48 protein-coding genes, 1 pseudogene and 1 riboswitch (2 of these 50 running past the window's edge) are annotated in these 57113 nt (G+C 72.7%); of the genes and pseudogenes, 35 read left to right on the top strand and 14 right to left on the bottom strand.

The genetic code is table 11. The features are described from left to right. From AB4K12_RS18695 to AB4K12_RS18715, 5 genes are all read left to right on the top strand, one after another. Window positions 1–309: the 3' portion of a YraN family protein gene (locus AB4K12_RS18695; RefSeq protein ID WP_368435209.1), read on the top strand. The gene continues 54 nt to the left of window position 1, outside the view; the window shows 309 of its 363 coding nt (coding positions 55–363); its start codon lies off the left edge, out of view; the stop codon is at window positions 307–309. Continuing rightward, window positions 309–1922: a YifB family Mg chelatase-like AAA ATPase gene (locus AB4K12_RS18700; protein WP_368435295.1), complete on the top strand. Its 1614-nt coding sequence runs from the start codon at window positions 309–311 to the stop codon at window positions 1920–1922. The genes AB4K12_RS18695 and AB4K12_RS18700 overlap by 1 nt, the downstream gene beginning before the upstream one ends. Further along, on the top strand, window positions 1919–3100 hold the full coding sequence (dprA, locus tag AB4K12_RS18705; protein ID WP_368435210.1) for a DNA-processing protein DprA: 1182 nt from the start codon (window positions 1919–1921) through the stop codon (window positions 3098–3100). The genes AB4K12_RS18700 and dprA overlap by 4 nt, the downstream gene beginning before the upstream one ends. 233 nt (window positions 3101–3333) lie before the next feature. After that, a complete protein-coding gene (gene whiG / locus AB4K12_RS18710) occupies window positions 3334–4170 on the top strand; it encodes an RNA polymerase sigma factor WhiG (protein ID WP_086566017.1) in 837 nt (278 codons plus the stop codon). Between the two features lie 98 nt (window positions 4171–4268). Continuing rightward, window positions 4269–4826: a helix-turn-helix domain-containing protein gene (locus tag AB4K12_RS18715; protein ID WP_362250683.1), complete on the top strand. Its 558-nt coding sequence runs from the start codon at window positions 4269–4271 to the stop codon at window positions 4824–4826. A 213-nt stretch (window positions 4827–5039) separates the two neighbouring features. Here AB4K12_RS18715 and AB4K12_RS18720 read toward each other — a convergent pair. Further along, window positions 5040–5447: pseudogene (locus tag AB4K12_RS18720) on the bottom strand (peptidoglycan DD-metalloendopeptidase family protein); the annotation flags it as partial. A 469-nt stretch (window positions 5448–5916) separates the two neighbouring features. Here AB4K12_RS18720 and rpsB point away from each other — a divergent pair. The 9 genes from rpsB to AB4K12_RS18765 all read left to right on the top strand — a co-directional run bounded on the left by rpsB (window position 5917) and on the right by AB4K12_RS18765 (window position 15874). Then, the gene (gene rpsB / locus AB4K12_RS18725) at window positions 5917–6798 is read left to right on the top strand and encodes a 30S ribosomal protein S2 (protein WP_368435211.1); all 882 of its coding nucleotides are present in this window, start codon (window positions 5917–5919) and stop codon (window positions 6796–6798) included. 174 nt (window positions 6799–6972) lie between these two features. Then, window positions 6973–7809 (top strand): translation elongation factor Ts, encoded by an 837-nt coding sequence (gene tsf / locus AB4K12_RS18730; protein ID WP_368435212.1) that lies wholly within the window; start codon window positions 6973–6975, stop codon window positions 7807–7809. 159 nt (window positions 7810–7968) lie between these two features. Beyond that, a complete protein-coding gene (gene pyrH / locus AB4K12_RS18735) occupies window positions 7969–8748 on the top strand; it encodes a UMP kinase (RefSeq protein WP_086566013.1) in 780 nt (259 codons plus the stop codon). Between the two features lie 166 nt (window positions 8749–8914). Next, window positions 8915–9472, top strand: a complete 558-nt coding sequence (gene frr, locus AB4K12_RS18740; protein ID WP_086566041.1) for a ribosome recycling factor — start codon at window positions 8915–8917, stop codon at window positions 9470–9472. Continuing rightward, window positions 9472–10584 (top strand): phosphatidate cytidylyltransferase, encoded by a 1113-nt coding sequence (locus AB4K12_RS18745; RefSeq protein WP_368435213.1) that lies wholly within the window; start codon window positions 9472–9474, stop codon window positions 10582–10584. The genes frr and AB4K12_RS18745 overlap by 1 nt, the downstream gene beginning before the upstream one ends. Window positions 10585–10814: 230 nt before the next feature. Further along, window positions 10815–11924 carry a 23S rRNA (adenine(2503)-C(2))-methyltransferase RlmN gene (rlmN, locus tag AB4K12_RS18750; protein WP_086566011.1) on the top strand — a complete coding sequence of 370 codons (1110 nt, stop codon included), beginning with the start codon at window positions 10815–10817 and terminating at the stop codon, window positions 11922–11924. 46 nt (window positions 11925–11970) lie between these two features. Then, a riboswitch (TPP riboswitch) is annotated at window positions 11971–12076 on the top strand. After that, complete coding sequence (locus AB4K12_RS18755) at window positions 12072–13160, top strand: thiamine ABC transporter substrate binding subunit (protein WP_368435214.1); 1089 nt, start codon at window positions 12072–12074, stop codon at window positions 13158–13160. (Overlaps the previous riboswitch by 5 nt.) Before the next feature lie 65 nt (window positions 13161–13225). Continuing rightward, on the top strand, window positions 13226–14839 hold the full coding sequence (locus AB4K12_RS18760) for an ABC transporter permease (protein ID WP_368435296.1): 1614 nt from the start codon (window positions 13226–13228) through the stop codon (window positions 14837–14839). Beyond that, window positions 14840–15874 carry an ABC transporter ATP-binding protein gene (locus AB4K12_RS18765; RefSeq protein ID WP_368435215.1) on the top strand — a complete coding sequence of 345 codons (1035 nt, stop codon included), beginning with the start codon at window positions 14840–14842 and terminating at the stop codon, window positions 15872–15874. Between the two features lie 83 nt (window positions 15875–15957). On the opposite strand, the gene AB4K12_RS18770 is transcribed toward AB4K12_RS18765, so the two are convergent. The 5 genes from AB4K12_RS18770 to AB4K12_RS18790 all read right to left on the bottom strand — a co-directional run bounded on the left by AB4K12_RS18770 (window position 15958) and on the right by AB4K12_RS18790 (window position 21114). Then, window positions 15958–16881 (bottom strand): hypothetical protein, encoded by a 924-nt coding sequence (locus AB4K12_RS18770; protein WP_368435216.1) that lies wholly within the window; start codon window positions 16879–16881, stop codon window positions 15958–15960. A 127-nt stretch (window positions 16882–17008) separates the two neighbouring features. Further along, window positions 17009–18226 (bottom strand): hypothetical protein, encoded by a 1218-nt coding sequence (locus AB4K12_RS18775; RefSeq protein ID WP_368435217.1) that lies wholly within the window; start codon window positions 18224–18226, stop codon window positions 17009–17011. Further along, the gene (locus AB4K12_RS18780) at window positions 18208–18945 is read right to left on the bottom strand and encodes an ABC transporter ATP-binding protein (protein WP_368435218.1); all 738 of its coding nucleotides are present in this window, start codon (window positions 18943–18945) and stop codon (window positions 18208–18210) included. Before AB4K12_RS18780 ends, AB4K12_RS18775 begins: the two co-directional genes overlap by 19 nt. A 301-nt stretch (window positions 18946–19246) precedes the next feature. Next, entirely contained in the window at window positions 19247–20626 is a 1380-nt protein-coding gene (locus AB4K12_RS18785; RefSeq protein ID WP_362250677.1) for an aspartate aminotransferase family protein, read from the bottom strand. Next, window positions 20611–21114 (bottom strand): Lrp/AsnC family transcriptional regulator, encoded by a 504-nt coding sequence (locus tag AB4K12_RS18790; protein ID WP_086568439.1) that lies wholly within the window; start codon window positions 21112–21114, stop codon window positions 20611–20613. The genes AB4K12_RS18785 and AB4K12_RS18790 overlap by 16 nt, the downstream gene beginning before the upstream one ends. 167 nt (window positions 21115–21281) lie before the next feature. Between AB4K12_RS18790 and AB4K12_RS18795 the strand changes: the two genes are divergently transcribed. Beyond that, the gene (locus tag AB4K12_RS18795) at window positions 21282–22733 is read left to right on the top strand and encodes a gamma-aminobutyraldehyde dehydrogenase (RefSeq protein ID WP_368435219.1); all 1452 of its coding nucleotides are present in this window, start codon (window positions 21282–21284) and stop codon (window positions 22731–22733) included. A 130-nt stretch (window positions 22734–22863) separates the two neighbouring features. Next, on the top strand, window positions 22864–24051 hold the full coding sequence (locus AB4K12_RS18800; protein ID WP_368435220.1) for a spermidine/putrescine ABC transporter substrate-binding protein: 1188 nt from the start codon (window positions 22864–22866) through the stop codon (window positions 24049–24051). Window positions 24052–24108: 57 nt separating this feature from the next. On the opposite strand, the gene AB4K12_RS18805 is transcribed toward AB4K12_RS18800, so the two are convergent. Together AB4K12_RS18805 and AB4K12_RS18810 are read right to left on the bottom strand one after the other, a co-directional pair. Then, window positions 24109–24828 (bottom strand): glycerophosphodiester phosphodiesterase, encoded by a 720-nt coding sequence (locus AB4K12_RS18805; protein WP_368435221.1) that lies wholly within the window; start codon window positions 24826–24828, stop codon window positions 24109–24111. Between the two features lie 27 nt (window positions 24829–24855). Beyond that, complete coding sequence (locus tag AB4K12_RS18810) at window positions 24856–25878, bottom strand: adenosine deaminase (protein ID WP_368435222.1); 1023 nt, start codon at window positions 25876–25878, stop codon at window positions 24856–24858. Between the two features lie 109 nt (window positions 25879–25987). Between AB4K12_RS18810 and AB4K12_RS18815 the strand changes: the two genes are divergently transcribed. After that, window positions 25988–26794, top strand: a complete 807-nt coding sequence (locus AB4K12_RS18815; RefSeq protein WP_368435223.1) for a DUF4190 domain-containing protein — start codon at window positions 25988–25990, stop codon at window positions 26792–26794. Here AB4K12_RS18815 and AB4K12_RS18820 read toward each other — a convergent pair. Next, a complete protein-coding gene (locus AB4K12_RS18820; RefSeq protein ID WP_368435224.1) occupies window positions 26740–27396 on the bottom strand; it encodes an NADAR family protein in 657 nt (218 codons plus the stop codon). The genes AB4K12_RS18815 and AB4K12_RS18820 overlap by 55 nt on opposite strands. 347 nt (window positions 27397–27743) lie before the next feature. Here AB4K12_RS18820 and AB4K12_RS18825 point away from each other — a divergent pair, with 347 nt between their 5' ends. Genes AB4K12_RS18825 through AB4K12_RS18840 form a run of 4 tightly spaced genes read left to right on the top strand, consistent with a single transcriptional unit; the run spans window position 27744 to window position 32087 of the window. Next, window positions 27744–28910, top strand: a complete 1167-nt coding sequence (locus AB4K12_RS18825; RefSeq protein WP_368435225.1) for an ABC transporter ATP-binding protein — start codon at window positions 27744–27746, stop codon at window positions 28908–28910. Further along, a complete protein-coding gene (locus AB4K12_RS18830) occupies window positions 28907–29833 on the top strand; it encodes an ABC transporter permease (protein WP_368435226.1) in 927 nt (308 codons plus the stop codon). Before AB4K12_RS18825 ends, AB4K12_RS18830 begins: the two co-directional genes overlap by 4 nt. Further along, the gene (locus AB4K12_RS18835) at window positions 29833–30639 is read left to right on the top strand and encodes an ABC transporter permease (RefSeq protein WP_362250209.1); all 807 of its coding nucleotides are present in this window, start codon (window positions 29833–29835) and stop codon (window positions 30637–30639) included. The genes AB4K12_RS18830 and AB4K12_RS18835 overlap by 1 nt, the downstream gene beginning before the upstream one ends. 5 nt (window positions 30640–30644) lie before the next feature. Then, window positions 30645–32087, top strand: coding sequence for an NAD(P)/FAD-dependent oxidoreductase (locus AB4K12_RS18840; protein ID WP_368435227.1), 1443 nt, complete (start codon window positions 30645–30647; stop codon window positions 32085–32087). Here the strand turns inward: AB4K12_RS18840 and AB4K12_RS18845 are convergent. After that, on the bottom strand, window positions 32053–32901 hold the full coding sequence (locus tag AB4K12_RS18845) for a phosphatase PAP2 family protein (RefSeq protein ID WP_368435228.1): 849 nt from the start codon (window positions 32899–32901) through the stop codon (window positions 32053–32055). The genes AB4K12_RS18840 and AB4K12_RS18845 overlap by 35 nt on opposite strands. An 84-nt stretch (window positions 32902–32985) precedes the next feature. Further along, window positions 32986–34338: a 4-aminobutyrate--2-oxoglutarate transaminase gene (gene gabT / locus AB4K12_RS18850; protein ID WP_086568426.1), complete on the bottom strand. Its 1353-nt coding sequence runs from the start codon at window positions 34336–34338 to the stop codon at window positions 32986–32988. Window positions 34339–34617: 279 nt separating this feature from the next. Between gabT and AB4K12_RS18855 the strand changes: the two genes are divergently transcribed. The 10 genes from AB4K12_RS18855 to AB4K12_RS18900 all read left to right on the top strand — a co-directional run bounded on the left by AB4K12_RS18855 (window position 34618) and on the right by AB4K12_RS18900 (window position 49896). Then, window positions 34618–37107, top strand: a complete 2490-nt coding sequence (locus tag AB4K12_RS18855) for an ATP/GTP-binding protein (RefSeq protein ID WP_368435229.1) — start codon at window positions 34618–34620, stop codon at window positions 37105–37107. Window positions 37108–37207: 100 nt separating this feature from the next. Beyond that, a complete protein-coding gene (locus AB4K12_RS18860; protein ID WP_368435230.1) occupies window positions 37208–38800 on the top strand; it encodes a PucR family transcriptional regulator in 1593 nt (530 codons plus the stop codon). Window positions 38801–38945: 145 nt separating this feature from the next. Next, window positions 38946–40391, top strand: a complete 1446-nt coding sequence (locus AB4K12_RS18865; RefSeq protein WP_362250194.1) for an aldehyde dehydrogenase family protein — start codon at window positions 38946–38948, stop codon at window positions 40389–40391. Between the two features lie 215 nt (window positions 40392–40606). Then, window positions 40607–42541, top strand: a complete 1935-nt coding sequence (locus AB4K12_RS18870; RefSeq protein WP_368435231.1) for an acyl-CoA dehydrogenase family protein — start codon at window positions 40607–40609, stop codon at window positions 42539–42541. Window positions 42542–42605: 64 nt separating this feature from the next. Then, window positions 42606–43880, top strand: a complete 1275-nt coding sequence (dxr, locus tag AB4K12_RS18875) for a 1-deoxy-D-xylulose-5-phosphate reductoisomerase (RefSeq protein WP_368435232.1) — start codon at window positions 42606–42608, stop codon at window positions 43878–43880. Further along, a complete protein-coding gene (locus tag AB4K12_RS18880) occupies window positions 43877–45178 on the top strand; it encodes an RIP metalloprotease (RefSeq protein ID WP_368435233.1) in 1302 nt (433 codons plus the stop codon). The genes dxr and AB4K12_RS18880 overlap by 4 nt, the downstream gene beginning before the upstream one ends. A gap of 164 nt (window positions 45179–45342) precedes the next feature. Next, window positions 45343–46500 (top strand): flavodoxin-dependent (E)-4-hydroxy-3-methylbut-2-enyl-diphosphate synthase, encoded by a 1158-nt coding sequence (gene ispG / locus AB4K12_RS18885; protein WP_086570274.1) that lies wholly within the window; start codon window positions 45343–45345, stop codon window positions 46498–46500. Between the two features lie 146 nt (window positions 46501–46646). After that, window positions 46647–47492 carry a GNAT family N-acetyltransferase gene (locus tag AB4K12_RS18890; protein WP_368435234.1) on the top strand — a complete coding sequence of 282 codons (846 nt, stop codon included), beginning with the start codon at window positions 46647–46649 and terminating at the stop codon, window positions 47490–47492. A gap of 37 nt (window positions 47493–47529) precedes the next feature. Next, on the top strand, window positions 47530–48063 hold the full coding sequence (locus AB4K12_RS18895; RefSeq protein WP_086570277.1) for a GNAT family N-acetyltransferase: 534 nt from the start codon (window positions 47530–47532) through the stop codon (window positions 48061–48063). 138 nt (window positions 48064–48201) lie between these two features. Continuing rightward, window positions 48202–49896 (top strand): proline--tRNA ligase, encoded by a 1695-nt coding sequence (locus tag AB4K12_RS18900; protein WP_368435235.1) that lies wholly within the window; start codon window positions 48202–48204, stop codon window positions 49894–49896. Between the two features lie 30 nt (window positions 49897–49926). Here AB4K12_RS18900 and AB4K12_RS18905 read toward each other — a convergent pair whose 3' ends face one another. From AB4K12_RS18905 to AB4K12_RS18915, 3 genes are read right to left on the bottom strand one after another with little or no spacing between them, the layout of a single operon-like run. Beyond that, entirely contained in the window at window positions 49927–50865 is a 939-nt protein-coding gene (locus AB4K12_RS18905; RefSeq protein ID WP_368435236.1) for an aminoglycoside phosphotransferase family protein, read from the bottom strand. Between the two features lie 47 nt (window positions 50866–50912). Continuing rightward, complete coding sequence (locus AB4K12_RS18910) at window positions 50913–51359, bottom strand: ferritin-like domain-containing protein (RefSeq protein WP_368435237.1); 447 nt, start codon at window positions 51357–51359, stop codon at window positions 50913–50915. Further along, complete coding sequence (locus AB4K12_RS18915) at window positions 51356–51919, bottom strand: hypothetical protein (protein ID WP_368435238.1); 564 nt, start codon at window positions 51917–51919, stop codon at window positions 51356–51358. The genes AB4K12_RS18910 and AB4K12_RS18915 overlap by 4 nt, the downstream gene beginning before the upstream one ends. A gap of 170 nt (window positions 51920–52089) precedes the next feature. On the opposite strand from AB4K12_RS18915, the gene rimP reads away from it, so the two are divergent. The 4 genes from rimP to infB all read left to right on the top strand — a co-directional run. Further along, window positions 52090–52617 carry a ribosome maturation factor RimP gene (gene rimP / locus AB4K12_RS18920; RefSeq protein WP_086570287.1) on the top strand — a complete coding sequence of 176 codons (528 nt, stop codon included), beginning with the start codon at window positions 52090–52092 and terminating at the stop codon, window positions 52615–52617. Between the two features lie 2 nt (window positions 52618–52619). Next, on the top strand, window positions 52620–53606 hold the full coding sequence (gene nusA / locus AB4K12_RS18925) for a transcription termination factor NusA (RefSeq protein ID WP_086570288.1): 987 nt from the start codon (window positions 52620–52622) through the stop codon (window positions 53604–53606). A 201-nt stretch (window positions 53607–53807) separates the two neighbouring features. After that, on the top strand, window positions 53808–54089 hold the full coding sequence (locus AB4K12_RS18930) for a YlxR family protein (protein ID WP_368435239.1): 282 nt from the start codon (window positions 53808–53810) through the stop codon (window positions 54087–54089). A 152-nt stretch (window positions 54090–54241) separates the two neighbouring features. Further along, window positions 54242–57113, top strand: partial view of a translation initiation factor IF-2 gene (gene infB, locus AB4K12_RS18935; protein ID WP_368435241.1) — the 5' portion only. Its footprint extends 176 nt past the window's final position; only the first 2872 of its 3048 coding nucleotides appear in the window; its start codon is at window positions 54242–54244; its stop codon lies off the right edge, out of view.

Here is a 57113-nt window from a genome sequence, read left to right on the forward strand (position 1 = left end):
CTGGCCGAGGCGGGGATGACGGTGCTGGCCCGCAACTGGCGGTGCCGGGACGGCGAGATCGACATCGTGGCCGCGGACGGCGACACCCTGGTCATCTGCGAGGTGAAGGCCCGGCGCGAGGGCCTGTTCGAACATCCCATGGCCGCGGTCCGGGCGGGCAAGGCCGGCCGGCTGCGCCTGCTCGCCGGGCGCTGGCTGGAGCGGCACGGCGGCGCGCCGCCGGCGGGCGGGGTGCGCATCGACCTGGTGGGCGTGGTCGTCCCCGGTCGGGGCGCCCCCGTGGTGGAGCACGTCAGGGGGGTGGCGTGATGGGCTTCGCCCGTACGTGCTCGGTGGCGCTGGTGGGCGTCGAGGGCGTGGTCGTCGAGGTCCAGGCGGACCTGGAGCCGGGCGTCGCGGCGTTCACCCTGGTGGGGCTGCCGGACAAGAGCCTGAGCGAGAGCCGCGACCGGGTCCGGGCGGCGCTGGTGAACTCGGGCGCCGAGTGGCCGCAGAAGAAGCTGACCGTGGGCCTGAGCCCGGCCTCCGTGCCCAAGGGCGGCAGCGGCTTCGACCTGGCCGTGGCCTGCGCGGTGCTGGGCGCGGCGGAGCGCCTCGACCCCCGGGCGATCGCCGATCTGGTGATGATCGGTGAGCTGGGCCTGGACGGCCGGGTCCGCCCGGTGCGCGGGGTGCTCCCCGCGGTCCTCGCCGCCGCCGACGCGGGGTACCGCCAGGTCGTGGTGCCCGAGCGCACGGCGGCGGAGGCGGCGCTGGTGCCGGGCGTCTCGGTCCTGGGGGTGCGCAGCCTGCGGCAGCTGATCGCGGTGCTGACGGACGAGCCGGTGCCCGAGGAGGACGAGGAGCCGCCGGGGGAGGGGCGGCCCGATCCGATGCTGGCGGGGCTGGCCCTGCCGGGCACGGCGCCGCCGACCGGGGACCGGTACGGCGAGCGGCTTCCCGACCTGGCCGAGGTCGCCGGGCAGGCCAGGGCCCGGCGCGCGCTGGAGGTGGCGGCCGCCGGGCGGCACCACCTCTACTTCCTGGGCCCGCCGGGGGCCGGCAAGACGCTCCTGGCCGAGCGGCTGCCGGGGCTGCTGCCGCCTCTCACGCCCCAGGAGTCCCTGGAGGTAACGGCGGTTCATTCGGTGGCCGGAGTCCTGCCCGCCGGACAGCCCCTGATCGACCGCGCGCCCTACTGCGCGCCCCACCACTCGGCGTCCATGCCCTCGCTCGTCGGCGGCGGGTCGGGGCTGCCCCGGCCGGGAGCGGTCTCGCTGGCCCACCGTGGGGTGCTCTTCATGGACGAGGCTCCCGAGTTCTCCGGCCGGGTGCTGGACGCGCTGCGCCAGCCGCTGGAGTCGGGGCATGTGGTGGTGGCCCGCTCGGGCGGGATGATGCGGCTGCCCGCCGCCTTCCTTCTGGTGCTCGCCGCGAACCCCTGCCCCTGTGGCCGGCACGGCATGACCGGCGAGGGCTGCCAGTGCCCGCCGCAGGCGGTCAGACGCTATCTGAGCCGGCTGTCCGGGCCGCTGATGGACCGGGTGGACCTCAGGGTGCGCGTCGAGCCGGTCTCCCGTTCGGAGCTGACCGGCGCCGGGGCGGTGGCAGAGACCAGCGCCGTCGTCGCGGCCAGGGTGCGCGAGGCCCGGGAGCGGGCCGTCGCCCGGTACGACGGCACGCCCTGGCACACCAACAGCGAGGTCCCCGGACATGAGCTGCGCACCCGCTGGAGAGCGGAGCCCGAAGCGCTGGCGGAGGCCGAACGGGACATGGAGCGGGGACTGCTGACGGCCCGGGGGCTGGACCGGGTGCTGCGCGTGGCATGGACGGTGGCGGACCTCGCCGGGCGCGACCGGCCCGGTGCCGAGGACGTCGTCCAGGCGCTGGAGCTGCGCACGGGCGTGCTGCGCGGCGTGGTCGGTGCCGGAGGTCGGCTGTGAGCGCGGCCGGTCCGGAGGAGAGGCTCGCGCGGGCCGCGCTGACCGGGCTGACCGAGCCCGGGGACGAGAGCGTGGGGCGGTGGCTGCGGCAGATGGGGGCGGTGGCGCTGGTGCGGGGGCTGACCGGGGCCGGACCGCCGCCGGCCGGGGCCCGGGCGGACCGGCTCGCCGGGTGCCGGGCGCGGGCCGCGACGCTCGACCCGGGCGCCGGTCTGGCGGCCGTGGAGCGGATAGGCGGCCGCTTCCTGTGCCCGGGCGACGCCGAATGGCCGGGGCAGCTGGACGACCTGGGGGACGCCCGGCCCATCGGGCTGTGGGTGCGCGGCAGCCCCAGCCTCCGGCTGTGGGCGCTGCGGTCCGTCGCCGTGGTGGGCGCCCGCGCCTGCACCGACTACGGCTCCTATGTGGCCGCCCTGCTCGGCTCGGGGCTGGCGGAGCGCGGCTGGGTGGTGGTCTCGGGTGCCGCGTACGGGGTCGACGGGGCGGCGCACCGCGGGGCGCTCGCCGTGGGCGGGGCGACGGTGGCGGTGCTGGCCTCCGGGGTGGACGTGCCCTATCCGCGCGGGCACACCGAGTTGATCGACCGGATCACGGAACAGGGGCTGGTGCTGGCGGAATTGCCGCCGGGCGGGCATCCCACGCGCAGCCGCTTCGTGCTCCGCAACCGCGTCATCGCGGCGTTGACGCGGGGGACGGTGGTCGTGGAGGCCGAGTACCGCAGCGGGTCGCTGGTCACGGCGCGCCGGGCACGGCAGCTGGGGCGGCAGACGATGGGGGTGCCCGGCCCGGTCACGTCCGGCCTCTCGGCGGGGGTGCACGAACTGCTGCGCGAGGGGGCCTGTGTGGTGACCGACGCCGACGAGATCGCCGAGCTCGTGGGCGGCATCGGCGAGCTGGCTCCCGAGCGGCGCGGCCCGGTGGTGCCCCGGGACCTGCTGGAGCCGGCGGCGCTGCGGGCGCTGGAGGCCGTCCCCGGCCGCGACGGCGGGGACACCGCGGTCGTCGCACGAAACGCCGGGATGGGCCGCGAGCGGACGCTCGCCAGCCTGTACGAACTCCAGGCGCTGGGATTCGTGGAACGGCGGGGCGATCTCTGGCGGCTGGCTGACGCGGCGTCAACATCCGGCACCCCCAAGCCCCCCGGACGGCGCCCCCCTGTGCGGCGAGGCGGTGCTTGACCTGGGGTGATCGGGTGAAAGGGTTAAGGCGGTGACCGCGGCGGCCGATACGGCGGGCTCCGCGGGGCCGCCGGGCGCCCCGGCGGCCGTCACTCGGAGCACGGCGGGACACGGCCGCGTCCATCAAAGGAGTCTCCTCGCTCACCGCAGCGCTCCGGTCACGCTACGCTCACGGGATTCCATCCATTCGTACCAACCGGTCCACGTCACAGCAGAACGGCTCAGAACGACGAATGCCCCAGCACACCTCCGGGTCCGACCACGCGGCGGCACCACCCGCAGCGCGCGGCGCCGTGCGCCCTCCCGCACCCACGACGCTCGACGAGCTGTGGCGGTCGTACAAGGCCTCGGGCGACGACCGGCTGCGGGAACAGCTGATCCTTCATTACTCACCCCTGGTGAAGTACGTGGCCGGGCGGGTCAGCGTCGGCCTGCCGCCCAATGTCGAGCAGGCCGACTTCGTCTCCTCCGGGATCTTCGGCCTCATCGACGCCATCGAGAAGTTCGACCCCTCCCGCTCCATCAAGTTCGAGACCTACGCCATCACCCGCATCCGGGGCGCCATGATCGACGAGCTGCGGGCCCTGGACTGGATCCCCCGCTCGGTCCGGCAGAAGGCGCGCGCCGTCGAGCGCGCGTACGCCACCCTGGAGGCCGCGCTGCGCCGTACCCCCTCCGAGGCCGAGGTGGCCGCGGAGATGGAGATCTCGCTCGAGGAACTGCACGCGGTCTTCAGTCAGTTGTCGCTGGCCAACGTGGTGGCGCTGGAGGAGCTGCTGTACTCCGGCGGCGAGGGCGGCGACCGGCTGAGCCTGATGGACACCCTCGAGGACACCGCGGCCGACGACCCCGTCGAGGTCGCCGAGGACCACGAGCTGCGCCGGCTTCTCGCCCGCGCGATCAACACCCTGCCCGACCGGGAGAAGACCGTCGTCACCCTCTACTACTACGAGGGCCTCACCCTCGCCGAGATCGGTCACGTCCTCGGCGTCACGGAGAGCAGGGTGAGCCAGATCCACACCAAGTCGGTCCTCCAGCTGAGGGCCAAGCTGGCGGACGTCGGCCGCTGAGCCGCGCGCGGTTCCCTCCGTCGAATCCTCCCTCCACCGTCGTCCCCGGCGGGCCCGGTCCGTAAAGTGGGTCCGTGCCCAGGATTCGAGCGGCCTCAGTGGCCGAGCACCGGACGATGCAGCGCGACGCCCTCTTGGACGCCGCCCGCTCATTGCTGTCCGAAGGCGGTACGGAGGCGCTGACCTTCCCCGCCCTCGCCGAGCGCACGGGACTCGCGCGGTCCTCGGTCTACGAGTACTTCCGCTCGCGCGCGGCCGTCGTCGAAGAACTGTGCGCCGTCGACTTCCCCGTCTGGGCGGCGGAGGTCGAGGCCGCGATGGAGCGGTCGGACACCCCCGAGGGCAAGATCGAGGCGTATGTACGGCAGCAGCTGGCGCTCGTCGGCGACCGCCGGCACCGCGCCGTCGTCGCCATCTCCGCCGGAGAGCTCGACCCGGGCGCTCGGGAGAAGATCCGCGCCGCCCACGGCGGGCTGATCGCCATGGTCGTCGAGGCCCTGATGACCCTCGGCCACGAGCAGCCCCGGCTGACGGCCATGCTGCTGCAGGGCGTGGTCGACGCCGCCGTCCGCCGCATCGAGCTCGGCGCCGCCGAGGAGCCGGACCGGATCACCGAGGCCGCCGTCGCCATGGCCCTGCGCGGCGTCCAGGGCTGACCCCGGCGGGCCGGACGGCCCGGACCCGAGTGGACCGGACGCCGGCGGACCAGCCCCGAGCGGACCGGACCCCGGCGGACCGGCCCCCGGCGGCCGAGAACCGGCCCCCAGCGGGCCGGGCGGCCCGGACCCGAGCGGACCGGACACCGGCAGACCAGCCCCGAGCGGCCCGGACCCCGACGGCCCCGACCCCGGCGGACGGGCCCCCAGCGGGCCGGTGAGTGGCAGGAGCCTGGACGGGCCGCCCCGCAGCATCCACCGCGGCAGCAGGCTGAGCGGGTCCAGGTAGGCCTCCCCGCGCCGCAGTCCCCAGTGGAGGCAGCCGCCCGGGCAGTGGTACGGGCCCGCCTCCAGCGCCCCCACCACCTCGCCGGCCGCCACCCGCGCTCCCTCGCGCACCGAGGCCCGCACCGGCTCGTACGTCGTGCGCAGCGGCGGGCCGCCCGTCCCGGCCAGCTCCACCACCAGCACCCCGCGCCCGGCCACCGTGCCCGCGAAGGAGACGGTCCCCGCCGCCGCGGCCCGTACCGGGCGGTGCGCGGCCGCCCGTAGGTCCACGCCCCGGTGGCCGGCCGCCCAGGGTGCCGGGGGCGGCTCCCAGGCGCGCAGGACCGGCGGCCGCCGCGCGCCCGCCGCCCCGGCCACCGGCCACGCACGGTCACCGCCCGGCCCCCTCGGGCCGGGGTCGGCAACCGCGGGGGCGGACGTACACCAATGGATGAGGACCGCGAGGGCGCAGAGCGTGAGCGCCCGGACGGCCGAGCCCAGTCGTCGCATGGCGCAACGGTGACGGAGTTCGCCGGGCCGTGGGGATCTTGGTGGTGATCTGTGGACTACTCGCCGGTTGTGCATAACGCCGTCACCCGGCGGTTCTCCGGTCCCGTACACTTCTCTTGGCGATCCGGGTCACCGGGTCGACTTCGCACGCCCCGCCACTGGCGCGTCAGACCCACTCGGGCAGCCCGGTGGCCGTGTCTCTCGGTCCGTGTACGGCTTCTCGCAAGGGATTCGTCCACGGCAGGCGCGTCGGGGCGTCAGGAGCGGCGGCCGCCCGGCCGTCGTGGAACCGAGTATTTCAAGGAGCGCGGCCATGGCCGTCGTCACGATGCGGGAGCTGCTGGAGAGCGGCGTCCACTTCGGTCACCAGACCCGTCGTTGGAACCCGAAGATGAAGCGTTTCATCTTCACGGAGCGCAACGGCATCTACATCATCGACCTGCTCCAGTCGCTGTCGTACATCGACCGCGCCTACGAGTTCGTCAAGGAGACCGTCGCGCACGGCGGCTCCATCATGTTCGTCGGTACGAAGAAGCAGGCCCAGGAGGCCATCGCCGAGCAGGCGACGCGCGTCGGCATGCCCTACGTCAACCAGCGCTGGCTGGGCGGCATGCTCACCAACTTCTCGACCGTCTACAAGCGCCTGCAGCGCCTGAAGGAGCTCGAGCTCATCGACTTCGAGGATGTGGCCGCCTCCGGCCTCACCAAGAAGGAGCTCCTGGTCCTCTCCCGCGAGAAGGCCAAGCTCGAGAAGACCCTCGGCGGTATCCGCGAGATGCAGAAGGTGCCCAGCGCCGTCTGGATCGTGGACACCAAGAAGGAGCACATCGCCGTCGGTGAGGCGCGCAAGCTCCGCATCCCGGTCGTCGCGATCCTCGACACCAACTGCGACCCCGACGAGGTCGACTACAAGATCCCGGGCAACGACGACGCCATCCGCTCCGTCACCCTGCTCACCCGCGTGATCGCCGACGCCGTCGCCGAGGGCCTCATCGCCCGCTCCGGTGCCGCCACCGGTGACGCGAAGGCCGACAAGGCCGCCGGCGAGCCGCTGGCCGAGTGGGAGCGCGACCTGCTCGAGGGCGAGAAGAAGGCCGACGAGAAGCCGGCCGAGGCCGCTGCCGAGGCCGTTGTCGAGGCTCCGGCCGAGGCCGAGGCCGAGGCTGAGAAGCCGGCGGACGCCGAGCAGGCCTGACGCCCTGCCGTACCGGACGGCGGGGGCCCTCGCCCCCGCCGTCGCCTGGTGGATCCACTGTCGGACCCCGTCAGCGGGACGGGGACCGGCAGCTGTGGTGACCTCAAGACGGACCAGCCTTGCCGATGACGCCGAAAGCCGCGGCAAGGCGTAGTGCAGAAGAAGGATTGAAGGATGGCGAACTTCACCGCCGCTGACGTCAAGAAGCTCCGCGAGCTCACCGGCGCCGGCATGATGGACTGCAAGAAGGCGCTCGACGAGGCCGAGGGCAACCTCGAGAAGGCCGTCGAGATCGTCCGCGTCAAGGGCCTGAAGGGCGTGGCCAAGCGCGAGAGCCGCACCACCGAGAACGGCGCCGTCGTCTCCCTCATCGCCGACGACAACACCTCCGGTGTCATCGTCGAGCTGAAGTGCGAGACCGACTTCGTCGCCAAGGGTGAGAAGTTCATCGCCGTCGCCGAGGCGCTGGCCGCCCACATCGCCAAGAGCGCTCCGGCCGACGTCGAGGCCCTGATGGCCTCCGAGATCGAGGCCGGCAAGACCGTCCAGGCGTTCGTGGACGAGGCCAACGTCACCCTCGGTGAGAAGATCGTCGTGGACCGCTTCGCGCAGTTCGCCGACGGCCAGGTCTTCGCGTACATGCACCGCACCGCCGCGGACCTGCCCCCGCAGGTCGGCGTGCTGGTCGAGCTGGACAAGGCCAACGCCGAGGTCGCCAAGGACGTCGCGCAGCACATCGCCGCCTTCGCGCCGAAGTTCCTCTCCCGTGACGCCATCCCGGCCGACGTCGTGGACAACGAGCGTCGCGTGGCCGAGGCCACCGCTCGCGAGGAGGGCAAGCCCGAGGCCGCCCTGCCGAAGATCGTCGAGGGTCGCGTCACCGGCTTCTTCAAGGAGCAGGTCCTGCTGGACCAGCCCTTCGCCAAGGACAACAAGAAGACCGTCCAGAAGATTCTGGACGAGGCCGGTGTCACGCTGAAGCGCTTCGCCCGCATCCGCGTCGGCGCCTGAGCCGTCGGCAGCAGCGAATGACCCACGACCCGCTAGGGTCGTACGCAGCCGACCGTCCACCGGCCGGCCGCTGATGTGACGAGGAGGCCATTGCCGCAGAGGGAACCGAAAGGATCCATCCGGCAATGGCCTTCTTCGTATGTGCACGAGGAGAACGCAATGAACCAGGGCGCGGACGCCAAGCAGGCCACCCACGACACCAGCGCCGAGTCCGGCAAGCGGCGTCGGTTCCTGCTGAAACTGTCAGGTGAGGCCTTCGCCGGCGGCGGCGGGCTCGGTGTCGACCCCGATGTCGTGCACGCCATCGCCCGTGAGATCGCGGCCGTGGTCCGCGAGGGCTACGAGATCGCCGTCGTCATCGGCGGCGGCAACTTCTTCCGCGGCGCCGAGCTGCAGCAGCGCGGCATGGACCGCGCGCGCTCGGACTACATGGGCATGCTCGGCACCGTGATGAACAGCCTCGCCCTCCAGGACTTCCTGTCCAAGGAAGGCGTCGAGACCCGGGTGCAGACCGGCATCACCATGGGCCAGGTCGCCGAGCCGTTCATCCCGCTGCGCGCCGTGCGCCACCTGGAGAAGGGCCGCGTCGTGATCTTCGGCGCGGGCATGGGCATGCCCTACTTCTCCACCGACACCACTGCCGCCCAGCGCGCCCTGGAGATCCACGCCGAGGCGATCCTCATGGGCAAGAACGGCGTCGACGGGGTCTACGACTCCGACCCGAAGAAGAACCCCGACGCGGTGAAGTTCGACGCCCTGGAGTACGGCGAGGTGCTCGCCCGCGGCCTGAAGGTCGCCGACGCCACCGCCATCAGCCTGTGCATGGACAACAAGGTGCCGATCCTGGTCTTCGAGCTGCTCGCCGAGGGCAACATCGCTCGCGCCGTCAAGGGTGAGAAGATCGGCACGCTCGTGAGCGACCAGGGCACGCGGGACTGAGAGCCCGTACGCCGTCCGCGTCTCACCGAAAGATGACGGACGGCAACTCCGTGCCATGGGAAGACCTCGGCACGGGGATGGACAACTGCCTGCCGGTCGGACACCGTGCAGGAGAAGACGCGCGCAGGGGCGAGGCTCTGCTTACTGATAACACCAGGAGCAAGTGGTGATCGAAGAGATCCTCCTCGAGGCCGAGGAGAAGATGGAGAAGGCCGTTGTGGTCGCCAAGGAGGACTTCGCGGCGATCCGCACCGGGCGTGCGCACCCGGCGATGTTCAACAAGATCGTTGCGGACTACTACGGCGCGCTGACGCCCATCAACCAGCTGGCGTCGTTCTCGGTGCCCGAGCCGCGCATGGCCGTGGTGACCCCGTTCGACAAGAGCGCGCTGCGCAACATCGAGCAGGCCATCCGCGACTCCGACCTCGGTGTCAACCCGAGCAACGACGGCAACATCATCCGGGTGACGTTCCCGGAGCTGACCGAGCAGCGTCGCAGGGACTACGTCAAGGTCGCCAAGACCAAGGCCGAGGACGCCAAGGTCTCGATCCGCTCCGTCCGCCGCAAGGCCAAGGACCTCCTCGACAAGCTCGTCAAGGACAAGGAGTCCGGCGAGGACGAGGTGCGCCGCGCGGAGAAGGAGCTCGACGACACCACCGCGAAGTACGTCGCGCAGGTGGACGAGCTGCTCAAGCACAAGGAAGCCGAGCTGCTCGAGGTCTGATGAACGACGCATCCTGGGGAGCCCCGCCACGCGCCGGACACTGGGGGTCCACCGATCAGGTACCCGCCCCCGGCTACCGCCGGGAGGTGCCCCCATCGGCGGGTCCTGTGCACGAGGCGGGTGCCGCGGCGCAGACTCGGCCCATGCCCATTGTGCCCGGAGCAGGCGGACACCAGGACGACGGAGCCGACCGTGAGCGGGGGGCCGCCCACATCGGCGGCCCTCTCTTCCGCGATGAACAGGAGCCCGACATCCGGCCGCAGGAGCCTTCCAGCCCCCAGGGGCCCAAGGCGAAGAAGAGCGCGGGCCGGGATCTGCGTGCCGCGATAGGGGTCGGTGTCGGCCTCGGCGCGGTGATCCTCGCCTCCCTGTTCATCTACAAGCCCGTCTTCCTCGGCGTGATCGTCGTCGCCGTGGTGGTCGGGCTGTGGGAGCTGACCTCCCGGCTGGCCGAGCGCAAGGCCATCAGGGCCCCGCTGGTGCCGCTGGCGATCGGCGGCGCCGCGATGATCGTCGCGGGCTATGTGGGCGGCGCCGAGGGCGCGTGGGTGGCCATGGCCTTCACCGCGCTCGCCGTGCTCGTATGGCGCATGACGGAGCCGCCGGACGACTACCTCAAGGACGTCACGGCGGGCATCTTCGCGGCGTTCTACGTGCCGTTCCTGGCCACGTTCGTGGCCCTGATGCTGGCGGCGGGCGACGGCGCCTGGCGGGTGCTGACGTTCCTGATCCTGACGGTCGTCAGCGACACGGGCGCGTACGCGGTGGGCTGGCGCTTCGGCAGGCACAAGCTCGCCCCGCGCATCAGCCCCGGCAAGACCCGCGAGGGCCTCATCGGCGCGGTGGCGTTCGCGATGGTGGCGGGCGCGCTGTGCATGCAGTTCCTGATCGACGACGGAGTGTGGTGGCAGGGCCTGCTGCTGGGCTTCGCGGTCGCGATCAGCGCCACGCTGGGCGACCTCGGCGAGTCGATGATCAAGCGGGACCTGGGCATCAAGGACATGGGCGCCCTGCTGCCCGGCCATGGCGGGATCATGGACCGGCTGGACTCGCTGCTGCCGACCGCTCCGGTGGTCTGGCTGCTGATGGTGGCGTTCGTCGGCTCCGCCTAGATCGCTCCGCCTGGATCGCTCCGCCTGGATCGGTCCGGATTCGATCTTGATCGAATCGGCCTGGATTCGTGCCAGGTACCCTGGAAGGGCTCGTCGTGCGCGGCGGGCCCTTTTCCGGCCCCGCGCCCGCGGGGGTGCCCCTGTGAGATCTCCGGGTTCCGGCATGTCATGCCGCTGGCTCCGCGACAGCGGAGATCATCCGCCATCGTCGCAATGAGGAGTTCCTGCTCATGGCCCCCGCGCCTGGAGAACTGACGTTCGTCGCCCCCCGCGGGGCCAAGCTGCCCCCGCGCCACCTCGCCGACCTCAGCCCGGCCGAGCGCCGCGAGGCCGTCGCCGCGATCGGCGAGAAGCCGTTCCGCGCCAAGCAGCTGTCCCAGCACTACTTCGCCCGCTACGCCCATGACCCGGCCCAGTGGACGGACATCCCGGCCGCCGCCCGCGAGAAGCTCGCGGGCGAGCTGCTGCCGGACCTGATGAGTGTGGTGCGGCACATCTCGTGCGACGACGACACCACCCGCAAGACCCTGTGGCGCCTGCACGACGGCAAGCTCGTCGAGTCCGTGCTCATGCGCTACCCCGACCGGGTCACCATGTGCATCAGCTCCCAGGCCGGCTGCGGCATGAACTGCCCGTTCTGCGCCACCGGCCAGGCGGGCCTGGACCGCAACCTGTCCACCGCCGAGATCGTGCACCAGATCGTGGACGGCATGCGCGCCCTGCGCGACGGCGAGGTGCCGGGCGGCCCCGCCCGCCTGTCCAACATCGTCTTCATGGGCATGGGCGAGCCGCTGGCGAACTACAAGCGTGTCGTCGGCGCCATCCGCCGGCTCACCGACCCCGAGCCGGACGGCCTGGGGCTCTCCCAGCGCGGCATCACCGTCTCCACCGTCGGCCTGGTCCCGGCGATGCACCGCTTCGCCGACGAGGGCTTCAAGTGCCGCCTGGCGGTCTCGCTGCACGCCCCCGACGACGAGCTGCGCGACACCCTCGTGCCCGTCAACACCCGCTGGAAGGTCCGCGAGGTCCTCGACGCCGCGTGGGAGTACGCGGAGAAGTCCGGGCGCCGGATCTCCATCGAGTACGCCCTGATCCGGGACATCAACGACCAGGCGTGGCGCGGTGACCTGCTCGGCCGGCTCCTCAAGGGCAAGCGGGTGCACGTCAACCTCATCCCGCTCAACCCCACCCCGGGCTCCAAGTGGACGGCCTCCCGCCCGGAGGACGAGCGCGCCTTCGTCGAGGCGATCGCCGCGCACGGCGTGCCCGTGACCGTGCGGGACACCCGTGGGCAGGAGATCGACGGGGCGTGCGGACAGCTGGCCGCGACCGAGCGCTGATACTGTCCCCCTGCACCACTCGCACAAGCGACCATTCGCACAAATGAACATCCGACAGGGGAGCGCAGCGAGCGCTGAGAGTGCGGCACGGCCCGCAGACCCTCGGACCTGATCCGGTTAGTACCGGCGTAGGGAGTCAGCACCACCATGAACACCCATCTCCGGCGTGCCGTCGGCGCGGCCGCCGCGGCCGCGCTCGGCCTGCCCGTCCTCGCGGCCTGCGGGGGCTCCGACGAGGGCTCGGGGGAGTCGAAGGGCAAGACCGTCACCCTGGTCTCGCACGACTCCTTCGCGGCCTCCGACGCCGTGCTCGAGGAGTTCACCCGGCAGACCGGCTACAAGGTCAAGGTCCTCAAGAGCGGGGACGCCGGCCGGGCCGTCAACCAGGCGATCCTCTCCAAGAGCCACCCCCAGGGCGACGTCTTCTTCGGCGTCGACAACACCCTGCTCTCGCGCGCCCTCGACAAGGGAATCTTCGCCCCGTACGAGGCCAAGGGCCTGGACCGCGTCCCCAAGAGCCTGCAGGCCGACGCGGCCGAGCACCGCGTCACGCCCGTCGACACCGGCGACATCTGCGTCAACTACGACCGGGCCTACTTCGCGGACCACAAGCTGGACCCGCCGCAGTCCTTCGACGACCTGGTCAAGCCGGAGTACAAGAACCTCCTGGTCACCGAGAACTCCGCGACCTCCTCTCCCGGCCTCGCCTTCCAGCTCGCCACCGTCGCCAAGTACGGGGACGACGGCTGGAAGGACTACTGGAAGAAGCTCAAGGACAACGGCGTCGAGGTCGTCGACGGCTGGGAGCAGGCCTACAACGACCGCTTCTCCGGCTCCGCCGCCGGAAAGAAGGCCAAGGGCGACAAGCCCCTCGTGGTCTCCTACGCCTCCAGCCCGCCCGCCGAGGTGCTCGGCGTGAAGCCGGCGCCCAAGGAGGGCCCGACCGGCGTGTCCACCGGCACCTGCTTCCGGCAGATCGAGTTCGCCGGTCTGCTCAAGGGCGCGAAGAACACCGAGGGCGGCAAGGCCCTCCTGGACTTCCTGCTGAGCAAGAGGTTCCAGGAGGACATGCCGCTGCAGATGTTCGTCAAGCCCGCCACCGACGACGCCAAGCTGCCCGAGGTCTTCACCACGTACGGCGCGCGGATCGACAAGCCCGAGACGCTCGCCCCGGAGAAGATCGCCCAGAACCGCGACCAGTGGGTCAAGGAATGGTCCTCGCTCGTCCTGAGGTAGCCCCCCGCGACGCCGCCGCCCCCCAGGGCGGCGGCCCCCGGCGCACGGCGACGCGGCTCGGCCTGATGGCCCTGCCGCTCGCCTTCTTCGGCGTCTTCTTCGCCTACCCCGTCGCCTCGATCGTCGGCCGCGGCCTCAAGGACGGGGGGCAGTGGCAGTTCGCCCGCGTCGGCGAGGTGATCACCGACCCGCGCATCGGCCACGTCCTGTGGTTCACCACCTGGCAGGCCGCCGCCTCCACCGCGCTGACGCTTCTCCTCGCGCTGCCCGGCGCGTACGTCCTCGCGCGCTTCGACTTCCCCGGCAAGCGTCTGCTGCGGGCCGTGGTCACCGTGCCCTTCGTCCTGCCCACCGTGGTGGTGGGCTCGGCCTTCCTGGCCCTGCTGGGCCACGGCGGGCTGCTGGACGAGCTGTGGGGCGTACGCCTGGACACCACGGTCTGGGCGATCCTCCTCGCGCACGTCTTCTTCAACTACGCGGTGGTCGTCCGCACCGTCGGCGGCCTGTGGGCGCAGCTCGACCCGCGCCAGGAGGAGGCGGCACGCGTCCTGGGCGCCGGGCGGTTCGCGGCCTGGCGGCGGGTGACCCTGCCCGCGCTGGTTCCGGCGGTCGCGGCCGCCGCCCTGATGGTCTTCCTCTTCACCTTCACCTCCTTCGGCGTCATCCAGATCCTCGGCGGCCCCCGCTACGCCACCCTCGAGGTGGAGATCTACCAGCAGACCGCGCAGCTGCTCGACCTGCCCACGGCCGCCGTCCTGACCCTGGTGCAGTTCGCGGCGGTGGCCGCGCTGCTGGGCGTGCACGCCCGGACCGTGCGCCGGCGCGAGGCGACGCTGCACCTGGTCGACGCCGCCGGCACCGCCCACCGGCCGCGCGGCGCCGCCGAGTGGACGCTGCTGGGCTCGGTCCTGGCCGTCGTCGCGCTGCTCGTGGTCGTCCCCCTGCTGGTGCTGGTCCTGCGCTCCTTCGACGGACCCGACGGCTACGGCCTGACCTACTACCGCGCCCTGGCCTCGGCTGGCGAGAACGGCGGGACGTTCGTCGTCGCCCCGCTCGAGGCGATCGGCAACTCCCTGGCCTACGGGCTGGCCGCCACCGCCATCGCCGTCGTCGTGGGTGGCCTCGCCGCGGCGGCCCTCACCCGGCGCGAGGGACGGCTCGTACGCGGCTTCGACGCGCTGCTGATGCTGCCGCTGGGCACCTCGGCGGTGACCGTCGGCTTCGGCTTCCTGATCAGCCTGGACGAGCCCCCGCTGGACCTGCGCACCTCCTGGATCCTGGTGCCGCTGGCGCAGGCGCTGGTCGGCGTGCCCTTCGTCGTCCGCACCATGCTGCCGGTGCTGCGCGCCGTGGACGCCCGGCTGCGCGAGGCGGCGGCGGTGCTCGGCGCCTCCCCGCTGCGGGCCTGGCGCGAGGTGGACCTGCCCCTGGTGGGGCGGGCGCTGGCGGTGGCCGCGGGCTTCGCCTTCGCGGTCTCGCTGGGCGAGTTCGGGGCGACCGTCTTCATCGCCCGCCCCGACAGCCCCACCCTCCCGGTGGCCGTGGCCCGGCTGCTGGGCCGCCCCGGCGAAATGAACTACGGGCAGGCGATGGCCCTCAGCACCATCCTGATGCTGGTGTGCGCCGTGGCGCTGCTGGTGCTGGAGCGGGTGCGCACCGACCGCACGGGAGAGTTCTAGATGCTTCGGCTCGAAGAGGTGACCGTCCGCTTCGGCGAGCGCGCGGCGCTGGACGCGGTGGACCTCGAGGTCGCCCAACACGAGATCGTGTGCGTGCTCGGGCCCAGCGGCAGCGGCAAGTCCACCCTGCTGCGGGTGGTCGCCGGGCTGCTGCGGGCCGACGCCGGCCGCGTGCTCCTCGCCGGCCGGGACCAGGCCCAGGTGCCCACGCACCGGCGCGGAGTCGGCCTGATGTTCCAGGACCACCAGCTCTTCCCGCAGCGGGACGTCGGCGGCAACGTCGCCTTCGGCCTGCGCATGCGCGGCACCGCGCGCGCCGAGACCGAGCGCCGGGTCGGCGAGCTGCTGGACCTGGTGGGCCTGCCGGGGGCGGAGAAGAGGCCCGTGGGCGCGCTGTCGGGCGGCGAGCAGCAGCGCGTGGCCCTGGCCCGGGCCCTGGCGCCCGAGCCGCGACTGCTCATGCTCGACGAGCCGCTGGGGCAGCTCGACCGGAGCCTGCGCGAGCGCCTGGTCGTCGAGCTGCGCGCGCTGTTCGGCCGGCTGGGGACGACGGTGCTGGCGGTCACCCACGACCAGGGCGAGGCCTTCGCGCTCGCCGACCGGGTGGTCGTGATGCGCGACGGGCGCGTCGCCCAGGCGGGCACCCCGCTGGAGGTGTGGCAGCGGCCGGCGTCGGAGTTCGTGGCGCGCTTCCTGGGGTTCGAGAACGTGGTTCCCGCGACGGTGCGGGGCGCGTCCGCGGAGACGGCGTGGGGGCGGCTGCCGGTGCCGGCGGGGGCGCGGCAGGGAGAGGGCTGCCTGCTCGTCCGGCCCGCCGGGGTGCGGTTGGTGCCGGCGGGGGAGGGGCTGGCCTGTACGGTCGCGGGCCGGACGTTCCGGGGGGATCACGTCGTGGTGCGGTTGCGGCCCGCCGATGGGCCGGAGATCGAGGCGGCGTGCGCGCTCGTGGAGGCTCCTGAGGTGGGTGACCGGGTGGGTGCCGGGTTCTCGGTGGACGAGGTCGTGGTTCTTCCCCCACCCCGCCCCTTCCCGTAACCGGGGCTCCGCCCCGGGCCCCGTGTCCCCAAACGCCGGACGGGCTGACCATGTCAGCCCGTCCGGCGTTTGAAGTGGAAGCGTCAGCTGACGGCTGTGGGTTCCGGTTCCGGCGTCTGGGCCGGGGTGGCCGCGTGGGCGTCCGGTTCGCCGAACCACGCCACCGCCACCGCGCCCGCCACGGCCAGCAGGAAGCCGAGGACGGCCATCCACGCGAAGCCCTCGCGGGAGGTGTCGCCGAGCCAGAGGACGCCGATGATGCCGGGCAGGACGGTCTCGCCGACGACCAGGGCGGCCGTGGCGCCGTTGACCGAGCCGATCTGCAGCGCGACGGTGTGGAGGTACATGCCGACGCCGCCGGCTATCAGGATGGCGTAGAGGGCGGGGTCCGCGATCAGGGCGCCCAGGTCGAACGGGTCGATGCCGTCGAGGATGCGCACGCCCACGCCGATGGCACCGAAGCCGAGGCCGGAGAGCAGGCCGGCGAGGATCGCGGCGCGCGAGCCGAGGAAGTGGACGGCGATCCAGCCGCCGCCCATCAGCACCACGGAGATGATCAGCAGCCACCAGTGGGTGGACCGGGCGGCGTCGCCGTTGCCCTCGTGGCCGGCGGCGGTCGCCAGCAGCACCAGGGCCGAGCAGACCACGCCGATCGACAGCCACTCCTTACGGTTCAGCCGTATGCCCAGCAGCTTGATGCTCAGCAGGGCGGTGACGATGAGGTTGGCGCTGATGACGGTCTGGGAGAGGAAGAGCGGCAGCATCCGGGCGGCGAGGGCACCGAGCGCGAAGCCCACGAAGTCCAGGACCGTGCCGACCATGAACTCCCAGGTCACCGCCGCCTTCGCGGTGGACGACAGGCTCGGGCCGCCGTGCTGGGTGGTGCCCGTGCCGGGGGCCGCCGCGGCCTCCCTGCGGGCCGATTTGCGCGACCCGACGGCTTGCAGGACCGAACCTGTGCCGTAACACGCCGAGGCCGCGACAGCCGTGACAAGGCCGATGATCACCGATAGCTCCGTTCGCCTGAATGCCCGTCGTGCTTTTGAAGCAGACGTATGAAGCAGACGTACTTTTCGGCGTCGAAGTTGCCTTGAGTCAAGAATTGGTCAAGAGCCGCTGCTCCCGCTCGTTACGTCAGCGCATCAAAGGTAGCGCGGTCAGCTCGGCGATCATCCAGGTCAGCGGAGCGAGCACGGCCAGCAGCACCAGGCCGCGCACGGCCGCGGCGCCGCGCAGCAGCGAGGCGGGAACGCCCAGGCGGTGCAGGGCCGAGGTGGTGTCGGAGCGCAGCTGCCGGGCGTCCAGGGCGGCCGTGATCGCCGTCGCCGTCACACAGGCCATCACCACCGCCGCGCCCAGTCCGGTCAGCGGCCCGAACGGCCGGGGCCCCGAGCGCTCCCAGGCCGCGCCGTACAGCTCGACGGCGGCCAGCGCTCCCGAGGCGACCGCGCACAGCACCCCGAGCGGGCGGCCGATCCGCGTCGCCGCGTCCTGCAGCATCCGCCCGGCCAGCAGGCGCGTCGCCCCGGGCCGCCCGGACGACAGCAGCACCCCGGACCAGTGGGTGAGGCCGGGGCCGGCCAGGACGAGGCCCAGGGAGGCGAGGAGCCAGCCGCCGAGGAGGCCGGGGGAGGCGCCGCCCTCCTGGCCGGGCAGGGCCAGCAGCGAGTTCGGGGCGGGGGCCGGGCCGTGCCCGACGTAGGCCTCGAGCGCGAGGCCGCAGGCGATGATCGCCACACCCCAGGGCAGCCCCGCGTAGGAGGGCCGGGGCGCCCGCGCCGTAGTGGGCGCCGCCTCGCCGTCGGCGGTGGTGTCGGGCGCCTGCGCGCCTCCGGCGCGCTCCTTGCGCGGGCGCAGTGCGATGGCGCACGCGCCCGCCGACAGCGCCGGGAGCAGCCCCAGCAGCGTCAGGGCGGCTCCCCAGGGCAGGGCCGCCCGCCCGTCCAGGAGCCCGGACGCGGCGCCGCTCAGCGGGGTGACGCCGAGGTCTCCGCGCAGCTCGAGGTAGACCAGCAGGGCGGCGGCGCTGCCCAGCGAGCAGGCGATGGCCGTGGACGCGGCGGCGAGGACCGACAGGCGCACCGGGCCGAGGCCGATGGCGTCGAGGCCGTCGCGGGGCCGGGTGGCGGGGTCGTTGCGGGCGACGGCGAGCGCGAACTGCACGACGGCGGCGAGCGGCGCGGCGCACCACAGCAGGCGGACGAGCGACTCCTGCGTGGCCTTCGGGTGCGCGACCGCGTATCCGAGGCTGCACAGCAGCAGGAAGCCGACCCCGGCCGCGGCGAGGGCCACCAGCAGCCGCCGCAGCAGGACGAGCGGGTGCGCGCCGCGCGCTAGGCGGAGACTGAGCACGCGGCCCTGCCCTCCCCCTCGGACGCGTCGGGAGCCGGGATGGCGCCGCCCCGGCGGCCGTCGACGAGCGTGACCGTACGGTCGGCGAGGGCGGTGCTCTCCTCGTCGAGGGTGGCCAGGACGACGGTGATCTGGTGCGAGCGGGCGGCCGTGGTGAGGGTGCGCAGCACCTGGGCGCGGTCGACCTGGTGCAGCGGCGCGGTCGGCTCGTCGGCGAAGACGACCGTGGGGTCGGCGGCCAGGGCACGGGCGATGGCGACGCGCTGGCGCTGGGCCTGGGTCAGCGCGCCGGGCCGTTTGCGGGCGCAGTCGCCGACGTCCAGGCGTTCGAGCCATTCGGTGGCGGTCCGCTTGGCCTCGCGGTGGGTGGTGCCGCGGACCAGCAGCGGCAGAGCGGCGTTCTCCCAGCCCGTCAGCTCCGGGACCAGGTGGGGCCGGGAGTCGATCCAGCCGAACCGCTCCCGCCGAAGCCGTTCGCGCGCGCCGCGGGAGAGGGTGTGCACGGGGGCGCTGTTGAACCACACCTCGCCGGGGTCCGCCAGGAGCTGGCCCGAGAGGCATTTGAGGAGCGTGGTCTTCCCGGACCCACGGGGCCCGGTCACGGCGAGGATCTCGCCCTCGCGGACACCGATGGACACACCGGTCAGGGCCGGTGAACCGCTGTAGGAGTAGTGCAGGCCACGTGCCCAGAGCACGTCGTTGTCCGGCGGGGCCACCATATCGAGCACCTCGGGTCGCTGAGAGGGTTCGTTCCCCTGTCCGGGTGAACGAACCGGAGGCCATTGGGTCACTGGCACCGTACGGAACCGGGATCCTAGCCCCCGTCCAGGCTCGGCGCTGGAGCGCCCCACTTTCCTCCCATCGGGCTCATATTCCGAGGTTTCGGGCCCGCATTTCCGGGATTCGGGGAACGTGCCGTGGCCCACGGCGCGCGGGGGAGCGGTGCGCGCACGTGGGCCACGGCGTGGGGACGGGCCGCGAGATGGCAGGGGGGTGCCCGTCGGGTGGTGGTGCGGGGGGTCAGATCCTGGTCCAGGCCTCCGTGAGGACCCCGCGGACGATCTGCTCGATCTCGTCGAACGTCGATTGATCGGAGATCAGCGGCGGCGAGAGCTGGATGACCGGGTCGCCGCGGTCGTCGGCCCGGCAGTACAGCCCGTTCTCGAACAGCTTCTTGGACACGAAGCCGTAGAGCAGCCGCTCGCACTCCTCCGGCGTGAACGACTCCTTGGTCGCCTTGTCCTTCACCAGCTCGATGCCGTAGAAGAAGCCGTTGCCGCGCACGTCGCCGACGATCGGCAGGTCGTGCAGCTTCGACAGGGTGGCGTGGAAGGCGGACTCGTTGTCCAGCACGTGCTGGTTGAGGCCCTCGCGCTCGAAGATGTCGAGGTTGGCGAGCGCGACGGCGGCCGAGACGGGGTGCCCGCCGAAGGTGTAGCCGTGCAGGAAGGTGTTGTTCCCCTTGAAGAACGGCTCGGCGATGCGGTCGGAGATCACGGCCGCGCCGATGGGGGAGTAGCCCGAGGTCATGCCCTTGGCGCAGGTGATGATGTCCGGGACGTAGCCGAACTTGTCGCAGGCGAACATCGTGCCCAGGCGGCCGAAGGCGCAGATGACCTCGTCCGAGACGAGCAGCACGTCGTACGTGTCGCAGATCTCGCGCACCCGCTGGAAGTAGCCGGGCGGCGGCGGGAAGCAGCCGCCCGCGTTCTGGACGGGCTCGAGGAAGACGGCGGCGACGGTGTCGGGGCCCTCGAAGAGGATCTGCTGCTCGATCTGGTCGGCGGCCCAGCGGCCGAAGGCCTCCGGGTCGTCGCCGTGGACGGGCGCGCGGTAGATGTTGGTGTTGGGCACCTTGTGCGCGCCGGGGACCAGCGGCTCGAAGGGTGCCTTGAGGGCCGGCAGGCCGGTGATGGCCAGGGCGCCCTGGGGGGTGCCGTGGTAGGCGACGGCCCGCGATATGACCTTGTACTTGCCGTGGTTGCCGGTGAGCTTGTGGTACTGCTTCGCCAGCTTCCAGGCGGTCTCGACGGCCTCGCCGCCGCCGGTGGTGAAGAAGACCTTGTTCAGGTCGCCCGGGGCGTAGTGGGCCAGCCGCTCGGCGAGCTCGACGGCCTTGGGATGGGCGTAGCTCCACACCGGGAAGAAGGCCAGCTCCTGCGCCTGCTTGTTGGCCGCCTCGGCGAGCTCCGCACGGCCGTGACCGGCCTGGACCACGAACAGCCCGGCGAGGCCGTCGAGGTAGCGCTTGCCCCGGTCGTCGAAGATGTAGGTGCCCTCGCCGCGCACGATGGTGGGCACGGGGGCGTTCTCGTACGAGGACATGCGGGTGAAGTGCATCCACAGGTGGTCGTACGCGGTTCGGGAGAGGTCCTTGCTCACGGCTATCGGGTTCCCCAGGTGTAGGTCTGCTTGCGGAGCTTGAGGTAGACGAAGCTCTCCGTCGAGCGCACGCCCGGCAGGGTGCGGATGCGCTTGTTGATCGTCTCGAGGAGATGGTCGTCGTCCTCGCAGACGATCTCGATCAGGAGATCGAAGGAGCCCGCGGTGACGACCACGTACTCCACCTCGTCCATCGCGGTCAGGGCGTCGGCGACGGGGTCGAGGTCGCCCTCGACGTTGACGCCGACCATCGCCTGCCGCCGGAAGCCCACGGTGAGCGGGTCGGTGACGGCGACGATCTGCATGACGCCCTGGTCGAGCAGCTTCTGCACGCGCTGCCGGACCGCCGCCTCGGACAGTCCGACGGCCTTGCCGATCGCCGCATAGGGACGGCGTCCGTCCTCCTGGAGCTGCTCGATGATCGCCAGGGAGACGGCATCGATCGGCTGCGCGCTGTTCACGCTCTTGGGATCTGCGCTACGAGTGGCCACGAGCCCACTGTGCATGAGGACTCGACGGTGTGGCAAGCATTGAGCGATGAAATTCGTTGTGGATCAGCTGCGAAATAACTGATTCCGTTGTTCATGGGGATCGGGTATGTCGAAAGCGTGGCCTCAAAGATTAGGCTGGGCGTCTCAGACACTGGACGTCCGAACAGAAGGGGTGGCACAACGTGACCACCGAGCTGCGCCGCCTGCGTAACTACATCGCCGGGGAGTTCCGGGACGCCGCCGACGGGCGGACCACCGAGGTCGTCAATCCGGCCACTGGCGAGGCGTACGCGACCGCCCCGCTGTCCGGAGCCGCCGACGTCGACGCGGCCATGGCCGCCGCCGAGGCCGCCTTCCCGGCCTGGCGCGACCTGGTGCCCGCCGAGCGCCAGAAGGTGCTCCTCAAGATCGCCGACGCCTTCGAGGCGCGCGCCGAGGAGCTGGTCGCCGCCGAGTCGGAGAACACCGGCAAGCCGCTGGCCCTCACCAGCAGCGAAGAGGTCCCGCCGATGGTGGACCAGATCCGCTTCTTCGCGGGTGCCGCCCGGATGCTCGAGGGCCGCTCCGCCGGCGAGTACATGGAGGGCATGACCTCCATCATCCGGCGCGAGCCGGTCGGCGTCTGCGCCCAGGTCGCCCCCTGGAACTACCCGATGATGATGGCCGTGTGGAAGTTCGCCCCGGCGCTCGCCGCGGGCAACACCGTCGTCCTCAAGCCCTCCGACACCACCCCCGCCTCCACGGTCCTCATCGCCGAGATCGTCGGCGGCGTGCTCGAGGAGCTGGGCCACCCCAAGGGCGTCTTCAACGTCGTCTGCGGCGACCGCGACACCGGCCGCCTGATGGTTGAGCACTCCGTGCCCGCGATGGCCTCCATCACCGGCTCCGTACGGGCCGGCATGTCGGTCGCCGAGTCCGCCTCCAAGGACCTCAAGCGCGTCCACCTCGAGCTCGGCGGCAAGGCGCCCGTCGTCGTCTTCGAGGACGCCGACATCGCCAAGGCCGTCGAGGAGATCGCGGTCGCCGGCTACTTCAACGCCGGCCAGGACTGTACGGCCGCCACCCGCGTCCTGGTCCACGAGTCCGTCCACGACGACTTCGTCACCGCCCTCGCCAAGGCCGCCGCCGACACCAGGACCGGGCAGCCGGACGACGAGGACGTGCTCTACGGCCCGCTGAACAACGCCAACCAGCTCCAGCAGGTGACCGGCTTCATCGAGCGGCTCCCCGCCCACGCCAAGGTCGAGGCCGGCGGCCACCGCGTCGGCGAGAAGGGCTACTTCTACGCCCCGACCGTCGTCTCCGGGCTGAAGCAGGACGACGAGATCGTCCAGCACGAGGTCTTCGGCCCCGTCATCACCGTCCAGTCCTTCGCGGACGAGGAGCAGGCCGTCGCCTACGCCAACGGCGTCGAGTACGCCCTGGCCTCCTCGGTGTGGACCAAGGACCACGGCCGCGCCATGCGGATGTCCAAGGCGCTCGACTTCGGCTGCGTGTGGATCAACACCCACATCCCGCTCGTCGCCGAGATGCCCCACGGCGGCTTCAAGAAGTCCGGCTACGGCAAGGACCTCTCGGCCTACGGCTTCGAGGACTACACCCGCATCAAGCACGTGATGACCTCGCTGGGCTGATCCCGGCGCCTTCGCGCACGCGTGTACGTTCCGTACGCGCGTGCGCGTATCATCGACGCCCGGCCGAACGGCCGGTACCGCCGTGGCCCGTACCGCCGTGCCCGTACCGCCTTGCCCCGCCGTCGCCGGAATGCGAGTAAAGCCCGTGAAGCCCCTCTCCCGCCGAACCGTGCTGCGCGCGCTGGGCGCCGGCGCCGGGGCCGCGGCCCTCGCCGGCTGCGGGGTGCCGGCCGCCTACGTCGCGCCGGGCGACCGGGCCGCGGCCGACCTCTCCGAGCGCGACAAGCGGCTCGTCTTCGCCAACTGGCCGCTCTACATCGACGCGGACGAGGACGACCCGGAGAAGCGGCCGACGCTCGACGAGTTCGAGAAGACCAGCGGCGTCTCGGTGAAATACACCGAGGAGATCAACGACAACGACGAGTTCTTCGGCAAGATCAGCCCGGCCCTGATGAACCACAAGGAGACCGGCCGGGACATCGTCGTGGTCAGCGACTGGATGGCCTCGCGCTACGTCCGGCTCGGCTGGGTCCAGGAGATGGACCGCGCCGCCCAGCCCCACGTCGCCCGCAATCTCGACCCGCTGCTGCGCAAGCCGCACTTCGACCCCGGCCGGCTGCACACCGTCCCCTGGCAGTCCGGCATCACCGGCATCGCCTACAACCGCAGGAAGCTCGGCCGCGAGATCCGGCGCACCTCCGAGCTGTGGCACGACGACCTGCGCGGCCGCGTCACCCTGCTGTCCGGCATGGACGAGGCGTTCTCCCTGCTCATGCAGGGCAACGGCGCCGACGTCACCCGCTGGACCGCCGACGACTTCCACCGCATGACCGACCAGCTGCGCCGCCTCGTCGCCAAGCGGCACATCCGCCGCTTCACCGGCAACGACTACCTCAAGGACCTCTCCTCCGGCGACGTCCTGGCCTGCCAGGCCTACTCCGGCGACATCATCCAGCTGCAGGCCGACAACCCGGACATCGAGTTCGTCGTCCCCGAGGAGGGCGCCGAGCTGTGGGCGGAGAGCCTGATGATCCCCAACCTCGCCCGCCACAAGCGCAGCGCCGAGCGGCTGATCGACTACTACTACCGGCCCGACGTCGCCGCGCGCCTGGCGGCGGCGGTCAACTACGTCTGCCCGGTGCCGGCCGCCCGTGACGTCCTGGCCTCGTCCAAGGACAAGGAGCTCGCCGAGCTGGCCGCGAACCCGCTGGTCTTCCCCAGCGACGACATGCGCCGGCGGCTGGCCACCGCCCGCGACATGACCGCCAAGGAGCGCCCCGGCTTCGCCAAGGAGTGGAACGAGATCGTCGGTCTGTGACCCGGGCCGTGAGCCGGGCTGCGACCCCGGCCGCTAGCCGGGCTGTGACCCGTCGGCTCAGGCCGGCGGGCGCAGCAGGGACCGCAGCGTGCCGATGCGGTTGGTGGTGATCGAGTCGACGCCCGCGCCCAGCAGCCGCCGCATGGTGCGGCGGGTGTCGGCGGTCCAGGCGGAGACCAGCAGCCCGGCGGCGTGGTCGCGGGCGACCAGCTCCGGGGTGACGAGCCCGAAGCGGTAGTTGAGCCAGCGCGGGCGCACCTCGGCGAGCAGCGCCGGCCGGGGTGGCGCGAGCGTCGTCCAGGTCAGCGCGATCTCCGCGTCCTGGTCGGCGCGGCGCACGGCGAGCATGGACGCCGGGCCGCCGCAGTAGTACACGTGCCCGGCCGCCCCGCCCGCGTGCACCTCGGCGACGGCGGCCGCCGCGGCGGACGGGTCGGGCAGGTCGACGAACAGCCGTCCTGAGGAGGCCGACAGGGCCCCGCCGACTCCGGAGAGGGTCTCGGCGAGCGTCGGCACCCGGCCGCCCGTCAGGTCCTGCAGCTGCGGGACCGTCAGCGCGGCCAGGGCCCGTTCGTGTCGCCACAGCCGCTCGAGCGTCGCGTCGTGCAGCAGCACGGGCACGCCGTCGCGGGTCAGCCGGACGTCGATCTCCACCGCCCCGGCGCCCGCCTGGAGCGCCGAGTGGATCGAGGGCAGGGTGTTCTCGCGGTGCACATAGGGGTCGCCGCGGTGGGCGACGGCGGTGACGGCGGCGAACGCGGTGTCCGTGGGAGCCATGTGCATCATTGTGGCGGGGGAGCCGGGTCAGCCGCGCCAGGCGGCGGTGTACGCGTCGATCTCGGCGGTCAGCGCGGCCTTGCCCGCCGCGTCCATGAACGACGCCTCCACCGCGTTCCTGGCGAGCGCGGCCACGCCGTGCGCGTCCAGCTCCAACAGGCGGGCGGCCACCGCGTACTCGGTGTTGAGGTCCGTACCGAACATGGGCGGGTCGTCGCTGTTGATCGTCACCAGCACGCCCGCCGCGACCATCTCCTTGACGGGGTGCCGCTCCAGATCGGTGACGGCCCGGGTGGCGAGGTTGGAGGTGGGGCAGACCTCGAGCGGGATGCGGTGCTCGGCCAGGTGGGCCAGCAGCTTCGGGTCCTGGACGGCGCTGGTGCCGTGACCGATGCGCTCGGCGCGCAGGTGGGTCAGGGCGTCCCAGATCGTCTGCGGGCCGGTGGTCTCGCCGGCGTGCGGGACGCTGTGCAGCCCGGCGGCGATCGCCCGGTCGAAGTAGGGCTTGAACTGTGGCCGGGGCACCCCGATCTCGGGCCCGCCGAGACCGAAGGAGACCAGGCCCTCCGGCTTCAGGTCGCAGGCGATGCGGGTGGTCTCCTCGGCGGCCTCGAGGCCGGCCTCGCCGGGGATGTCGAAGCACCAGCGCAGCGTCACGCCCAGCTCCGACTCCGCCGCCTTGCGGGCGTCCTCGATGGCCTCGACGAAGGCGGTGTCCGGGATGCCGCGCTTGGTGGAGCTGAAGGGGGTGACGGTCAGCTCGGCGTAGCGGATGTTCTGTCGGGCCATGTCGCGGGCGACCTCGTAGGTCAGCAGCCGGACGTCATCGGCGTCGCGGATCAGGTCGACGACGGAGAGGTAGACCTCGATGAAGTGGGCGAAGTCGCGGAAGGTGAAGAAGTCGGCGAGCGCCTCGGGGTCGGTGGGCACCGGCGAGTCCGGGTGCCGGGCGGCCAGTTCGGCGACGATGCGCGGGGAGGCGGAGCCCACGTGGTGCACATGCAGCTCCGCCTTGGGGAGCCCTGCGATGAACGAGTCGAGTACGGACATGCGGGCCTCCATGGCTGCTGGGTGGCTGGTGCACCGATCATCGTATGCGCGGGGGGTATCGGCTCCGTGCTCAGGCCTTAGCATGACGGAGTACCGACTGGGGAGGGCCATGTCCGAGAAGGACAACGCGCAGCCGGAGCCGCAGCACATCGATCCCTGGGCGCCGCCGGAGCGACGGGCAGCACACGAGGCGCCCGCGCACCCCGCCATGGCCGTGCCGCCGGGGCCGGGCGGCCCGGGATATCCCGGCCCCGCCGGGCCGCCGTTCCCGCCCGCGGGCGCCGCGGGCCCCGGTGTGCCGCAGCAGGGTGGAGTGCCGCCGGTGCCCCCGGCCCCGACGGGCCCGGGCACCCCGAGCGACTACCGCGCACCGTACGCCCCGGCCGCCGCCTACCCGCAGCCCTTCCCGGCGCAGCCGCAGTACCCCTACCCGCCGGCGGGCCCCTACGGCCAGGCCCCCTACGGTCAGCCGCTCCACGGGCCGACCGGCTACGCCGTGGGCGCCCCCGGCTATCCGGGCAGCCCCGTACCGGGCTACGGGCAGGGCTGGCCGGGCCCCGCGGCGGCGCCCAACAACGGGCTCGGCCTCGCCGCGATGGTGCTCGGCATCCTCGGCGTGGTCTTCGCGGTCAGCATGGTGCTCGGAGTCGTCTTCGGCGTGCTCGCGGTCGTCTTCGGCGTGATCGGGCGGGGCAAGGCCAAGCGCGGGGAGGCGAACAACGCGGGCCAGGCCCTGGCGGGCATCATCCTGGGCGGAGTGGCGCTCGTGCTGTCCGCGCTGATGATCGCGCTCGTCATCGTCACCCCGGTCGACACCGGCGGGCGCGACGACGAGCCCGACGCCAACTCCACCTACGACGTCTACTTCGCCGAGCCGGCCGCGCCCGCCCCCTGGCCGGTTTCCGCCAGGCGCTGACGGGCCTCCATCAGCGCGAAGCCCAGCAGGTTCAGTCCGCGCCAGCGGGCCGGGTCCTGGGCGGCCTCGTCGTCGGCGGCCAGCCCGATGCCCCATATCCGGTCCAGGGGGCTGGCCTCCACCAGCACCCTGTCGCCCGTGCCGAGCAGATAGGCGCACAGCTCGGGGTCCTGGGCGAACTTGTGCACGCTGCCCTCGACCACCAGGTCGAAGCGGTGCCGGCGCCAGCGCTCGTCGTCGAAGCCGCGCACGGAACGCCCGGCGTCCTTGGCCTGCTTGGGGTGCGTGGCGGCGATGGCGCGGGCCTCCGCCTCGGCGTCGCCGAAGAGCCGCGCCTTGCCCGCCATCATCCAGTGCTCGGCCGTGGCGTAGACGGTCCCGTCGACCGAGAACGGCGACGGCCACCACTGGCTGAAGCAGCTCGCCCCGACGCCGCCGTCGCGGGGCGGCCGGTGGCCCCAGAAGTACACGTACTTCAGCCGCTCGCCGCGGGCCACGGCGGCCGTCAGATCCGTCACCGAGCGCGGCCCGTCCGCCGGGCCGGCGGGCCGCGCCCGCACCGTCGCCGCGGCTGTCGTCTCCGTCGTCTCCGTGGTGTCCATGAGATCTCCTCCCCCGGGATGCAACAGACCGCCATTGTGCGCCAGGCCACTGACAACGCCCCCGGCGCCCCCGCACGGCCGCCCCCCGGCCCTGGCGCCCCCGAGCACCGATTCCGTCGCCCAGTCAAAAAGTGGCGACGGAATCCCTTGTTGCGAGCCGACGGCTCTGCCAGGATCGGCAACCATTCCGGTTGGAGCAACACCCGGCCTGGCCCCGCGCGCGCACGCGCGCGGTGGGCGAAGGAGTGTGCGCGATGGGACGACGGCACGGCCCGTACCGCAGCACGCGCGGCCGTATGTCACTGTTATCTGCTCTCATCTCCCCCGAGCCCCCTGGATCCAGACCCATGACGGCAACCGCCACGACCCGCGGCAGCGGCACCGACGTCCGCCTGACCGGCATCAGCAAGACCTACGGCGCCTTCACCGCCGTGCACCCGCTCGACCTCTCCGTGCCCGCGGGGTCCTTCTTCGCCCTGCTCGGCGCCTCCGGCTGCGGCAAGACCACCACCCTGCGCATGATCGCCGGTCTTGAGGACCCCACCACCGGCACCGTCGAGCTCGCCGGCAAGAACGTCACCGCCCTGCCCCCGTACAAGCGGCCCGTCAACACCGTCTTCCAGAGCTACGCGCTCTTCCCGCACCTCGACATCTACGAGAACGTCGCCTTTGGCCTGCGCCGCCGGGGCGTGAAGTCCGTCAAGAAGCAGGTCGAGGAGATGCTCGAGCTCGTCCAGCTCGGCGACCTCGCCCGCCGCCGGCCCCAGCAGCTCTCCGGCGGCCAGCAGCAGCGCGTCGCCGTCGCCCGCGCGCTCATCAACCACCCCGACGTGCTGCTCCTCGACGAGCCGCTCGGCGCCCTGGACCTCAAGCTGCGCCGCCAGATGCAGCTCGAGCTCAAGCGCATCCAGACCGAGGTCGGCATCACCTTCATCCACGTCACCCATGACCAGGAGGAGGCCATGACCATGGCCGACACGGTCGCGGTCATGAACGCCGGCCGGGTCGAGCAGCTCGGCGCCCCCGCCGACCTCTACGAGACCCCCCGCACCACCTTCGTCGCCAACTTCCTCGGCACCTCCAACCTCATCACCGCCGACGTCCTGGGCACCGCGGGTGACGACATCCTTCTGCGCGCCGGTGATACCAAACTCGGTCTTCCGGCGACACGATGTACAGCCCCCGCCCGGACGGGCGAGAAACTCCTGATCGGCATACGCCCGGAGAAGATCACCCTCACCCACGCCGACGACGCCGGCACCATCGCCGACGGCCGCAACCGCGTCACCGGCCGCATCGCCCAGTCCAGCTTCACCGGCGTCTCCACCCAGTACCTCGTCGACAGCTCCGTGGCCACCGGTCTGTCCGTCTACGAGCAGAACATCGAGCGCGACACCCGCCTGGTGCCCGGCGCCGAGGTCGTCCTGCACTGGAACCCGGGCCACAGCTTCGGCCTGGACGCCGCGCAGAACGTCGAGGCGGGCACGGACGTGGAAGCCGAGGGCGCCGGATGAGCACGTCGACTGCCACCGACCGGGCCCCCGCGCCCGACAGCACGTACCACACGGCCGCCCGCCGCAAGCGGCGCGTCCCCTACTGGCTCCTGCTCCCCGGCATCCTCTGGCTGCTGGTCTTCTTCGCCGCTCCGCTCGTCTACCAGGCGTCCACGTCCGTACAGACCGGCTCGCTCGAGGACGGCTTCCGCGTCACCTGGCACTTCGCCACCTACTGGGACGCGCTGAGCGAGTACTACCCGCAGTTCCTGCGCTCGGTCGCCTACGGCGCGACCGCCACCGCCCTGTGCCTCCTCCTGGGCTACCCGCTCGCCTACCTCATCGCGTTCCGGGCCGGCCGCTGGCGCAACCTCCTGATGATCCTGGTCATCGCGCCGTTCTTCACCAGCTTCCTCATCCGCACCCTCGCGTGGAAGACGATCCTGTCCGACGGCGGACCCGTCGTCTCCACCCTCGGCTCGCTGCACATCCTCGGCCTCACCGACGCCCTGGGCGTCACCGAGGGCCACCGGGTGCTCGCCACCCCGCTCGCCGTCGTCTGCGGACTGACCTACAACTTCCTGCCCTTCATGATCCTGCCGCTCTACACGTCGCTCGAACGCGTCGACGGGCGGCTGCACGAAGCCGCCCGCGACCTCTACGCGCGGCCGCTGACAGTCTTCCGCAAGGTGACCTTCCCGCTGTCCATGCCGGGCGTCGTGGCCGGCACGCTGCTGACCTTCATCCCCGCCACCGGCGACTACATCAACGCCGAGCTGCTCGGCTCCACCGACCAGAAGATGATCGGCAACGTCATCCAGTCCCAGTTCCTGCGCGTCCTGGACTACCCGACCGCCGCCGCCCTGTCCTTCATCCTGATGGCCGCCATCCTCGCCATGGTCACCGTCTACATCCGCAAGTCCGGGACGGAGGACGTGGTCTGATGAACCCCCTGACCCGCGCCGCGCGCGTGCTGCGCCGCAACCTCGTGGTGATCGCCGGGCTGGGCACCCTCGGCTATCTGCTGCTGCCCAACGTCATCGTGACGGTCTTCTCGTTCAACAAGCCCAACGGCCGCTTCAACTACGAGTGGCAGCGCTTCTCCACCGACGCCTGGACCGACCCGTGCGGCGTCGCCGACCTGTGCGGCTCCCTCTCGCTCAGCCTGCGCATCGCCCTGTGGGCCACGGTCGGCTCGACCGTCCTGGGCACGATGATCGCCTTCGCGCTGGCCCGCTACCGCTTCCGGGCCCGCTCCTCCGTCAGCACGCTGATCTTCCTGCCGATGGCCATGCCCGAGGTCGTCATGGCGGCCTCGCTGGCCACGCTCTTCCTCAACACGGGCGTCTCCTTCGGCTTCTGGACCGTCCTCATCGCCCACATCACGTTCTGCCTCAGCTTCGTGGTGACCGCCGTCAAGGCGCGCGTGATGAGCATGGACCCCCGCCTCGAACAGGCCGCCCAGGACCTCTACGCCACCCCGCTGCAGACCTTCCGCAAGGTGACCCTGCCCATCGCGGCCCCCGGCATCGCCGCCGGCGCGCTGCTGTCCTTCGCCCTGTCCTTCGACGACTTCATCATCACCAACTTCAACTCGGGATCGACCGTGACCTTCCCCATGTACGTCTGGGGATCCGCGCAGCGGGGCACGCCCGTGCAGATCAATGTCATCGGAACGGCGATGTTCGCCATCGCCGTGCTGTGCGTCCTCGTCGCTCAACTGGCCGGGAGACGCCGAAAAAGGAGCTGAGAACCATGGCCGCCAGTGCCTTACAGCGCTCTTCGGCGGGACACGCCGCACCCCCCGCCGTCCAAGCGCTCTCCGACGCCGTCCCCCGCCCCTTCTGGCTCGACGACCCCGCCCGGCCCAAGGCGCTCCCGGCCCTGGTCGGCGACGAGTACTGCGACCTGCTCGTCGTCGGCGGCGGCTACTCCGGTCTCTGGACGGCCCTGCGCGCCAAGGAGCGCGACCCCGGCCGGGACGTGGTCCTCATCGAGGGCCAGGAGACCGGCTGGGCCGCCTCCGGCCGTAACGGCGGCTTCTGCGCCGCCTCCCTCACCCACGGCTGGGCCAACGGCCACACCCGCTGGCCCGCCGAGCTCACCGCCCTCGAGGAGCTCGGCCACCGCAACCTCGACGGCATCGAGGCCACCCTCGCCCGGTACGGCATCGACTGCGACTTCGAGCGCACCGGCGAGATCGACGTCGCCACCGCCCCCCACCAGGTCAACGAGCTCAAGGAGGCCGCCGAGGAGGCCGAGACCCTCGGCGTCGGCGGCCACGAGTTCCTCGACCGCGACGCCGTGCGCGCCGAGGTCGACTCCCCGACCTTCCTCGCGGGCCTGTGGAACCGCACCGGCGTGGCCATGCTGCACCCCGCCAAGCTCGCCTGGGGCCTCAGGCGCGCCTGCCTCGAGGCGGGCGTCCGCGTCTACGAGCACACGCCCGGCACCGAACTCTCCTCGCGCCGCGCCGGGGTGGCCGTCCGCACCCCCTACGGCCGGGTCTTCGCCCGGCACGTCGCGCTCGGCACCAACGCCTTCCCCTCGCTGGTCAAGCGGCTGCGCCCGTACGTCGCGCCCGTCTACGACTACGCACTGATGACCGAGCCGCTCACCGAGGAGCAGCGGGCCGCCGTCGGCTGGCGGCGCCGGCAGGGGCTGAGCGACAGCGCCAACCACTTCCACTACTTCCGGCTGACCGCCGACCACCGCGTCCTGTGGGGCGGCTACGACATCGTCTACCGCTACGGCGGCGGCGTGCGGGCCGAGTACGACCACCACCCGGCCACCTACCAGCGGCTCGCCGGGCACTTCTTCCGCTGCTTCCCCCAGCTCGAGGGCGTGCGGTTCACCCATACCTGGGGCGGCGCCATCGACACCTGCTCGCGCTTCTCGGCCTTCTTCGGCACCGCGCACGGCGGCCGCGTGGCCTACGCGCTGGGCTTCACCGGGCTCGGCGTGGGGGCCACCCGCTTCGGCGCGGACGTCATGCTCGACCTGCTCGACGGCGAGCGCACCGAGCGCACGGAGCTGGAGATGGTCCGCAGCAGGCCGCTGCCGTTCCCGCCCGAGCCGGTGCGGTCGGTGGGCATCGGCATCACGCAGTGGGCCATGACCCGCGCGGACGCCAACGGAGGCCGCCGGAACCTGTGGCTGAGGGTCATGGACAAGGCCGGCCTGGGCTTCGACAGCTGACCCGGAAGCGGGCCGCCGCGCACAGCAGCGGGACCGACAGGCACCAGGCACCGGCCACGTCCAGCGGCCAGTGGTAGCCGCGCAGCACCAGCCCGGCGCCGACGGCGGCGTTGAGCAGTGCGCAGGCGCCCAGCCACCACCGGGAACGGGTGAGCAGCAGCACCGCGGCTCCGTAGGCGACGGCCGCCGTGGCCGCGTGGCCCGAGGGGAAGAACCCGTCATGCGCCCCCGGCGTCATGGCGGGTGGCCCCGGCCGGGCGATCCACGTCTTGAGCGGGACGACGAGCGCGGGTACGGCCGCCATCGCGAGGGCGGCGGCCAGCGGCGGCGCCCACCGCCGGTGGCGTACCGCCGCGACGGCGATCGCCGCGCCGAGGACCGGCAGGGCCACGGTCGTGTTGCCGAGGTCGGCGAGGAGTTCGGCGAGGGCGCGGGGAGCGGTGCCCACGGCCGCGCGGCCCAGGCGTTCGTCGAGGCCGCGCAGCGGCCCGTGGGCGGCGACCTGCCAGGCGATGAGGGCGAACAGCGCGGCGCACAGGGCCGGAAGGGCGATCGCCGTGCTGACCCGGGTGGATCCGGTGAATCCGATGAATGGGGTCGGCGGCCCCGGAACAGGGGGGGAGGTTCCGAGGCCGCCGTGCCGGCCGGTGTGCCGCGCGCCCCGGGGGGTCTGGGGCGGGCGGCCGTCCGATCGGTGAGGATTTCCGGAGCCAGTGGCTCCGGTGGTGTGCGCGAAGGCACGGCCGGTCCGGCACTGGGGAAGTACCGGCGCGGCGTCACCCGCAGTCCCCTGCGGGCGGGGTGTTGCGTTCATTCGAGGAAACCGTACGGCAGGTAAGGCGACTCCGATAGTCGGATCACCCGTCCGCCACCCGCCCCGCACAGGTTCTTCACTCTGTTACAGCTTCGCGAAGCCCGCCTCGATGATGTCCAGGCCCTCGTTCAGCAGGTCCTCGCCGATGACCAGCGGCGGCAGGAAGCGCAGCACGTTGCCGTAGGTGCCGCAGGTGAGCACCAGCACGCCCTCGGCGTGGCAGGCCTTGGCGAGCTTGCCGGCGGCCTCCGGGTTCGGCTCCTTGCCGGCCGGGTCCTTCACCAGCTCGATGGCGATCATGGCGCCGCGGCCACGGATGTCGCCGATGATGTCGAACTTCTCCTGCATGGCGGCGAGGCGGCCCTTCATGACCTCCTCGATGCGCTTGGCCTTGGCGTTGAGGTCCAGCTCGCGCATGGTCTCGATGGCGCCGAGGGCACCGGCGCAGGCCACCGGGTTGCCGCCGTAGGTGCCGCCCAGGCCACCCGGGTGGGCGGCGTCCATGATCTCCGCGCGGCCGGTGACGGCGGCGAGCGGCAGACCGCCGGCGATGCCCTTGGCGGTGGTGATCAGGTCCGGGACGATGCCCTCGTCCTCGCAGGCGAACCACTGGCCGGTGCGGCAGAAGCCGGACTGGATCTCGTCGGCGACGAAGACGATGCCGTTGTCGTTGGCGAACTTCACGATCGCCGGGAGGAAGCCCTTGGCCGGCTCGATGAAGCCGCCCTCGCCGAGGACCGGCTCGATGATGATCGCGGCGACGTTCTCGGCGCCGACCTGCTTGGTGATCTGGTCGATGGCCTGGGCGGCGGCCTCGGGGCCGCAGTTCTCCGGGCCGGTCGGCCAGCGGTAGCCGTACGCCACCGGCACGCGGTAGACCTCGGGAGCGAACGGACCGAAGCCGTGCTTGTACGGCATGTTCTTGGCCGTCAGCGCCATCGTCAGGTTGGTGCGGCCGTGGTAGCCGTGGTCGAAGACGACGACGGCCTGGCGCTTGGTGTACGCACGGGCGATCTTGACGGCGTTCTCGACGGCCTCGGCGCCCGAGTTGAACAGCGCGGACTTCTTGGCGTGGTCGCCCGGGGTCAGCTCGGCGAGCTGCTCACAGACCTCCACGTAGCCCTCGTAGGGGGTCACCATGAAACAGGTGTGGGTGAAGTCGGCGAGCTGCGCGGACGCGCGGCGCACCACGGCCTCGGCGCTGGCGCCGACCGAGGTCACCGCGATGCCCGAGCCGAAGTCGATCAGGGAGTTGCCGTCGACGTCCTCGATGACACCGCCGCCCGCGCGCGTGGTGAACACCGGCAGCACGGAGCCCACGCCGCCGGCGACCACGTTGAGGCGGCGGGCCTGGAGCTCGAGCGACTTGGGGCCGGGGATCGCAGTGACGACGCGGCGCTCCTGGGGGAGGGCGGCGCCTCCGGACAGTTCGGTCATGAGGGGCTCCAGGGGGAAGGACTCGGTCTTTACTCGGGCTTTTAGTCGCAGGCTAGGGGCGGGGAGGGGGCTCGGGCATGCTCCGTTAGGGAGAAGTGCGCCGGGCGCGTTGTCCGCGGCGGACATGGCGGGGCCCCGCCCGCCCCACGAGGTGATCATGCTCATGATCCGGGCGTGGCGGCGCGGAGGACGCTGAACTCCCCGCGCGTCGCCACTAGATTGGGCCGCGACGTCACACGTGTGCGCGCAGGACCGGCCGGTGGGGGCAAGAGGGCAGCGATGGCAACCGAGGACACGTACGGAGCATCCGACACGCGCGGCCACGCCGGGCCGCCCCGGCCGGGCCCGCACGGCGCCCCGCCCATGCCGGCGCGCCCGCCGGGGCCCGCCCCGGCGCCCCCCGCCCCGCGAGGCCGCCCCGACGGGCCCCGGGACTCGCCGTTCGTGACCTGGCTGCGCGCCCCGCGCCCGGTCGTCGAACCGGGCGTCTGGGCCCACGAGCACCGGCCCAGGCCCCCCGAGGAGCCGGGCCGGGTCCCCGGCCGGCAGCTGATCAGCGGGGCGCTGATCGCCTTCCTGTGCGGATGGCTGTTCTGGTCGCTGCTGTGGAACGGCTACCTCGGCCCGTACTGGACCTGGCCCCTGCGGGCCGTGATCCCCGAGTCCTGGGACGCGAACACCAAGGAGTGGTACGAGGCGTCCTACGTCTACTACGCCCTCGTCTTCGGCGCGCTGGCCGCCCTCTTCGGCCGGATCGGCCGCTGGCCCGAGCTCGGGCGCCGGTACGCCGTCCCCGCCGGCCGCCGGGCCGCCGCGCTCGTCCGGCAGGGGCTCGGGCGCCGCTTCCCCGCGCTCCTCGAGCCGCCGCGGCCCGAGAGCATCCCCGAAGGCACCCTGCGCGCCCGCGCCGCCCTGTCCCTCGCCGCCGCCGTCCTGCTGTGGGCCCTGTGCTGGAACGGCGCCCTCGGCACGGCGTGGCTGTGGCCGCTGGTGCGGTTCAGCGAGCCGTCGTGGACGATCGCCGACTGGTCGTACGCCGCGTACACCTACTACGTCCTCTGCACGGGCGCGCTGCTCCTCCTCGCGGCCCGCGCCGGCCACTGGTCCGAACTCCGGCGCCGCCGAAACCTCGCGCGGGAGGGCGGACCGGTGCGTGAGACGGCGGTCGCGGCACCGACCGCCACCGCGCAGCGCGACCTCGCCGAGTGGCCCGCGCTGCGCGCGGCCGGCGCGCACGCCGCCGCCGAGCGCCTGGCGGCCGACGCCCAGGCCGGGCTGATGAACGACGTCGACCACGCCCGCATCGAGCGCGCCTGGGAGTCCGTACAGGCCCGGCCCGACCGGCTGACCGCCTTCACCGACACCGTGCTGCGCCACGGCGCGGCCGCGTGCGCCCACCCCTCGGGGGCGCGCGACCTGCCCGTACGCGCCGCCCGGCACGACCTCGTCACCCGCCAGGTCCGCATCGGCACCGCGGCCGATGACGAACGCAACCCCTACGCGCACCGGGGCGCCGGCTCCGCCCTCGAACCCGCGCTGCTGGGCACCTCCCTGCTGGCCGTCGGCCCCTCCGGGTGCGGCAAGACGAGCCGGCTGGTGCGGCCCGTCCTGGAGTCGCTGTGCCTGCAGGCGCTCGCCGGACGGGCGGCGGTCGTGGCCGTGGGCGCGGCGGGCGCGGGGCTCGCGCCGGACGACGCGTTCGACGTCGTGGTCGGCATCGGCCGCCCCGACTCCGCCTACGACCTGGACCTCTACGGCGGCACCGACGACCCCGACGAGGCGGCCGCCATCCTCGCCGAGGGGCTCGTCGGCGACCTCACCGCCGCCCTTCCCGGCGGCGACAGCCGGCGCGCCGCCACCACCCTGGCCCAGCTCCTCGGCCCGTTCCGCGCGGCCCACGACCGCTTCCCCTCCGTACCCGAGCTGCGCGAGCTCCTCGACGGCTCCTCCACCGCGCTCGGCGCGCTGCGCGCCGCGCTGGCCGAGGGCGGCCACGACGCGCTGGTCCGCGAGATCGACGCCCGCGAGCGGCAGGCACTGCGCCCCGGCGACGCCGGGCCCGTGCTCGCCGACCGGCTCGCGCTCCTCGACCGCCCCGCGTTCGCGCGCTTCTTCAGCACCACCGACCCCGGGCGCACCTTCTCGCTCCGGGCCCTCGAGCACCCGCTGCGGGTGCGCATCGACCTGCCCGAGCGCGGCCACGCCGAGGCGTCGCGGCTGCTGGCCCGGCTGGTGCTGGCCCAGTTCACGGAGTGCGCCGCGGGCCGCGCGGACCGGTCGCTGTTCGCCTGCCTGGTCCTGGACGACGCCACCCACACCGTCACGGCGGAGGCCGTCCGCGGGCTCGGCAGGCTGCGCTCGGCCAACGCCGGCGCGGTGCTGACGCTGCGCACGCTCGACGACGTCCCCGAGGCGCTGCGCAGCACGCTGCTGGGCTCCGTCGGCTGCCGGATGGCCTTCTCCGGGGTGACGACATGGGACGGCGCGCGGTTCGCGGAGGTGTGGGGCAAGGAGTGGGTGCAGACCCGCGACGTCACCGACCGGCAGGTGATCGCCCACGAGCCGCTGACGCGCGCCCTGCACGTGCTGCGCCACGTGGTGACGGGCCGCGCGGTCACCGCGCAGTCGGTCACGGTCCGCACGGTGGAGCGCGAGCGCTGGTCCGCCTCCGAGCTGGCCCACAAGGTGCCCGCCGGGCACGCGGTGCTGTCGGTGAGCTCGGTGCGGGGCGGGAGCGCGCCGCCGGTGCTGGTCGACCTGGAGGGGTGAGGCGCTCGCGTTCCCGCGCAATGCTCCACTGAGGCAGAATCGGTCACAGCCGTTCATACGGGACGGCACCGTCACCGCACATGCCTCGTCCGAAGGTGCCATGCCCCTCACGCTCGCCTCGCTGGTCAACCACTCCGCGCTCAAGCTCACCGTGCTCGCGGGAGAGGACCGGCTGGACACCCCCGTCCGCTGGGCGCACGTCAGTGAGCTCGCCGACCCCGTGCCGTGGATGGACGGCGGGGAGCTGCTGCTGATCACGGCCATGAAGATCGATGCCGCCGACGGCGAGGCGATGCGCCGCTACGTACGGCGGCTGGTGCGCGCCGGAGTGGTCGGGCTCGGCTTCGCGGTGGGCGTGAACTACGAGCAGGTGCCGGACGCCCTGATCGGGGCCGCCGCGGACGAGGGGCTGCCGCTGCTGGAGGTGCCGCGCCGCACGCCGTTCCTCGCCATCACCAAGGCCGTCTCGGCGGCGATCGCCGCCGACCAGTACCGCGCGGTGACGGCGGGCTTCGAGGCCCAGCGCGAGTTCACGCGGGCGGCCCTCGCCCCCGAGGGCCCCGCCGCGCTGCTCGCCCGGCTCGCGGCGCACCTCGGTGGATGGGCGGCGCTCTACGACGCCTCCGGCGCGGTCGTGGCGGCGGCGCCCGACTGGGCCGCACGGCGCGCGGCCCGCCTGAGCGCCGACGTCGAGCGCCTGCGCTCCCGGCCCGCGCCCGCCAGCGCCGTCGTCGGCGCAGAGGACGACGAGGAGGGCGGCGACCGCGTGGAGCTGCAGTCCCTCGGCTCCGGCCGGCGCACCCGGGGCGTCCTCGCCGTCGGCACCGACGAGCCGCTGGGCACCGCCGAGCGCTACGCCGTGCACTCCGCGATCGCCCTGCTCACGCTCACCACCGAGCGCTCCCGGGCGCTGCAGGACGCCGAACAGCGGCTGGGTGCGGCGGTGCTGGGGATGCTGCTGGCGGGCGAGTCGGAGCACGCCCGGGCGGTGGCGGGCGAGCTGTACGGAGGCCTGCTGGAGGGCCCCTTCCGGATGCTCGTCGCGGTGGCGGCCGAGACCGACCCCCACGGCGAGCTGAGCGCCCTCGCCGACGCGGCCGAGACCGCGGCGAGCCGGGCGGCGGAGCCGGTGCTGGTCGTCCCCGAGAGCGGACGGGTCGTCGTCCTCGCCGTGGACGGCGGCGCGGCCGTCACGGCCTGCACCGACCGGGCCCGTGCGGCGGAGGCCCGGCGCGCCTCCGGCGGGGAGCGCGGCGGCCCCGCGCCGATGTCCGTCGGCCTCTCCGCCCCCACCACGGCCGAGGCCGCCGGCGCCGCCTTCCACCAGGCCGAACAGGCCCTGTCCGTGGCCCGCCGGCGCGGCCGCGTCCTGGTCGGCCACGAGGAGGTCGCCGCCGGGTCCGTCCTCCCGCTGCTGGCCGACGACGCCGTACGGGCCTTCGCCGACGGCATGCTGCGGGCGCTCTACGAGCACGACGCGACCGGCCGGGGCGACCTCGTCGCCTCCCTGCGGGCGTGGCTCGCCCGCCACGGCCAGTGGGACGCGGCCGCCGCCGACCTGGGCGTGCACCGGCACACCCTGCGCTACCGCATGCGGCGCGTCGAGGAGATCCTGGGCCGCTCGCTCGACGACCCCGACGCCCGCATGGAGCTGTGGCTGGCCCTGAAGGCCACCTCCGGCCCCTCCACTTAGGGCGTGTCCGACGACTCGGTGGCGAAGACCTGCCAATGCGGCGCGCCCCCGCCGCCGCGTGCTCCATTGCGGACAAGCGACCGCGGAGCGCGGCCGACCTACGGTGGGGGAGCCAAAATCGTCTTCACCCCCCGGAGGGAATCTCGTGACTGCTCCCCACGCGTTCTGGCTGGCCGGCCGCGAGGCCACCGGCGAGGAGACCTTCGACGTCACGAACTCCTGGGACGGTCGTCTCGTCGGCACCGTGAGCGTGCCCACCGAGGCGCAGGTCGAGGAGGCCGTCGCGGCCGCCCACGCCGTGCGCGAGGAGTTCGCGGCGACGCCCGCCCACGTGCGCACCGCCGCCCTCGACCACGTCGCCAAGCGGCTCGCCGAGCGCACCGAGGAGATCGCCCAGCTGATCTCCGCCGAGAACGGCAAGCCCATCAAGTGGGCCCGCGGCGAGGTCGGCCGTGCCGTCTCCGTCTTCCGCTGGGCCGCCGAGGAGGCCCGCCGCTTCAACGCCGGCGACGCCCAGCGCCTGGACACCGACCCCGGTTCCACCGGCCGCCTCGCGCTGACCCGCCGCGTCCCGCGCGGCACGGTCCTGGGCATCGCCCCCTTCAACTTCCCGCTCAACCTGAGCGCCCACAAGGTCGCCCCGGCCATCGCGGTCGGCGCGCCGATCATCCTCAAGCCCGCCCCGGCGACCCCGATCTCCTCCCTGATCCTGGGTGAGATCCTCGCCGAGACCGACCTGCCGGCCGGTTCCTGGAGCGTGCTGCCGGTGCCCAACGACCGCATGCCCGCCCTCGTCCAGGACGAGCGGCTGCCGGTCATCTCCTTCACCGGCTCCGGCCCGGTCGGCTGGTCGATCCTCGACTCCGCCCCGCGCAAGCACGTCACCCTCGAGCTCGGCGGCAACGGCGCGGCCGTCGTCCTCGCCGACTGGTCCTCCGAGGCCGACCTGGACTGGGCGGCGCAGCGCATCGCCACCTTCTCCAACTACCAGGGCGGCCAGTCCTGCATCTCGGTGCAGCGCGTCATCGCCGACGCCTCGGTCTACGACCGCCTGCTGCCGAAGGTCGTCGCGGCCGTCGAGGCCCAGGTCACGGGTGACCCGTCCGACGCCTCCACCGACGTCGGCCCGCTGGTCAGCGAGGACGCCGCGAAGCGCGTCGAGTCCTGGGTCGACGAGGCCGTCGCGGCCGGCGCGAAGCTGCTCGCCGGTGGCAAGCGCGAGGGCGCGACCTACGCCCCGACCGTGCTGGCCGAGGTCCCGGCCGGTGTGACGATCGCCTGCGAGGAGGTCTTCGGCCCGGTCCTGACGATCACCAAGGCCGAGGGCGAGGACGCCGCGTTCGCGGCCGTCAACGACTCCCCGTACGGCCTGCAGGCCGGCGTCTTCACCCACGACCTGCAGACCGCCTTCCGCGCCCACCGCGCTCTCGAGGTCGGCGGCGTGGTCATCGGCGACGTCCCCTCCTACCGCGCGGACCAGATGCCCTACGGCGGCGCCAAGCAGTCCGGTGTGGGCCGCGAGGGCGTGCGCTACGCGATGGACGACTACACCTACGAGCGCGTGCTGGTCCTGACCGGCCTGGCCCTGTAGGCAACGCCCCGCGACCTGCCGTGTGCGCCCCGGGACACCCGTCCCGGGGCGCACACGTCTTTCACCGCCGTCGCCCGCCCGGCCGTCCGCCGGGGGCCGGAAGATTGCCGGGGGTCTGGTAGAGCCCGTACGGATCGGGTAGGTACATACGGATGAGTAGCACCGGTCGGTAGTCGACCGGGACAACTGCCCCGACTCAGACGGTGAGGTGCCCGATGACCGCACCATCCGTACGACCGGTCTCCGAGCGCGAAGCCCGCCAGGTCGCCGAGGCGGCCCGCGAGCAGGACTGGAAGAAGCCCAGCTTCGCCAAGGAGCTCTTCCTCGGCCGGTTCCGCCTGGACCTGATCCATCCGCACCCGAGCCCCGCCGCCGAGGACGTCCGGCGCGGGGAGGAGTTCCTCTCCAAGCTCCGCGACTTCTGCGAGACGCGGATCGACAGCGCCCGCATCGAGCGCGAGGCGAGGATCCCGGACGAGACGGTCGAAGGGCTCAAGGAGCTCGGCGCCCTCGGCATGAAGATCGACGTCAAGTACGGCGGCCTCGGCCTCACGCAGGTCTACTACAACAGGGCGCTCGCGCTCGTGGGCTCCGCCAGCCCCGTCGTCGGCGCGCTGCTGTCCGCCCACCAGTCCATCGGCGTGCCCCAGCCGCTGAAGCTCTTCGGCACCCAGGAGCAGAAGGAGAAGTTCCTGCCGCGCTGCGCGCGCACGGACATCACCGCCTTCCTGCTCACCGAGCCGGACGTCGGCTCCGACCCGGCCCGGCTGGCCACCGTCGCCGTGCCCGACGGCGACGACTACGTCCTGGACGGCGTGAAGCTCTGGACCACCAACGGCGTCGTCGCCGACCTGCTCGTGGTCATGGCGCGGGTGCCCAGGAGCGAGGGCCACAAGGGCGGCATCACCGCCTTCGTCGTCGAGGCCGCGGCCGAGGGCGTCACCGTGGAGAACCGCAACGCCTTCATGGGCCTGCGTGGCATCGAGAACGGCGTCACCCGCTTCCATCAGGTCCGCGTGCCCGCCGCCCACCGCATCGGGCCCGAGGGCGCCGGCCTGAAGATCGCGCTGACCACCCTCAACACCGGCCGGCTCTCCATCCCCGCCATGTGCGTCTCCGGCGGCAAGTGGGCGCTGAAGATCGCCCGCGAGTGGTCCACCGCGCGCGAGCAGTGGGGCAAGCCCATCGCCCGGCACGAGGCCGTCGGCGCGAAGATCTCCTTCATCGCCGCGACCACCTTCGCCCTGGAGGCCGTCCTCGAGCTCTCCGGCCAGATGGCCGACGAGGACCGCAATGACATCCGCATCGAGGCCGCGCTCGCCAAGCTCTACTCCAGCGAGATGGCCTGGCTGATGACGGACGAGCTGGTCCAGATCCGCGGCGGCCGGGGCTACGAGACCGCGGCCTCGCTGGCCGCCCGGGGCGAGCGCGCGGTCCCCGCCGAGCAGATGCTGCGCGACACGCGCATCAACCGCATCTTCGAGGGCTCCACCGAGATCATGCACCTGCTCATCGCCCGCGAGGCCGTCGACGCCCACCTCTCGGTGGCCGGCGACCTCATCGACCCGGATAAGTCCCTGGGCGACAAGGCCCGCGCCGGAGCCCGCGCGGGCGGCTTCTACGCCCGCTGGCTGCCCAAGCTCATGACGGGCCCGGGGCAGCTGCCGCGGACGTACGCGGAGTTCCACCCGGCCGGCCACCCCGACCTCTCCGGGCACCTGCGCTACGTCGAGCGCTCCTCCCGCAAGCTCGCCCGCTCCACCTTCTACGCCATGTCCCGCTGGCAGGGCCGCATGGAGACCAAGCAGGGCTTCCTCGGCCGCATCGTCGACATCGGCGCCGAGCTCTTCGCCATGAGCGCGGCCTGTGTGCGCGCCGAGCACCTGCGGAGCCTCGGCGACCACGGCGGCGAGGCCTACCGGCTCGCCGACGCCTTCTGCCGGCAGTCCCGCATCCGGGTGGAGGAGCTCTTCGGGCGGCTGTGGACGAACACCGACGAGATCGACCGCAAGGTCGTCTCCGGCGTGATGTCGGGTGCGTACACATGGCTGGAGAGCGGGATCGTCGACCCCAGCGGCGACGGCCCCTGGATCGCGGACGCCACCCCCGGCCCCTCCAAGGCCGAGAACGTCCACCGGCCCGTTCGCTGACTCCGTCGCGGCACCGCCGGGACGCCCTGTCGGGCCGGACCGGCGGTGCCGCCACAATAGGAGGATGACGGACCTCCTCGCTGACCCCCACCTGCGCTACTCCGCCGACACCCATGCCGGCGGCGGCCCGCGCGAGATCGTGATCCTCGGCTCGACCGGCTCGATCGGCACCCAGGCCATCGATCTGGTGCTGCGCAACCCCGAGCGCTTCACGGTGACCGCTCTGTCCGCCGCGGGCGGCCGGGTGGACCTCCTCGCCGAGCAGGCGCACAGACTCCGGGTCCGCACCGTCGCCGTCGCCCGCGAGGACAAGGCGGCCGAGCTGCGCGAGGCGCTGGCCGCGCGGTACGGCGCCGAGCCGCTGCCGGAGATCCTCGCGGGGCCCGACGCGGCCACCGAGGTGGCCCGCAGCGAGTGCCACACGGTCCTCAACGGCATCACGGGCTCCATCGGCCTCGCGCCCACCCTCGCCGCCCTCGAGGCGGGCCGGACCCTGGCCCTGGCCAACAAGGAGTCGCTGATCGTCGGCGGCCCGCTGGTCAAGGCGGTCGCCAAGCCGGGCCAGATCATCCCGGTGGACTCCGAGCACGCGGCGCTCTTCCAGGCCCTGCTGGGCGGCACCCGCGCCGAGGTCCGCAAGCTGGTCGTCACGGCCTCCGGCGGCCCCTTCCGCGGCCGTACGAAGGCCGAGCTGGCCTCGGTCACCCCCCAGGACGCCCTGGCCCACCCCACCTGGTCCATGGGCCCGGTCATCACGATCAACTCGGCGACGCTGGTCAACAAGGGGCTCGAGGTCATCGAGGCCCACCTGCTCTACGACATCCCCTTCGAGCGCATCGAGGTCGTCGTCCACCCCCAGTCGTACGTCCACTCGATGGTGGAGTTCACCGACGGCTCCACGCTCGCCCAGGCCACCCCGCCGGACATGCGCGGCCCCATCGCCATCGGCCTCGGCTGGCCCGAGCGGGTGCCCGACGCCGCCCCCGCCTTCGACTGGTCCCAGGCCTCCACGTGGGAGTTCTTCCCGCTCGACGAGGAGGCCTTCCCCTCGGTCGCGCTGGCCCGGCACGTCGGCTCCCTCGGCGGCACGGCGCCCGCCGTCTTCAACGCCGCCAATGAGGAGTGCGTCGACGCGTTCCTGAGCGGAATGCTGCCGTTCAATGGGATCGTGGACACCGTCGCCGAGGTGGTCGCGGAACACGGCACCCCCGCCGCGGGAACCCTCCTGACCGTCTCGGACGTCCTGCAAGCGGAGACCTGGGCCCGCGCCCGGGCCCGCGAACTGGCGGCCCGTACGGGCGCCCGTACGGCGAAAGCGACCACGGAGGCCCGCGCATGACGACACTGATGACCATCCTCGGGATAGTCGTCTTCGTGGTGGGCCTGCTCTTCTCCATCGCCTGGCACGAGCTGGGTCACCTCTCGACCGCGAAGCTCTTCGGCATCCGTGTGCCGCAGTACATGGTCGGCTTCGGGCCGACGATCTTCTCGCGGCACAGGGGCGAGACCGAGTACGGCATCAAGGCCGTCCCGCTCGGCGGCTACATCCGCATGATCGGCATGTTCCCGCCCGGCGAGGACGGCCGCGTCAGCGCCCGCTCCACCTCCCCGTGGCGCGGCATGATCGAGGACGCCCGCTCGGCGGCCTACGAGGAGCTGCGGCCCGGCGACGAGACCCGGATGTTCTACACGCGCAAGCCCTGGAAGCGCGTGATCGTGATGTTCGCCGGACCGTTCATGAACCTGGTCCTGGCCGTCGCGGTGTTCCTCGGCGTGATGATGTCGTTCGGGATCAACACGCAGACCACGACGGTCTCGGCCGTGTCGGACTGCGTGGTGTCCGCCAGCGCCCCCACGGACAAGTGCCCCTCCGGCGCCAAGGACTCGCCCGCCAAGGCGGCCGGCCTGCAGCCCAAGGACCGGATCGTGGCGTTCGACGGCCATCGGGCCACCGACTGGAGCACGCTCCAGAAGGAGATCCGGAAGACCACCGGCCCGGCCACGATCACCGTGGTCCGCGACGGGCGGGAGAAGACGCTCAGCGCGAACCTCATCTCCAACCAGGTCCAGAAGTACGACGGCAAGGGCGCCCCCCTCAAGGGCCAGTACGTCACCGCGGGCTTCCTCGGCTTCACGCCCGCCGCCGGCGTCGTCCAGCAGTCCTTCGGACAGTCCGTCGACCGTATGGGCGACATGGTGCAGTCCGGCGTGGAGTCGCTGATCGCCCTGCCCGGCAAGATCCCCGACCTGTGGAACGCGGCCTTCGACGGCGCCGAGCGCAAGGCCGACTCGCCCATGGGCGTCGTCGGCGCGGCCCGCGTGGGCGGCGAGGTCTTCAACCTCGACATCCCGCCGTCGCAGCAGATCGCGACCATGCTCTTCCTGGTCGCGGGCTTCAACCTCTCGCTGTTCCTGTTCAACATGCTGCCGCTGCTGCCGCTGGACGGCGGGCACATCGCCGGGGCGCTGTGGGAGTCGGTCCGCCGGGCCTTCGCCAAGGTCTTCCGGCGCCCCGACCCGGGCCCCTTCGACGTCGCCAAGCTGATGCCGGTGGCGTACGTGGTGGCGGGCATCTTCGTCTGCTTCACGCTGCTGGTGCTGATCGCGGACGTGGTGAACCCGGTCCGGCTGACCTGACGGGCATCCGATTGTGACGGCCGGGCGCGCTATGTGCCCGGCCGTCCGTGTTTGGGTGGTGTTCGGGTCGTGATGTGCTCCGGGGGGACGGCTTGCCGTAACCTCGGATGCCGGAGCCCGCCGATCTCGGGACCATGATTTAAGACCTTGGGGTTGCTCGCCTGATGACTGCGATTTCGCTGGGAATGCCTTCCGTCCCGACCAAGCTCGCCGACCGCAGGGTCAGCCGCAAGATCCAGGTCGGATCCGTGGCCGTCGGCGGCGACGCCCCGGTGTCGGTGCAGTCCATGACCACGACGCGCACCTCGGACATCGGCGCCACGCTGCAGCAGATCGCCGAGCTCACGGCGTCGGGCTGCCAGATCGTGCGCGTCGCCTGCCCGACCCAGGACGACGCCGACGCGCTGCCGGTCATCGCCCGCAAGTCCCAGATCCCGGTCATCGCGGACATCCACTTCCAGCCGAAGTACGTCTTCGCCGCCATCGACGCCGGCTGCGCCGCCGTCCGGGTCAACCCGGGCAACATCAAGCAGTTCGACGACAAGGTCAAGGAGATCGCCAAGGCGGCCTCCGACGCCGGCACCCCCATCCGCATCGGCGTGAACGCCGGCTCGCTGGACCGCCGCCTGCTGCAGAAGTACGGCAAGGCCACCCCCGAGGCGCTCGTCGAGTCGGCCCTGTGGGAGGCCTCGCTCTTCGAGGAGCACGGCTTCCGCGACATCAAGATCTCGGTCAAGCACAACGACCCGGTCGTGATGGTCAACGCCTACCGCCAGCTGGCCGCCCAGTGCGACTACCCGCTGCACCTGGGCGTCACCGAGGCGGGCCCGGCCTTCCAGGGCACCATCAAGTCCGCCGTCGCCTTCGGCGCGCTGCTCTCCGAGGGCATCGGCGACACCATCCGCGTCTCCCTGTCGGCCCCGCCGGCCGAGGAGATCAAGGTCGGCATCCAGATCCTGGAGTCCCTCAACCTCCGCCAGCGCCGCCTGGAGATCGTCTCCTGCCCGTCCTGCGGCCGCGCCCAGGTCGACGTCTACAAGCTGGCCGAGGAGGTCACGGCCGGCCTGGAGGGCATGGAGGTGCCGCTGCGCGTGGCCGTCATGGGCTGCGTCGTCAACGGCCCCGGCGAGGCGCGCGAGGCCGACCTGGGCGTCGCCTCCGGCAACGGCAAGGGCCAGATCTTCGTCAAGGGCGAGGTCATCAAGACCGTCCCCGAGTCGAAGATCGTCGAGACCCTCATCGAAGAGGCCATGAAGATCGCCGAGCAGATGGAGAAGGACGGCGTCGCCTCCGGCGAGCCCACCATCAGCGTCGCCGGCTGACACCCCCGCACCACCGCTGCCCCGCCCCCAGACGGCGGGGCAGCGTCGTTTCCGCCCACCGGGGGGTGCCCGCGCGGGGCGGGAGGTACAGTGCCAGGACCTGCCCCCCATGGCCTTCCACCCGCGACCGTGAGGCATTCGCACACGTGCTGACGACGACCACCACCAAGGTCCTGGAGCCCGGCGACCTCGACGTCGCCCTCGCCGTCCTCGACCGCGACCCCGTGGCCAACGCCTTCGTCGCCGCGCGCGTCCAGGTCGCGGGCCTCGACCCGTGGCGGCTCGGCGGGGAGATGTGGGGCTGGTACGCGGGCGGCCGCCTGGAGTCGCTCTGCTACGCGGGCGCCAACCTCGTCCCCATCTGCGCCGGCCCCGAGGCCGTACGGGCCTTCGCCGACCGCGCCCGCCGCTCCGGCCGCCGCTGCTCCTCCATCGTGGGGCCCTCCGAGGCCACCGCCGAGCTGTGGTCCCTCCTCGAGCCCCACTGGGGCCCGGCCCGCGAGGTGCGCCCCCACCAGCCCCTGATGGTCACCCGTGGCATGCCCGCCGACGTCGCCCCCGACCCGTTCGTGCGCCGCGTCCGCAAGGACGAGATGGACCTGATCATGCCCGCGTGCGTGGCCATGTTCACCGAGGAGGTCGGCGTCTCGCCGCTCGTCGGCGACGGCGGGCTGCTCTACCAGGCCCGCGTCGCCGAGCTCGTCGGCTCCGGGCGCTCGTTCGCCCGCGTCGAGAACGGCCGCGTCGTCTTCAAGGCCGAGATCGGCGCCGCCACGGCCCGCGCCTGCCAGATCCAGGGCGTATGGGTCGCCCCCGAGCACCGCGGGCGCGGCCTGTCCGTGACCGGCATGGCGGCCGTGCTGCGGCACGCCCTGGAGGAGGTCTCCCCGGTCGTGAGCCTCTACGTCAACGACTACAACACCGCCGCGCGGGCCGCCTACCGCCGGGTGGGTTTCGAGGAGGTCGGCGCGTTCATGAGCGTGCTGTTCTGAGGCGACCACCGGTGGTACGGGCGGGTAGCCTCCCGGCATGAATGACATCGCGGTCGGACCGCTCGACCTCGCCGCACGGGTGGACGAGGCACTGGCCGTCCAGGCGGTCGCCTTCGGCCTCACCCCGGAGGAGGTCGGCGTGCGGCGCCACATCGTCCTGAGGCACCTGCAGTGCCCCGGTGCGCGTTCCCTGGGCGCCACCACCCCCGAGGGGCGGCTGGTGGGCTTCGTCTACGGGATGCCGAACGACCGCACGCACTGGTGGTCCACGGTCGTCGAACCGTATCTGCGCGCCAACGGCAACGACGCCTGGCTGGACGACTCCTTCGTCATCACCGAGCTGCACGTCCACCCCGCCTTCCAGAACCGGCGGATCGGGCGGACCCTCATCACCGACATCACGGCCACGGCGAGCGAACCCCGCTCCATCCTGTCCGCCATCGACAAGGAGAGCCCCGCCCGGGCGCTCTACCGCAAGCTCGGCTACCGCGACCTCGCCCGCAACGTGGTCTTCCCGAGCGCCGCACGGCCGTACGCGGTGATGGGCGCGCCGCTGCCCCTGCAGACCTGACAAATGACTTGGGGAGGCCGCCGGACACCGCATACGCTCCTGGCGACCGCGCGCACGCGCGCGTAGGCCCCCCCGAGGCGCCACCGCGTCCACGCGCCCCTCGCTCGTCCGTACGTCCGCACGCCCGCAGGAGAGACCATGGCCCACGTCCAGCGCATGTCCACGAGCATGATCAAGACACTGCGCGACGATCCGGCCGACGCGGAGACCGCCAGCCACAAGCTGCTGGTCCGCGCCGGCTACGTCCGCCGCTCCTCGGCGGGGGTCTGGACCTGGCTGCCGCTGGGCAAGAAGGTGCTCGACAACGTCTCGCGGGTGGTGCGCGAGGAGATGGACGCCATCGGCGGCCAGGAAGTCCTGCTGCCCGCGCTGCTGCCCAAGGAGCCGTACGAGACGAGCGGGCGCTGGGAGGAGTACGGCGAGCTGCTGTTCCGGCTGCGCGACCGCAAGGGCGCGGACTACCTGCTCGGCCCCACCCACGAGGAGATCTTCACACTGACGGTGAAGGACCAGTGCACGTCCTACAAGGACCTGCCGGTGATCCTCTATCAGATCCAGACCAAGTACCGGGACGAGGCGCGGCCCCGCTCGGGCGTGCTGCGCGGGCGCGAGTTCCAGATGAAGGACTCGTACTCCTTCGACACCACCGACGAGGGCCTCGCCGAGTCCTACCGCCTGCACCGCGCCGCCTACACCCGCGTCTTCGAGCGCCTGGGCCTGGACTACCGGATCGTCTCCGCCGTCTCGGGCGCGATGGGCGGCTCGGCGTCCGAGGAGTTCCTCGCCCCGGCCGCGGCCGGCGAGGACACCTTCGTCGACTGCCCGAAGTGCGACTACGCCGCCAACACCGAGGCGGTGACGACGGTGGTGGCCCCCGCCGACCCGTCGGGGCACGGCCCGGTGGAGGAGCTGGACACCCCGGACACCCCCACCATCGAGAGCCTCGCCGCGTACCTGGACGTGCCGGCCTCGGCGACGCTGAAGAACCTGCTCGTCAAGGTCGACGGCGAGGTCTGGGCCGTCGGCGTCCCCGGCGACCGCGAGGTCGACCTGGCCAAGCTGGGGGAGCATCTGGCGCCCGCCGTGGTGGAGTTGGTGACCGCCGAGGACTTCGTGGGACGGCCGGAGCTCGTACGGGGCTACGTCGGCCCGCAGGGCCTCGACCTGCCCTACCTCGCCGACCCGCGCGTGGCACCGGGCACGTCCTGGGTCACCGGCGCCAACAAGCCCGGCACGCACGCCCGTAACGTGGTCTGCGGGCGGGACTTCACGGTCGACCGCTACCTCGACGTCGTCGTGGTCGAGCCGGGCGACCCGTGCCCCCGCTGCGGAGCCGGACTGGAGATCGGCCGGGCGATCGAGATCGGCCACATCTTCCAGCTCGGCCGCAAGTACGCCGACGCCTTCGGCCTCGACGTCCTCGGCCCCCAGGGCAAGCCGGTCCGCGTCACGATGGGCTCCTACGGCATCGGCGTCTCGCGCGCCGTCGCCGCGCTGGCCGAGCAGACCCACGACGGCGCCGGGCTGTGCTGGCCGCGCGAGGTCGCGCCGGCGGACGTCCACGTCGTGGCGGCGGGGAAGGCCGTCCAGACGCAGCTGGCCGCCGAGCTGTCCGAGCGACTGGCCGAGGCGGGGGTGCGGGTGCTGCTGGACGACCGGGCGGGGGTGTCGCCCGGGGTGAAGTTCACCGACGCGGAGCTGATCGGCGTGCCGACGATCCTGGTCGTGGGCCGCGGGGCGGCGGACGGCGTGGTCGAGGTGAAGGACCGGCGCACGGGGGAGAAGGAAGAGGTCTCCGTGGCCGACGTCGTCGCCCGCCTGGCGGCCCGCTGACCGGGGGTACGGCCGGGTCGCCGTGAGGCGTCACAGCAACCCGGCGAACTCCAGCAGCAGTTCGCCCTGACCCCGCGCCCCCAGCGCGAGCTGGTGCGCCCCCTCCCGCGCCGTGCGGAAGAGCGTCCAGCCGCGCAGGCGGCCGGGGTCGACGTCCAGTGACTCGGCGAGCTTGGCCACCCGCCGCCGCGCCGCGGCCGCGGCGCCCGGGGAGGCGAGCAAGGTGTCGAGGCGGTCGCGGACCAGCCACGCCAGGTCGTAGGCCCGCTCGCCCACCAGCGGGCGCGGGGCGACGGCCAGCCAGGGCGAACGGTCCGCGGCCAGCACATTGCCCTGGTGGTACTCCCCGTGCAGCAGCATCGCCCCTTCGCCGGCGGGCGGTTCGGCCACCAGGGCGTCGCGTACCTCGAGCGCCTCGTCGAGCACGGCCCGTACGTCCGCCGCCCACGGCTGCTCGCGATGCGCGCGCAACGCCTCGGCCAGGGCGGCCGTGTGGCCGGCCACGTCCGGGAAGGCGTGCTCCTCGGGCGGGGCCACCCACAGGCGCTGCAGGGTGGCGGCCGCCTCCAGCTGGGCCTTGGCCTCGGCCAGCGAGCGCAGGCTGACGTCGGCGTGCAGCCGCTCGAGCAGCAGCGCGCCCGCCTCCGGGGCGACGTCCAGGGCCCGTACGGCCGACCGGCCGTCCCAGTGGGCGAGCGCGGCGTGTTCGAGGGCGGCCGAGCCGTCGGGCAGACAGAGCTTGAGGGCGACGGGCGTGCCGTCGGAGCGCCGGGCGAGCACGACCATGCTGGTGCGACCCCCGGGCGCCTGCACCCGTTCGGGCGTCAGATCCCAGCGCGCCAGGCACTCCCGGGCGAGGTCCGGCAGCGCGGCGAGCCAAAGGTGCGCGGCGTCTCCGTAGGCGGGGTCCTCGCTCAGGGTCCGAACCAGCCGCTGGGGCGGTTCGAGGCTGTCGTGCGCTGTGGCCATCCCTGAGCAGTCCCTTTCCTCGGTCACCGGTGCGGCGCTCCCGCCGGTCAGGCCCGCTCGGCGAGCCCAGGGAAGGCTACGCTGCCGCCGCGCCAGCGCGCCGCCCGCACCGCCGCCTCGCGCAGCCCCGCCGCCGCCTCGCCGCGCAGCGAGCCGGTGGAGGCCCGGACGAGATCGGCGTAGACGGCCGCGAGCCGGCTCTCCAGCTCCGCCGCCAGCCGCACCGCGGACGCCCCGTCGGTCACCGGGAAGGGCAGCGCGTACGCGGCCGCGGCCGCCTCCGGCTCGGCGCCGAGCGCGCGCACCGCGCGGCTCATCACGTCCCGGCGCGCCCGGTGGACGTCGTACGCCTCGCGCGCCTGCGCCGCGTGCTCCTCCTCGACGCGCCCGCCGACGACGCCGTAGCCGTACACGGCGGCGTGCTCCGCCGCGAGCGCGGCCTGGGCGGCCGGCACCGCCACCCTGGCGGCGTGGGAGCGCTGGGACGTCGTCATGAGCCGCCTCCGGTGAGCAGATAGGCGTGGGCCGCGCCGGCCGCGGCAACGGAGGCCAGCAGCCGGGCCAGTTCGGGCGGGGCCGAGCCGAGATCGGCGGTGCGGGCGTCGGCGGCGCGGCGCTCGGCGTCGGCGAGCTCGCCCAGTGCCGCCCGCTCGTCGCCGGGCACCTCCGGCCGGTTGGCCGGGGGAGAGGCGGAGGGCGAGGCGGACGGGGTGGTGGACGGCGTGGCGGACCGGTCGGCGGCGGGGGGAGCGAACGCCTTGGCATGGCCCGCGACTTCGGCCCGCAGCGGGCGCAGCCGCTCCTCGAGCGGGGCGTGCGCGGCGATCGTCGCGTCGTACCGTTCCAGCAGTCCCGCCGCGTCCCGCCCGGCGCGGACCCGCAGCCGCCGGGCGGCCGAGGAGTGCTCGTCGGCCGCCGCGTCGCCGCTGCCGCCGTCCGAACATCCGGCGAGCAGCGCGGCGGCGCCCCCGGCCATGAGGGCCGCGGCGCCCCCGGTCAGTACCCTGCGTCTGCGTGGGCCGCCGGCGCCCCGCGTCGTCGTCGTGAGCGGCACGTTCCTCTTTCCCCGTCGTCCGGGCATGATCACCAAGCGCGAGCGTACCGGCGTGTGACCGCCTCGGCGCGGACCGGGCACCGAATCGTCAGTCGGCTGCCGGAACAGATAGGCTTTGACCTGACACGCGACCTTCCCACAACAGCACACGCGGCCGAGGAGTCACCCGGATGAGCACCACCCAGAGCGAGCGGCTGCGCGAGCTGCTGGCCCCTCTCGTGAGCGCGCGGGAGCTGGACCTGGAAGAGGTCGAGGTGACGCCGGCCGGCAAGCGGCGTGTGCTGCGCATCGTGGTGGACTCCGACGAGGGCGTGCAGCTGGACACCTGTGCGGATCTGAGCCGCGACATCTCCGCCGCGCTCGACGAGACGGACGTCATGGGCGGCGCGCCCTACGTCCTCGAGGTCACCTCTCCGGGTGCGGACCGCCCCCTGACCCAGCACCGGCACTACGTCCGGGCCACCGGCCGCCTGATCAAGGCGCAGCTGGCCGAGGGCGGGGAGCTCGTCGCGCGGATCGTCTCCGTGGACGACGAGGGTCTCGACCTGGAGGTGCCGGGCGTCAAGGGCCGCAAGCCCACCGCCCGCAGGCTGGCCTTCGGCGAGATCGCCAAGGCGCGCGTGGAAATCGAGTTCAATCGCAAGGCGGCGGAAAAGTCCGCCGACGACATTCAAGACGAGTTTCAAGAGGAGGCGTAGCCGTGGACATCGACATGAGCGCCCTGCGGGGTCTGGTGCGGGAAAAGGAGATCTCCTTCGACCTGCTGGTCGAGGCGATCGAGTCGGCCCTCCTCATCGCGTACCACCGCACCGAGGGAAGCCGCCGCCGGGCCCGCGTGGAGCTGGACCGGTCGACCGGGCATGTGACGGTCTGGGCCAAGGAGGACCCGCAGGACCTCGCCGAGGGCGAGGAGGCCCGCGAGTTCGACGACACCCCGTCCGGTTTCGGCCGGATCGCCGCGACCACCGCGAAGCAGGTCATCCTCCAGCGTCTGCGCGACGCCGAGGACGAGATCACTTTCGGTGAGTTCGCCGGGCGCGAGGGCGACGTCGTCGCGGGCATCGTGCAGCAGGGCAAGGACCCCAAGAACGTCCTGGTCGACATCGGCAAGATGGAGGCCATCCTGCCGGTCCAGGAGCAGGTGCCCGGCGAGGAGTACAAGCACGGCACGCGTCTGCGCACGTACGTCGTACGGGTGGCGAAGGGTGTGCGCGGCCCGTCCGTGACGCTCTCGCGCACCCACCCCAACCTGGTGAAGAAGCTCTTCGCCATGGAGGTCCCGGAGATCGCGGACGGCTCGGTGGAGATCGCCGCCATCGCCCGTGAGGCCGGTCACCGCACCAAGATCGCGGTGCGTTCGACCCGCTCCGGCCTGAACGCCAAGGGCGCCTGCATCGGCCCGATGGGCGGCCGGGTCCGCGCGGTCATGGCCGAGCTGCACGGCGAGAAGATCGACATCGTCGACTGGTCGGACGACCCGGCGGAGCTCGTGGCGCACGCGCTGTCCCCCGCACGGGTGAGCAGGGTGGAGGTCGTGGACCTCGCCGCCCGCTCGGCCCGGGTGACCGTGCCGGACTACCAGCTCTCCCTCGCCATCGGCAAGGAGGGGCAGAACGCCCGGCTCGCGGCGCGGCTGACCGGATGGCGGATCGACATCCGCCCGGACACCGAGCAGCAGGGCGAGTAAAGGCGCACGGAAGCGGCAGGGGGCGCGCGACAAGCGGCCCCGAGCGGCCTCGATTGGTCCGTAAAACGACCGTCGAAGGCCGTGCCGCCCCGGGTGGGCCTGTTCGGGGCCCTTGTTCCTGGCCGATCTTGGCCGAAACGCATACGCGCACGATCGGTGCCCCGAAGGGGTGAGGTCGGCGCGGGGAGGTAGACTTAACCAGTGTCTGGCCGGACGCATGCCCGCGCATGCCCTGAGCGCACCTGTGTGGGGTGCCGGGAGCGAGCGGCCAAGGGCGAACTGCTGCGGACCGTGGTGATCGAGGGCGCCTGCGTCCCCGATCCTCGCGGTACGCTGCCCGGCCGGGGTGCCTCCGTGCATCCCACACTGGTCTGCCTCGATCTGGCGGTGCGCCGCCGGGCGTTTCCCCGGGCCTTCAAGGTCCCGGGACCGCTCGACACGGCGCGACTGCGCCAGTACGTCGAACAGACCGAGCAGCAGTAGATCGGCCCCGTGATCGTGCGGGGATGACCCACGTCAGGTACCTCGCGAGTTGGAAGTAGGTCGAGATTGCGATGAGCACTCGATGAGTACGCGATGAGTACGCCCATGAAGTAGCGACGGTCCGGCGGACACCCGGACCTAGAAGGAGCGAAGTGGCTAAGGTCCGGGTATACGAACTCGCCAAGGAGTTCGGAGTGGAGAGCAAGGTCGTCATGGCCAAGCTCCAAGAACTTGGTGAATTCGTCCGTTCGGCGTCCTCGACCATCGAGGCGCCGGTCGTCCGTAAGTTGACTGACGCATTGCAGGGGCCCGGCGGCAACGCCGGCAAGTCCGCTGCGAAGCCCGCGGCGCCGCGTAAGGCCGCGCCGAAGCCGGGTGCCCCCACTCCGGGTGCCCCCCGTCCCGCTGCCCCGGCCCCCAAGCCGGCTGCGGAGACCCCCACCCCCAAGCCGGCCGGTGCCGCGCCGACCCCTGGTCCGCGCCCCGGCCCGAAGCCCGCTCCGGCGGCTCCGGCCAAGCCGGCCCCCGTCACCCCGGTGCCCGCCGCGGAGTTCTCCGCGCCGGCCCCGGCCGCCCCCTCCCAGGACCGCCCCGCGCCGCGTCCCGGTGGTGCCCCCGGTCCGCGCCCCGGCGCGCGTCCCGGCCCCGCCGGTCAGCGTGACGGCGGCCGTCCCGAGCGCGCCCCGCGCCCGGGTGGTCAGGGTGAGCGTGCCCCGCGTCCCGGTGGCGCCCGTCCGGCCGGTCCCCGTCCGGGCAACAACCCCTTCACGTCCGGTGGCTCCACCGGCATGGCCCGTCCGCAGGCCCCCCGTCCGGGTGGCGCCCCGCGTCCGGGTGCCGGCGGTCCCGGTGCTCCCCGTCCGCAGGGCGGCCCCGGCGGCGCCCCGCGTCCGCAGGGTCAGGGCGGTCCCCGCCCGACGCCCGGCGGCATGCCCCGTCCGCAGGCTCCCGGTGGCGCTCCGCGTCCCGGCGGTGCCCCGGCCGGTAACCGTCCGAACCCCGGCATGATGCCGCAGCGTCCCGCTGCCGGCCCGCGTCCGGGCCCCGGCGGCGGCGGTCGCGGTCCCGGCGGCGGCGCGGGTCGTCCCGGCGGCGGTGCCGGTCGTCCCGGCTTCGCCGGTCGTCCGGCCGGTCCCGGTGGCGGCGGTCGTCCCGGTGGCGGCGGCGGCTTCGCCGGTCGTCCCGGTGGCGGTGGCGCTCCCGGTGGCGGCGGTGGCTTCGGCGGTCGTCCCGGCTTCGGTGGTCGTCCCGGCGGCCCCGGTGCCCGTGGTGGCACGCAGGGTGCCTTCGGCCGTCCCGGCGGTCCGGCCCGTCGTGGCCGTAAGTCGAAGCGGCAGAGGCGCCAGGAGTACGAGGCCATGCAGGCCCCGTCCGTCGGCGGCGTGATGCTGCCCCGTGGTGGCGGCGAGAGCATTCGTCTGTCCCGCGGTGCCTCCCTCACCGACTTCGCGGAGAAGATCGGCGCCAACCCGGCGTCGCTCGTCGCCGTGATGATGAACCTCGGCGAGATGGTCACGGCCACCCAGTCGGTGTCCGACGAGACGCTGACGCTCCTCGGTGACGAGATGAACTACCAGGTTCAGATCGTCAGCCCCGAGGAGGAGGACCGCGAGCTCCTCGAGTCGTTCTCCATCGAGTTCGGTGAGGACGAGGGCGGCGAGGAGATGCTCGTCTCCCGTCCGCCGGTCGTGACCGTCATGGGTCACGTCGACCACGGTAAGACCCGACTGCTGGACGCGATCCGCAAGACGAACGTCGTCGCGGGCGAGGCCGGCGGTATCACGCAGCACATCGGTGCGTACCAGGTCGCCACCGAGGTCAACGGCGAAGAGCGCGCGATCACCTTCATCGACACCCCGGGTCACGAGGCGTTCACCGCCATGCGTGCCCGTGGTGCGAAGTCCACCGACATCGCGATCCTCGTGGTGGCGGCGAACGACGGTGTGATGCCGCAGACGATCGAGGCGCTGAACCACGCCAAGGCGGCCGACGTGCCGATCGTGGTCGCGGTCAACAAGATCGACGTCGAGGGTGCCGACCCGACCAAGGTGCGCGGTCAGCTCACCGAGTTCGGTCTGGTGGCCGAGGAGTACGGCGGCGACACCATGTTCGTCGACATCTCCGCCAAGCAGGGCCTGCACATCGACAGCCTGCTGGAGGCCGTGGTCCTCACCGCGGACGCCTCGCTCGACCTGCGCGCCAACGCGGAGCAGGACGCGCAGGGTATTGCGATCGAGGCCCACCTCGACCGTGGCCGCGGCGCCGTGGCCACCGTGCTCGTCCAGCGCGGTACCCTCCGCGTCGGCGACACGATGGTCGCCGGTGACGCCTACGGCCGTGTCCGCGCGATGCTCGACGACAAGGGCCAGAACGTGGAAGAGGCGGGTCCGTCGACCCCGGTCCTCGTCCTCGGTCTGACCAACGTCCCGGGCGCCGGCGACAACTTCCTCGTCGTCGACGAGGACCGTACGGCTCGCCAGATCGCCGAGAAGCGCGCTGCGCGTGAGCGCAACGCCGCCTTCGCCAAGCGCACCCGCCGGGTGTCCCTCGAGGACCTCGACAAGGTGCTCAAGGCCGGCCTGGTGCAGGACCTCAACATCATCATCAAGGGCGACGCGTCCGGTTCGGTGGAGGCTCTCGAGTCCTCGCTGCTCCAGCTCGACGTCGGCGAAGAGGTCGACATCCGCATCCTGCACCGCGGTGTGGGTGCGGTCACCGAGTCCGACATCAACCTGGCGACCGGCTCCGACGCCATCGTCATCGGCTTCAACGTCCGCGCCGAGGGCCGTGCCACGCAGATGGCCGAGCGCGAGGGCGTCGACGTCCGGTACTACTCGGTCATCTACCAGGCGATCGAGGAGATCGAGGCGGCCCTCAAGGGCATGCTGAAGCCGGAGTACGAAGAGGTCGAGCTCGGTACGGCGGAGATCCGCGAGATCTTCCGCTCGTCCAAGCTGGGCAACATCGCGGGTGTTCTCATCCGCTCCGGCGAGGTCAAGCGCAACACCAAGGCGCGCCTCATCC

The organism is Streptomyces sp. C36, from assembly GCF_040932295.1.
GTDB classification, from domain to species: domain Bacteria; phylum Actinomycetota; class Actinomycetes; order Streptomycetales; family Streptomycetaceae; genus Streptomyces; species Streptomyces triculaminicus.

Bases quoted from the DNA above. Each gene is read 5' to 3' on its own strand.
- AB4K12_RS18805 (WP_368435221.1), bottom strand. From the start codon at position 24,828: ATGGCTCCCACGGACACCGCGTTCGCCGCCGTCACCGCCGTCGCCCAC.
- AB4K12_RS18860 (WP_368435230.1), top strand. From the start codon at position 37,208: ATGCCCCTCACGCTCGCCTCGCTGGTCAACCACTCCGCGCTCAAGCTC.
- rlmN (WP_086566011.1), top strand. From the start codon at position 10,815: ATGGCCCCCGCGCCTGGAGAACTGACGTTCGTCGCCCCCCGCGGGGCC.
- AB4K12_RS18790 (WP_086568439.1), bottom strand. From the start codon at position 21,114: ATGCACAGTGGGCTCGTGGCCACTCGTAGCGCAGATCCCAAGAGCGTG.
- AB4K12_RS18760 (WP_368435296.1), top strand. From the start codon at position 13,226: ATGGCCCTGCCGCTCGCCTTCTTCGGCGTCTTCTTCGCCTACCCCGTC.
- dxr (WP_368435232.1), top strand. From the start codon at position 42,606: ATGACGGACCTCCTCGCTGACCCCCACCTGCGCTACTCCGCCGACACC.
- AB4K12_RS18755 (WP_368435214.1), top strand. From the start codon at position 12,072: ATGAACACCCATCTCCGGCGTGCCGTCGGCGCGGCCGCCGCGGCCGCG.
- pyrH (WP_086566013.1), top strand. From the start codon at position 7,969: ATGAACCAGGGCGCGGACGCCAAGCAGGCCACCCACGACACCAGCGCC.
- AB4K12_RS18800 (WP_368435220.1), top strand. From the start codon at position 22,864: ATGCGAGTAAAGCCCGTGAAGCCCCTCTCCCGCCGAACCGTGCTGCGC.
- AB4K12_RS18870 (WP_368435231.1), top strand. From the start codon at position 40,607: ATGACCGCACCATCCGTACGACCGGTCTCCGAGCGCGAAGCCCGCCAG.
- AB4K12_RS18855 (WP_368435229.1), top strand. From the start codon at position 34,618: ATGGCAACCGAGGACACGTACGGAGCATCCGACACGCGCGGCCACGCC.
- AB4K12_RS18835 (WP_362250209.1), top strand. From the start codon at position 29,833: ATGAACCCCCTGACCCGCGCCGCGCGCGTGCTGCGCCGCAACCTCGTG.
- AB4K12_RS18905 (WP_368435236.1), bottom strand. From the start codon at position 50,865: ATGGCCACAGCGCACGACAGCCTCGAACCGCCCCAGCGGCTGGTTCGG.
- AB4K12_RS18840 (WP_368435227.1), top strand. From the start codon at position 30,645: ATGGCCGCCAGTGCCTTACAGCGCTCTTCGGCGGGACACGCCGCACCC.
- AB4K12_RS18845 (WP_368435228.1), bottom strand. From the start codon at position 32,901: ATGAACGCAACACCCCGCCCGCAGGGGACTGCGGGTGACGCCGCGCCG.
- rimP (WP_086570287.1), top strand. From the start codon at position 52,090: ATGAGCACCACCCAGAGCGAGCGGCTGCGCGAGCTGCTGGCCCCTCTC.
- rpsB (WP_368435211.1), top strand. From the start codon at position 5,917: ATGGCCGTCGTCACGATGCGGGAGCTGCTGGAGAGCGGCGTCCACTTC.
- gabT (WP_086568426.1), bottom strand. From the start codon at position 34,338: ATGACCGAACTGTCCGGAGGCGCCGCCCTCCCCCAGGAGCGCCGCGTC.
- AB4K12_RS18765 (WP_368435215.1), top strand. From the start codon at position 14,840: ATGCTTCGGCTCGAAGAGGTGACCGTCCGCTTCGGCGAGCGCGCGGCG.
- AB4K12_RS18815 (WP_368435223.1), top strand. From the start codon at position 25,988: ATGTCCGAGAAGGACAACGCGCAGCCGGAGCCGCAGCACATCGATCCC.
- AB4K12_RS18880 (WP_368435233.1), top strand. From the start codon at position 43,877: ATGACGACACTGATGACCATCCTCGGGATAGTCGTCTTCGTGGTGGGC.
- AB4K12_RS18810 (WP_368435222.1), bottom strand. From the start codon at position 25,878: ATGTCCGTACTCGACTCGTTCATCGCAGGGCTCCCCAAGGCGGAGCTG.
- AB4K12_RS18900 (WP_368435235.1), top strand. From the start codon at position 48,202: ATGGCCCACGTCCAGCGCATGTCCACGAGCATGATCAAGACACTGCGC.
- AB4K12_RS18825 (WP_368435225.1), top strand. From the start codon at position 27,744: ATGACGGCAACCGCCACGACCCGCGGCAGCGGCACCGACGTCCGCCTG.
- AB4K12_RS18910 (WP_368435237.1), bottom strand. From the start codon at position 51,359: ATGACGACGTCCCAGCGCTCCCACGCCGCCAGGGTGGCGGTGCCGGCC.
- AB4K12_RS18830 (WP_368435226.1), top strand. From the start codon at position 28,907: ATGAGCACGTCGACTGCCACCGACCGGGCCCCCGCGCCCGACAGCACG.
- AB4K12_RS18745 (WP_368435213.1), top strand. From the start codon at position 9,472: ATGAACGACGCATCCTGGGGAGCCCCGCCACGCGCCGGACACTGGGGG.
- whiG (WP_086566017.1), top strand. From the start codon at position 3,334: ATGCCCCAGCACACCTCCGGGTCCGACCACGCGGCGGCACCACCCGCA.
- ispG (WP_086570274.1), top strand. From the start codon at position 45,343: ATGACTGCGATTTCGCTGGGAATGCCTTCCGTCCCGACCAAGCTCGCC.
- AB4K12_RS18700 (WP_368435295.1), top strand. From the start codon at position 309: ATGGGCTTCGCCCGTACGTGCTCGGTGGCGCTGGTGGGCGTCGAGGGC.
- AB4K12_RS18895 (WP_086570277.1), top strand. From the start codon at position 47,530: ATGAATGACATCGCGGTCGGACCGCTCGACCTCGCCGCACGGGTGGAC.
- AB4K12_RS18820 (WP_368435224.1), bottom strand. From the start codon at position 27,396: ATGGACACCACGGAGACGACGGAGACGACAGCCGCGGCGACGGTGCGG.
- AB4K12_RS18780 (WP_368435218.1), bottom strand. From the start codon at position 18,945: ATGGTGGCCCCGCCGGACAACGACGTGCTCTGGGCACGTGGCCTGCAC.
- tsf (WP_368435212.1), top strand. From the start codon at position 6,973: ATGGCGAACTTCACCGCCGCTGACGTCAAGAAGCTCCGCGAGCTCACC.